Annotated in this window: 46 protein-coding genes, 1 tRNA gene and 1 pseudogene (1 of these 48 running past the window's edge); 20 read left to right on the forward strand and 28 right to left on the reverse strand. The window is 73.8% G+C overall.

Annotated elements, in window-relative coordinates:
- The 5 genes from pgm to BF93_RS08575 all read right to left on the reverse strand — a co-directional run.
- Nucleotides 1-469: the start of a phosphoglucomutase (alpha-D-glucose-1,6-bisphosphate-dependent) gene (gene pgm, locus BF93_RS08555; protein ID WP_198025389.1), read on the reverse strand. 1169 nt of this gene lie to the left of the window's left edge; the window shows 469 of its 1638 coding nt (coding positions 1-469); the start codon lies at nucleotides 467-469; the stop codon falls past the left edge of the window.
- Nucleotides 470-562: 93 nt separating this feature from the next.
- Entirely contained in the window at nucleotides 563-1447 is an 885-nt protein-coding gene (locus tag BF93_RS08560) for a hypothetical protein (protein WP_038372029.1), read from the reverse strand.
- Nucleotides 1448-1598: 151 nt separating this feature from the next.
- Nucleotides 1599-2621: an inorganic phosphate transporter gene (locus tag BF93_RS08565; protein ID WP_051486727.1), complete on the reverse strand. Its 1023-nt coding sequence runs from the start codon at nucleotides 2619-2621 to the stop codon at nucleotides 1599-1601.
- Nucleotides 2622-2623: 2 nt separating this feature from the next.
- Entirely contained in the window at nucleotides 2624-3244 is a 621-nt protein-coding gene (locus BF93_RS08570) for a DUF47 domain-containing protein (RefSeq protein WP_232226274.1), read from the reverse strand.
- 277 nt (nucleotides 3245-3521) lie between these two features.
- The gene (locus BF93_RS08575; protein WP_038372031.1) at nucleotides 3522-4148 is read right to left on the reverse strand and encodes a hypothetical protein; all 627 of its coding nucleotides are present in this window, start codon (nucleotides 4146-4148) and stop codon (nucleotides 3522-3524) included.
- A 55-nt stretch (nucleotides 4149-4203) separates the two neighbouring features.
- Here BF93_RS08575 and BF93_RS08580 point away from each other — a divergent pair, with 55 nt between their 5' ends.
- Entirely contained in the window at nucleotides 4204-4902 is a 699-nt protein-coding gene (locus BF93_RS08580; protein WP_051486728.1) for a PH domain-containing protein, read from the forward strand.
- Nucleotides 4890-5486, forward strand: a complete 597-nt coding sequence (locus tag BF93_RS08585) for a DUF4126 domain-containing protein (RefSeq protein ID WP_038372033.1) — start codon at nucleotides 4890-4892, stop codon at nucleotides 5484-5486. The genes BF93_RS08580 and BF93_RS08585 overlap by 13 nt, the downstream gene beginning before the upstream one ends.
- Nucleotides 5487-5552: 66 nt before the next feature.
- On the opposite strand, the gene BF93_RS08590 is transcribed toward BF93_RS08585, so the two are convergent.
- Both BF93_RS08590 and BF93_RS08595 read right to left on the reverse strand, forming a co-directional pair.
- Nucleotides 5553-6248, reverse strand: coding sequence for a hypothetical protein (locus BF93_RS08590; RefSeq protein WP_038372035.1), 696 nt, complete (start codon nucleotides 6246-6248; stop codon nucleotides 5553-5555).
- A gap of 106 nt (nucleotides 6249-6354) precedes the next feature.
- On the reverse strand, nucleotides 6355-8439 hold the full coding sequence (locus BF93_RS08595) for a M3 family metallopeptidase (protein ID WP_051486729.1): 2085 nt from the start codon (nucleotides 8437-8439) through the stop codon (nucleotides 6355-6357).
- A gap of 127 nt (nucleotides 8440-8566) precedes the next feature.
- On the opposite strand from BF93_RS08595, the gene BF93_RS08600 reads away from it, so the two are divergent.
- Nucleotides 8567-9769, forward strand: coding sequence for an ROK family transcriptional regulator (locus BF93_RS08600; RefSeq protein ID WP_084148398.1), 1203 nt, complete (start codon nucleotides 8567-8569; stop codon nucleotides 9767-9769).
- Here BF93_RS08600 and BF93_RS08605 read toward each other — a convergent pair.
- Nucleotides 9747-11216 carry a helix-turn-helix domain-containing protein gene (locus tag BF93_RS08605; RefSeq protein ID WP_038372036.1) on the reverse strand — a complete coding sequence of 490 codons (1470 nt, stop codon included), beginning with the start codon at nucleotides 11214-11216 and terminating at the stop codon, nucleotides 9747-9749. The genes BF93_RS08600 and BF93_RS08605 overlap by 23 nt on opposite strands.
- Nucleotides 11217-11576: 360 nt before the next feature.
- On the opposite strand from BF93_RS08605, the gene BF93_RS08610 reads away from it, so the two are divergent.
- Nucleotides 11577-13382, forward strand: coding sequence for a phosphoenolpyruvate carboxykinase (GTP) (locus tag BF93_RS08610; RefSeq protein WP_051486749.1), 1806 nt, complete (start codon nucleotides 11577-11579; stop codon nucleotides 13380-13382).
- 68 nt (nucleotides 13383-13450) lie between these two features.
- Here the strand turns inward: BF93_RS08610 and BF93_RS08615 are convergent, their stop codons facing one another.
- Genes BF93_RS08615 through BF93_RS08630 form a run of 4 tightly spaced genes read right to left on the reverse strand, consistent with a single transcriptional unit; the run spans nucleotide 13451 to nucleotide 19142 of the window.
- A complete protein-coding gene (locus BF93_RS08615; protein ID WP_084148400.1) occupies nucleotides 13451-14896 on the reverse strand; it encodes an ABC transporter substrate-binding protein in 1446 nt (481 codons plus the stop codon).
- Between the two features lie 10 nt (nucleotides 14897-14906).
- Nucleotides 14907-15854 (reverse strand): carbohydrate ABC transporter permease, encoded by a 948-nt coding sequence (locus tag BF93_RS08620; protein WP_038372037.1) that lies wholly within the window; start codon nucleotides 15852-15854, stop codon nucleotides 14907-14909.
- Between the two features lie 13 nt (nucleotides 15855-15867).
- Nucleotides 15868-16803 carry a carbohydrate ABC transporter permease gene (locus BF93_RS08625; protein ID WP_038372038.1) on the reverse strand — a complete coding sequence of 312 codons (936 nt, stop codon included), beginning with the start codon at nucleotides 16801-16803 and terminating at the stop codon, nucleotides 15868-15870.
- 41 nt (nucleotides 16804-16844) lie between these two features.
- On the reverse strand, nucleotides 16845-19142 hold the full coding sequence (locus BF93_RS08630; protein ID WP_084148401.1) for an alpha-galactosidase: 2298 nt from the start codon (nucleotides 19140-19142) through the stop codon (nucleotides 16845-16847).
- Nucleotides 19143-19358: 216 nt separating this feature from the next.
- On the opposite strand from BF93_RS08630, the gene BF93_RS08635 reads away from it, so the two are divergent.
- Nucleotides 19359-20570: a pyridoxal phosphate-dependent aminotransferase gene (locus tag BF93_RS08635; protein WP_038372040.1), complete on the forward strand. Its 1212-nt coding sequence runs from the start codon at nucleotides 19359-19361 to the stop codon at nucleotides 20568-20570.
- 135 nt (nucleotides 20571-20705) lie between these two features.
- On the opposite strand, the gene BF93_RS08640 is transcribed toward BF93_RS08635, so the two are convergent.
- The 4 genes from BF93_RS08640 to BF93_RS08655 all read right to left on the reverse strand — a co-directional run bounded on the left by BF93_RS08640 (nucleotide 20706) and on the right by BF93_RS08655 (nucleotide 26437).
- Entirely contained in the window at nucleotides 20706-22181 is a 1476-nt protein-coding gene (locus tag BF93_RS08640) for an FAD-dependent oxidoreductase (RefSeq protein WP_038372041.1), read from the reverse strand.
- Nucleotides 22182-22451: 270 nt separating this feature from the next.
- Entirely contained in the window at nucleotides 22452-23453 is a 1002-nt protein-coding gene (locus BF93_RS08645) for a transglutaminase family protein (protein WP_051486731.1), read from the reverse strand.
- On the reverse strand, nucleotides 23446-25686 hold the full coding sequence (locus BF93_RS08650; RefSeq protein ID WP_038372042.1) for a circularly permuted type 2 ATP-grasp protein: 2241 nt from the start codon (nucleotides 25684-25686) through the stop codon (nucleotides 23446-23448). Before BF93_RS08650 ends, BF93_RS08645 begins: the two co-directional genes overlap by 8 nt.
- A gap of 73 nt (nucleotides 25687-25759) precedes the next feature.
- Entirely contained in the window at nucleotides 25760-26437 is a 678-nt protein-coding gene (locus BF93_RS08655) for an AIM24 family protein (protein ID WP_038372043.1), read from the reverse strand.
- 210 nt (nucleotides 26438-26647) lie between these two features.
- Here BF93_RS08655 and BF93_RS08660 point away from each other — a divergent pair, with 210 nt between their 5' ends.
- The 4 genes from BF93_RS08660 to BF93_RS08675 all read left to right on the forward strand — a co-directional run bounded on the left by BF93_RS08660 (nucleotide 26648) and on the right by BF93_RS08675 (nucleotide 30690).
- Nucleotides 26648-28951: a serine/threonine-protein kinase gene (locus BF93_RS08660; protein WP_232226278.1), complete on the forward strand. Its 2304-nt coding sequence runs from the start codon at nucleotides 26648-26650 to the stop codon at nucleotides 28949-28951.
- 112 nt (nucleotides 28952-29063) lie between these two features.
- A complete protein-coding gene (locus BF93_RS08665) occupies nucleotides 29064-29870 on the forward strand; it encodes a DsbA family protein (protein ID WP_038372046.1) in 807 nt (268 codons plus the stop codon).
- Between the two features lie 118 nt (nucleotides 29871-29988).
- Nucleotides 29989-30060: transfer RNA gene (locus tag BF93_RS08670), tRNA-Thr, on the forward strand.
- Between the two features lie 3 nt (nucleotides 30061-30063).
- Nucleotides 30064-30690 (forward strand): hypothetical protein, encoded by a 627-nt coding sequence (locus tag BF93_RS08675; RefSeq protein WP_051486732.1) that lies wholly within the window; start codon nucleotides 30064-30066, stop codon nucleotides 30688-30690.
- Nucleotides 30691-30693: 3 nt separating this feature from the next.
- On the opposite strand, the gene BF93_RS08680 is transcribed toward BF93_RS08675, so the two are convergent.
- A complete protein-coding gene (locus BF93_RS08680) occupies nucleotides 30694-30954 on the reverse strand; it encodes a PLDc N-terminal domain-containing protein (protein ID WP_038372047.1) in 261 nt (86 codons plus the stop codon).
- A gap of 106 nt (nucleotides 30955-31060) precedes the next feature.
- Between BF93_RS08680 and BF93_RS08685 the strand changes: the two genes are divergently transcribed.
- Nucleotides 31061-31828 (forward strand): ABC transporter permease, encoded by a 768-nt coding sequence (locus BF93_RS08685; RefSeq protein ID WP_038372048.1) that lies wholly within the window; start codon nucleotides 31061-31063, stop codon nucleotides 31826-31828.
- A 36-nt stretch (nucleotides 31829-31864) separates the two neighbouring features.
- Here the strand turns inward: BF93_RS08685 and BF93_RS08690 are convergent, their stop codons facing one another.
- Nucleotides 31865-32461 (reverse strand): TetR/AcrR family transcriptional regulator, encoded by a 597-nt coding sequence (locus BF93_RS08690; protein WP_038372050.1) that lies wholly within the window; start codon nucleotides 32459-32461, stop codon nucleotides 31865-31867.
- A gap of 86 nt (nucleotides 32462-32547) precedes the next feature.
- On the opposite strand from BF93_RS08690, the pseudogene BF93_RS08695 reads away from it, so the two are divergent.
- Nucleotides 32548-33281, forward strand: a pseudogene (locus BF93_RS08695) (SDR family NAD(P)-dependent oxidoreductase).
- A gap of 43 nt (nucleotides 33282-33324) precedes the next feature.
- Here the strand turns inward: BF93_RS08695 and BF93_RS08700 are convergent.
- Together BF93_RS08700 and BF93_RS08705 are read right to left on the reverse strand one after the other, a co-directional pair.
- Nucleotides 33325-33894 carry a hypothetical protein gene (locus tag BF93_RS08700; protein WP_051486733.1) on the reverse strand — a complete coding sequence of 190 codons (570 nt, stop codon included), beginning with the start codon at nucleotides 33892-33894 and terminating at the stop codon, nucleotides 33325-33327.
- 105 nt (nucleotides 33895-33999) lie between these two features.
- The gene (locus tag BF93_RS08705; RefSeq protein WP_156954101.1) at nucleotides 34000-34635 is read right to left on the reverse strand and encodes a hypothetical protein; all 636 of its coding nucleotides are present in this window, start codon (nucleotides 34633-34635) and stop codon (nucleotides 34000-34002) included.
- 214 nt (nucleotides 34636-34849) lie between these two features.
- On the opposite strand from BF93_RS08705, the gene BF93_RS08710 reads away from it, so the two are divergent.
- Nucleotides 34850-35884, forward strand: coding sequence for a siderophore-interacting protein (locus BF93_RS08710; RefSeq protein WP_232226284.1), 1035 nt, complete (start codon nucleotides 34850-34852; stop codon nucleotides 35882-35884).
- 18 nt (nucleotides 35885-35902) lie between these two features.
- Here BF93_RS08710 and BF93_RS08715 read toward each other — a convergent pair whose 3' ends face one another.
- Nucleotides 35903-36616, reverse strand: coding sequence for a response regulator (locus BF93_RS08715; protein ID WP_051486735.1), 714 nt, complete (start codon nucleotides 36614-36616; stop codon nucleotides 35903-35905).
- Entirely contained in the window at nucleotides 36613-37929 is a 1317-nt protein-coding gene (locus BF93_RS08720; protein WP_156954103.1) for a sensor histidine kinase, read from the reverse strand. The genes BF93_RS08715 and BF93_RS08720 overlap by 4 nt, the downstream gene beginning before the upstream one ends.
- Nucleotides 37930-38080: 151 nt before the next feature.
- Between BF93_RS08720 and BF93_RS18960 the strand changes: the two genes are divergently transcribed.
- Both BF93_RS18960 and BF93_RS08730 read left to right on the forward strand, forming a co-directional pair.
- On the forward strand, nucleotides 38081-38566 hold the full coding sequence (locus BF93_RS18960; RefSeq protein WP_051486736.1) for a hypothetical protein: 486 nt from the start codon (nucleotides 38081-38083) through the stop codon (nucleotides 38564-38566).
- Nucleotides 38563-40284 (forward strand): multicopper oxidase family protein, encoded by a 1722-nt coding sequence (locus BF93_RS08730; RefSeq protein ID WP_198025390.1) that lies wholly within the window; start codon nucleotides 38563-38565, stop codon nucleotides 40282-40284. The genes BF93_RS18960 and BF93_RS08730 overlap by 4 nt, the downstream gene beginning before the upstream one ends.
- 69 nt (nucleotides 40285-40353) lie before the next feature.
- Here BF93_RS08730 and BF93_RS08735 read toward each other — a convergent pair whose 3' ends face one another.
- Nucleotides 40354-41070: a uracil-DNA glycosylase gene (locus BF93_RS08735; RefSeq protein ID WP_051486737.1), complete on the reverse strand. Its 717-nt coding sequence runs from the start codon at nucleotides 41068-41070 to the stop codon at nucleotides 40354-40356.
- 79 nt (nucleotides 41071-41149) lie between these two features.
- On the opposite strand from BF93_RS08735, the gene BF93_RS08740 reads away from it, so the two are divergent.
- The 5 genes from BF93_RS08740 (at nucleotide 41150) to BF93_RS08760 (ending at nucleotide 46563) form a co-directional block, all read left to right on the forward strand.
- A complete protein-coding gene (locus tag BF93_RS08740) occupies nucleotides 41150-41491 on the forward strand; it encodes a DUF3263 domain-containing protein (protein WP_038372054.1) in 342 nt (113 codons plus the stop codon).
- A gap of 102 nt (nucleotides 41492-41593) precedes the next feature.
- On the forward strand, nucleotides 41594-42211 hold the full coding sequence (locus tag BF93_RS08745) for a LytR C-terminal domain-containing protein (RefSeq protein WP_038372055.1): 618 nt from the start codon (nucleotides 41594-41596) through the stop codon (nucleotides 42209-42211).
- A 298-nt stretch (nucleotides 42212-42509) separates the two neighbouring features.
- Nucleotides 42510-44147 (forward strand): chaperonin GroEL, encoded by a 1638-nt coding sequence (gene groL / locus BF93_RS08750; RefSeq protein ID WP_038372056.1) that lies wholly within the window; start codon nucleotides 42510-42512, stop codon nucleotides 44145-44147.
- 659 nt (nucleotides 44148-44806) lie between these two features.
- Nucleotides 44807-45664, forward strand: coding sequence for a sugar phosphate isomerase/epimerase family protein (locus BF93_RS08755; protein ID WP_232226285.1), 858 nt, complete (start codon nucleotides 44807-44809; stop codon nucleotides 45662-45664).
- 68 nt (nucleotides 45665-45732) lie between these two features.
- A complete protein-coding gene (locus BF93_RS08760; protein ID WP_232226287.1) occupies nucleotides 45733-46563 on the forward strand; it encodes an endonuclease/exonuclease/phosphatase family protein in 831 nt (276 codons plus the stop codon).
- Between the two features lie 27 nt (nucleotides 46564-46590).
- On the opposite strand, the gene BF93_RS08765 is transcribed toward BF93_RS08760, so the two are convergent.
- The 3 genes from BF93_RS08765 to BF93_RS08775 form a co-directional block, all read right to left on the reverse strand.
- Nucleotides 46591-47172, reverse strand: coding sequence for a hypothetical protein (locus tag BF93_RS08765; protein WP_038372058.1), 582 nt, complete (start codon nucleotides 47170-47172; stop codon nucleotides 46591-46593).
- Complete coding sequence (locus BF93_RS08770) at nucleotides 47169-48191, reverse strand: LLM class flavin-dependent oxidoreductase (RefSeq protein ID WP_038372059.1); 1023 nt, start codon at nucleotides 48189-48191, stop codon at nucleotides 47169-47171. Before BF93_RS08770 ends, BF93_RS08765 begins: the two co-directional genes overlap by 4 nt.
- 75 nt (nucleotides 48192-48266) lie before the next feature.
- Complete coding sequence (locus BF93_RS08775; protein WP_051486738.1) at nucleotides 48267-49313, reverse strand: cation diffusion facilitator family transporter; 1047 nt, start codon at nucleotides 49311-49313, stop codon at nucleotides 48267-48269.
- A 149-nt stretch (nucleotides 49314-49462) separates the two neighbouring features.
- Here BF93_RS08775 and BF93_RS08780 point away from each other — a divergent pair, with 149 nt between their 5' ends.
- Entirely contained in the window at nucleotides 49463-51106 is a 1644-nt protein-coding gene (locus tag BF93_RS08780; RefSeq protein ID WP_038372060.1) for a long-chain-fatty-acid--CoA ligase, read from the forward strand.
- A gap of 51 nt (nucleotides 51107-51157) precedes the next feature.
- On the opposite strand, the gene BF93_RS08785 is transcribed toward BF93_RS08780, so the two are convergent.
- The gene (locus BF93_RS08785) at nucleotides 51158-51586 is read right to left on the reverse strand and encodes a rhodanese-like domain-containing protein (RefSeq protein ID WP_084148402.1); all 429 of its coding nucleotides are present in this window, start codon (nucleotides 51584-51586) and stop codon (nucleotides 51158-51160) included.
- A gap of 159 nt (nucleotides 51587-51745) precedes the next feature.
- A partial coding sequence (locus BF93_RS19765) for a hypothetical protein (RefSeq protein WP_038372061.1) occupies nucleotides 51746-51999 on the reverse strand: 254 nt, incomplete at its 5' end.

Genomic DNA, 51999 nt, shown 5'->3' on the forward strand with positions numbered 1-51999 from the left:
AGCCGCCGTCGCGCGGCGGGTTGTGGCTCGGGGTGACGACGATGCCGTCGGCCCGCGAGGAGTCCTGCGGTCCCTTGCCGCGGTTGTGCACGAGGATCGCGTGCGAGACCGCGGGGGTGGGGGTGTAGGTGTCCATCGCGTCGATCAGGACCGTCACGCCGTGGGCCGCGAGGACCTCGAGCGCGGTGTCGAAGGCCGGGCGGGACAGGGCATGGGTGTCGCGGCCGATGAACAGCGGGCCCTGGATCCCCTGGGCGGCGCGGTACTCGACGATCGCCTGCGTCGTCGCGGCGATGTGGTCCTCGTTGAAGGCGGTGTCCAGGGAGGAGCCGCGGTGCCCGGAGGTGCCGAATGCCACGGCCTGGTCCGGATTCGAAGGATCGGGGTGGAGGTCGTAGTAGGCGTCGAGGACCGCGTCGACGTCGATCAGGTCCTCGGGCTGTGCCTTCTTGCCTGCGCGGGGATGCATGATCCGCACTCCCTTCATGGGAACGATGGTCCGGCCACTCTAGGTGGTCCCCGGGGCCGCTCCGACCGGGAGCCGGGAGATGAGACGTGCAGGTCAGGCGCGGCGCCCGCGCACCTTGGTCACGATGCCCACGATCAGCAGCACGAGGCCGACCAGACCGAGCAGCACGCCGCCGCCGATGCCGGCGAGCATCGGCCCGGCCATGCCGAAGATGCTGTACGGGCCGAGGTAGGCGGCATCGGCCGTGGTGCCGGTGCAGGTGATGGTCATGCGGGTGTCGCCCTGCGCGACCGCGCCGAGCACCTGGTGGTACGTGCTGCCGTCGCCGAACTGGACGGTGCTGGACTGGGGGACGACGGTGACCGTCCCGCCCTCGCCCTCGGCCGTGCACTCCGCGGTGGCGGCATCGGCCTCGGGGACGTAGACGATGACCATGGAGTTGCTGGGGACCTCGACCGTGGCCGTGGATCCGGGCATCACCGTCGGCCCGGCGACCGCGTCGCCCACGAGATGGTTCACCGAGAGCACCAGGCCGATCACGAGCGCCGCCGGCGCGAGCACCAGCAGCATGACCAGTCCCAGGACCAGCGGGATCGTGCCGCGCCCGCGGCGACGTCCCGGATCGACGGACGCGGGGCCCTGCGGACCTGACTGCGCCGACCCGGCCTGCCAGCTCGGGGCGGAGGGTCCCTGGCCGTACGGGCCGGCGGGGTCTCCGGCCGGCCCCGGGGTGTGGCCGGCGTGCCCGGCCGGCTGCGCCGACGGCTGGCCCCAGGCGCCGGAGGAGGCCGGGGCCGCCGCCGGTCCGGACCCCGCCGGCGGCATCGATCCGGCGGGAGGGTGCTGCGCCCAGCCGGCGTCCGAGGAGGGGGCCTGCGAGTCGGGCGGAGCCTCGCCCGGCCCGGGGGGAGAGGCGGGCAGGCCGTAGACGGGGCGCGGGCGCCGAGGGCTCGGCGTGAGGCCATCCTGCTCGGACATCGGGTCTCCTTCGCGGCGGCGGTTCGCGCCCGGCGCCGCGGTCGACGGTCGGGAGGGCGCTGTCCGGATTCCCGGGAGCGCCGGGCCAGGATAGCGACGCCGCCCGGGAGTCCGCCGAGCGCCGCCTCGCGACCCGGCCGGGGCCGGTCCCTCAGATGCCGATGCTGGTCTGGGCGAGGCGGGCGATGATGAGCCCCATCCCGAAGCAGGCGAAGGGCGTGGCCAGCCAGACGGCGAGGATCCGCCGCACGACCGGCAGCCGCAGCGCCCGCGGCCCCCGCGCCAGCCCCGCCCCCATGATCCCCGCCGCGATGGAGTGGGAGGAGGAGACGGGCAGGCCCATGCCCAGGGAGACGAGGCCCATCAGGGTCGCGGTGGCGGCCTCCGCGGAGAAGCCCTGCGGCGTGGTCAGGTCGGTCAGGCGCGAGCCCAGGGTGCGGATGATCCGGTGGCCGCCCATGAGCGTGCCCAGCGCGATCGCGATGGCCACGGTGTACGGGGCGGAGGCCAGCACGGCGCCGGGCATCGGGGAGGTCGTCGCGACGGCCACGATCACCGCCATCGGGATCAGGGCGTCCTGCAGGCCGTGGGCGGTGGCGACCAGCCCTGCCGAGACGGTCTGCGCGAACCGCAGGTGGCCGCTGCGCAGTCGGTCGCTGGTGAGCATCCGCGAGATGAGCTGCATCGTCGCGTAGGCGGCCGCCGCCCCCAGCAGCGGCGCGAAGGCGGTCGGCAGCAGCGAGCTGCGGGCGATGGTGGGCCAGTCCGCGTCCCAGCCCAGCACGAGGGACGCGCCCCCGACCCCGGCGAACAGGGCGTGCCAGCTCGAGGAGGGCATGCCCATCCACCAGGTGATCAGATCCCACAGGATCGTCACGAGGACGCCGGCGAGGATGATCCACAGGAGCACCGGGCCGGGGGTGTCGACCCCCGCGGTGATATGGCCCAGGCCCATGCGTTCGAAGGCCCAGGTGGACGAGATCGTCACCAGGCCGATCCCGAGCAGCGCCCCGAACAGGTTCAGCAGCGCCGCCATCCCCAGCGCCGTGCGCTCCCGCAGGGCGCGGGTGGTGATCGTGGTGGACACGGCGTTGGAGGCGTCGTGGAATCCGTTGACGTAGGCGAGCAGCACGGCCAGCAGCGTGATCACCGCGGCGAGGGGCTCGACGGCCATCCTCAGGTGTCCTTGATGCGCAGGAGGTCGGCCTGTCGGGCCGCCCGGTCCAGCAGGGCCAGCAGCTCCAGCATCCCCTGGGCGACATCGCGGCCGCGCAGCAGGTCCGCGGCGGAGCCGCCCCGGGTGTAGAGCTCGGCGATGGACCGCTCGACGAGGCGGTCCCCGTGGCGGCGCAGCCGGCGCATCTCGCGGTGGTACTCGCCGAGGCCGCGCAGGTCCGGCAGCGTCCAGCCCGCCTCGACCGTGAGGTCCGCGGCCCGCTCGACGACCTGGGCGGCCTCGAGCATCGGGGTGGAGATGCGGCCCAGGGAGAAGGACACGGTCAGCTCCGCGATCCGTTCCATGCGGTCGGTCGCATCGGCCATCGACAGCGCGAACTCGTAGAGGACCTCCGCCTCGAAGGGCGTGATCAGCGATTCGGCCAGGCGGTTCCCGATGCGCGCGGTGAGCTCCGAGGCGCGGGTGGCGTTCTCGTGCAGGGCCGGCAGGGCGCGGGAGCGGTCGCGCGAGGGCTGTCCGAGGGTGCGGGAGAGGAGCTCTGCGCTGCCGGCGAGGAGCTGGGCGAGGTCCGTCAGCAGGCTGTGGAGGGGACGCTCGAACTGCCGTGGGAAGAGACGCACCAGCCCTCCGTATGCGAGGCCCCGCGGGACGTGCCGCCCGGGGAGGGCGACGGGAGAGGCCCCGGGGCGGACGAGAAGCAGACGCGCCGGACCGGGATGCGCCTGTCGGCGCGAAGGCCGCTCGAAGCGGCAAATGTTGGAGCCCGGGGCAACCGCGGCCCGGCGCACGATCCATCGTAGAGCACTCGATCGGATCGCGGGGCCGGTCTGCCCCACGTGTGGGGAAGATCCTGCATGATCCGACGTCAGGGCCGCTTTCGGAGTGGGCGGCGGGATCTCAGTCCAGGGTGCCGTGGCGGGCGGCGTGGCCGGCGGCGGCGAGCTCCTCGCCGGTGGTGAGCAGGCGCTCGGCCTGGACCGTGAGCTCGCGCTGCGCGGCCTCGGTGGACTCGGAGTCGGCCAGATGCGCCGTGCCGTGCGCGGCGATCACCGCCACCGCCCCGGCGCGGGCCAGCGCCACGGACAGGTCTCCGGTGAAGGCGCCGCGCAGGATCAGGTCCATGGCGCTGCGGGTCTGCTCGAGGCTCGGCGGCTCCTCGAGGCCGGCGAGGTAGCGCAGCCCGGGCACCGTCCGGGAGCCCTCGCGGTACCGCAGGGTGACCTCCTCCGTCTGTCGCTGCACCCAGGTGTGCAGGACGTAGAGGCGCCACAGCGCCCCGGGCAGCGAGGTCGCGGGGGCTGCGGACCACAGGGTCGCGAGGTCCCCGAGGCCCTCGCGCTCGACGAGGGTGAGCACGCGCTGGACGACGTCCTCGTCGGCGCTGTGGAAGACGCCGTGCAGCAGCGCCTCGGCGCTCTGGTGGGCGAGATCCGCGGTCTGGGCGGGGTCGGGCGCCCCGGGGATCGCATCGGCCACCGACGGGTACAGCGGGGCAGGGCGGCGGAACGACGGGGTCGGACTCATGCACGGCACTGTACGCGCCGGGACTGGGCGGGCCGGGGCCGACTACGGTGATGCCATGACGATCCCTCGGCGGCTGGACCCGGACACCGGGCCGCCGCGCGCCCTGCCGGACTTCCGGCGCTCCGCGGGAACCATCGAGCGCATGCTGAGGGCCCTGGACCATGGGCCGGAGCTGAGCACCCAGGAGCGCCCGGCGGTCCCCGGCGCCTCCGGCACGGGGCGCGGACCGGTGCGGGTGACGACCTCGCGGATCGTCGTGCGCTCGGCGCTGCTGCGCACCGCGATCGCCGCGCTGTGGCTGTGGGCCGCGCTGGTGCCCGGCGTGCTGGGCCTCCTGCTGCTGATGCGGGTCCCCGCCGGGCACGCGCCCGATGTGGCCGTGGTCGTGGTGGTCGCGGGGCTGGGGCTCGGCACCCTGGTGCTGCTGCTGGCCGCGCTGCGCTGGGGCGTGCTGGCCCTGGCCGCGGTGCGCTCCCGCCTGGAACGGGATTCCGAGGCCGTGACCGTGTTCGGGGCGTTCGGCTCGCGCCGGGTGCCGTGGCGCGACATCGCGGGCGTGGACAGCCGCGCCGTGCACCCCGTGCACGGGGTGAGCGCGGCGCTGGTGCTGCGCGGCGGCGGGCGCGTGGTGATGCCGCTGTTCGACCGTCCGGTGTGGACCTATGCGCAGCCGTCCCGCCGGGAGATCCGTGAGCTGCGCGCGGAGATCGTGCGACGTGCCGGGAAGGACGGTGGGCGGGCATGGAAGCCCTGATGATGACGCTCGGATCGGGATGGGTCAGCGGGGTGCGGCCCTACTTCATGATCTTCCTGCTGGGGCTGTCGGGACGCCTCTTCGGGATCGAGGAGGTGCCGGCGGTCCTGCAGCGCACCGACCTGCTGGTGATCGCCGGGATCCTGCTGGTGGTCGACTTCGCCGCCGACAAGATCGCCTACTTCGACTCGTTCTGGGATGCCCTGCACACCGTGGTGCGCCCCATCGCGGGCGGCGCCATCGGCTACCTCCTGGGCGGCGAGACCAGCACCACCGCCGCGATCGTGATGGCGGTGCTCGGCGCGGCGGCGGCCTTCGGCGCGCACACCGCGAAGTCGACCGCCCGGGCCGCCGTGAACGTGTCCCCGGAGCCGGTCTCCAACGCCCTGGTCTCCGCCGGCGAGGACGCCGCCGTCCTGCTCATGGGCGTGCTGGCGGTCGCGCTGCCGGCGCTCGCCGCGGTGCTGGCGCTGCTCCTGCTCGCCGCCGGGCTCTACCTCGCCCACCGGCTGCATCGCTCGTTCCGCAACCTCCGCGCGCGCCTGCGCGAGGCCCGCGCCCGCCACGCCCCCGTCCCGGAGTGAGCCGGCCCCGCGGGGCGCGGAGCGGTGAGCCTTCCTGCGGGACCGGCCGGAAGCCGGTCCGGCCGGTCAGGCGTGCGGGGCGGCGCTGACGCCGTCGGCCCAGAGCTCGGCGACCACCGGCAGGACCTGCTCGGAGCTGATGTCCGAGACCTGCAGGACGTCCTCCTCGGTGAGGGGCTCGTGCCCCACCTTCCAGGCGCCGTCGTCCTCGACGTGCAGCATGAGCTGCGTGGTGGTGGCCGGGTCGCCCGCGTCGCAGCGGCGCAGGGAGACGGTGTTCCCGGGCGCCTGGGCGAGGAAGGCCCGGGCGATGTCGGTGACGGCCTGCGGCACCTGGTCCGGCGAGGCGAGGGCCGTGACCAGGAAGGTGTCCAGCTCGTCCTGGGTGAGCATGAGGACGGACTGCTCGGCGGCGACGAGGAAGGCCATGCGCATCGCCCCGCCCTGCGCCAGGGCCATGCCCAGCCAGCGGTTCGCGCTGGTGAGCGTGCCGGCGACGATCTGGCCCTCGCGGCCCAGCAGCCACTGGCCGTCGGCCGACTGCTCGACCTTGCCGCGGGCGCGCAGCCCGGCGGCGACCGCCGCGGAGACGAAGTCGGCCGCCTGCTCGGGAGCGCTGCGGATCCCGATCTGCTCGCGGGTGATCTCCGCGGCCTCGGTGCGGCGCAGGTTCAGCATGAAGTCGATCTCGTAGGCGGTGTAGATCGTCTGCGTCTCGTCCGCGCTGCTCGCGGCGGCGCCCGGATCGGCGTTCTCGGTCATGGTCACCTCACGGTCGTGCACGGATGGGCCTGGACGGCACCGGGAGCCTCGAGCATGTCAGAGATGCCCGAGCCGTGCACCCGGCGCCGATGGGGAGAAGTCCCCATCAGGCGAGGCCGCGGCGCTCGAGCAGGTAGCGGACCTCGCGGTCCCGGCCGCGGAAGGCCCGATAGGCCTCGAGCAGATCGCGGGACCCGCCCAGGGCGAGGATCCCCGCCCGGAACGCGTCCCCGGCCTCGCGCAGCGGCACGCCGGCGGCGAGCTGCTCCTCGAACCAGGCGACGGAGTCCGCGTCGAAGGCCTCCGCCCAGAAGTAGGAGTAGTAGCCCGCGGCATATCCGCCGGAGAAGGTGTGGTGGAAGTAGCCGGTGCGGTAGCGCGGCGCGACCAGCGGGTGGGCGAGGCCGGCGACCTCGAGCTGCTCGGCCTCGAAGGCGCGCGGGTCCTCGACGCGGACGTCGGCGCCGATCCGGTGCCAGCGCCAGTCCAGCACCGCCGCAGCGAGGTACTCGACCGTGGCGAAGCCCTCGCCCCACAGGCTCGCGGCCTCGACCCTCTCCAGCAGCTCGGGCGGGACGACCTCCCCGGTCTCCACATGGCGGGCGTAGTGCTCCACGATGCCCGGGCGCAGCGCCCACATCTCGTTGACCTGGCTGGGGAACTCGACCACGTCGCGCGGGACGGCGGTGCCGGCGACCGAGGGGTTCTCCACGTCGCTCAGCAGGCCGTGCAGCGCATGACCGAACTCGTGGAACATCGTGCGGACCTCGTCGAGGGTGACCAGCGCCGGCTCGCCCTCGGCGGGGCGGGAGATGTTCATGGTGTTGGTGACGATGGGGCGCGTGCCCTCGAGGTGCGAGCGCAGCGACAGCGAGGTCATCCAGGCGCCGCCGCGCTTGGTGTCCCGCGTGAAGTAGTCGCCGATGAACAGTCCCAGGCCCTCGCCGTCGGCGTCATGGACCTCCCACACCGCGGCCTGCGGGTGGTGGGCCGCGAGATCCTCGCGGCGGGTGAAGCGCAGGCCGTAGACCTGGCCGGCGGCGTGGAACACGCCGTCCTCGAGCACGCGGTCCAGCGCGAAGTACGGGCTCAGCTCGGCGCGGTCGACCGCGAAGTCCTCCCGCTGCACCCGGTCGGCGTAGTAGGCCCAGTCCCAGGGGGCGAGCTCGTCCACGCCGTCCTCGGCGGCGCGGCGCGCGATCCGCTCGCGCTCGCGCTCGACGTTCGCCATCGCAGGGCCGATGGCCCGGGCGAACAGGTCCTCGACCGCGACGGGCAGGGCGGCCGTGCGATCGGCGACCGCGAGGGCGGCGAAGTCCTCGAAGCCCAGCAGCTCCGCCTTCCGCGCCCGCAGGGAGGCGATGCGCGGGGCCAGCTCCCAGGTCGCGGTGCCGCGCTCGACGGAGGCGCGGTACAGCCGCTCGCGCACGGCGCGGTCCTCGAGGGAGGTCAGCAGCGGCTGGACGGTGGGCAGGCCCAGCGTGAGCAGCCATCCCTCGAGCCCCGCATCGGCCGCCGCGGTCGCGGCCGCAGAGCGCTGGGCCGCATCCAGCCCGGCGAGCTGGGACTCCTCGTGCACGGGCACCGCCGCGGCCTTGAGGTCCTTCTTCACGGCCTGCGAGAACGCGGTCTGCGCCTCGGAGATCTCCTGGTTCAGCGCGGCGAGGGCCTCGCGGCCGGCGTCGTCCAGGCGGGCGCCGCGCAGCACGAAGCGCTGGTGGGTCCGCTCGAGGATGTGGCGCTGCTCCGGGCTCAGCGCGACGGTGCCGTCCTCGGCCGCGCGGCGCAGCGCATCGACCCGCGCGAAGATGCGCGCGTCCAGGTGCAGCGCGTCGTCCAGGGCCGTGAGCTCGGGGGCGATCTCCTTCTCGATCTCCAGCAGCTCGTCGGTGCCGTCGCAGGCCACGAGGTGGAAGAAGACGGGGGTGACGCGGCGCAGCACCGGGCTGCCGTGCTCGAGCGGCTCGAGCACGGAGGCGAAGGTCGGCGCGTCCTGCGCGGCGGCCAGGCGCGCGAGGAGGGCCTTCTGCTCGGCGATCCCGGCGCGGAACGCCGGCAGCAGGTGCTCGGGCCGGATCGCCGCGAAGTCCGGCAGCCCGTAGGGCAGCTCGGAGGCCCGGGCGAAGGGATTGCCCTCCAGTCCTGCCGCAGCGATGTCGGGATCAGGGGCGCAGGAACCGGATGTGACCATGCGCACCAGCCTATCGGCGGGGCTGGGACCGCCATGGGCTCTCCCGGGGCGGAGCCTGGGACCGGCGCGTCGTGTCCGACCTGCGGGGAGGGGCCCCGCGGCGCGCCGCAGCACGGATAATGGCCGGATGGATCCCCGGACCGACCCGACCGTGCCGCCGGCCGGTGCGCCCGCGGCGGTCCCGTGCCCGGGCGCCCCCGCGAGCGCGCTGCCCGCCGCGCCGGGCTCGTCGAGCGCCGGCGAGGTCTACGAGCATCTGGTCCGATGGGGGCCGCACGCCCGCACCGACCTGGCCCGCCTGCTGGGGCTGTCCGGTCCCACCCTCACCCGTCTCACCCGCGAGCTGCTCGAGGCGGGGCTGCTGCGCGAGCTGCCGCCGCTGCCCCAGCTCAAGGGGCGGCCGCAGCAGCCGCTGGACGTCGACGAGGACCACGCCCGCTTCATCGGCATCAAGATCACCGCGCAGAGCGTGTACGCGGCGGTGGTGACGGTCCGCGGGGTCGCGCTCGAGGAGCTGAGCACGGATCTCTCCAGCGCGGATCCGGCGAGCGTGGTCGAGGAGACCGTCGCGCTGTGCGCGCCGCTGGTGGCGGCGCACCCGCGGGTCGCGGGGGTCGGCGTGGGCATCGGCGCCCAGGTCGGGGCGGACGGGGCGGTGGCGGCCTCGGCGATGCTCGGCTGGTACGAGCCGTTCCCCCTGCGGTCCGTGCTCGAGGAGCGCCTGGGCCTGCCGGTGAGCGTGAGCAACGACTTCCATGCCCTGCTCGAGGGGCTGTCCTGGTTCGGGGTGGGCCGGCGCCATCGCAGCTTCGCGGTGATCACCATCGGCGCCGGGGTGGGCGTGGGCAGCGTGGTGGAGACGGAGGTCCATCGCGGCCGCCTGCACCTGGCGGGCCTGACGGGCAGCCTGCCCACCATCACCCGCGACGGGTGCGGGGTCCCGCTGCGCGATGTCGCCAGCACCGCGCACGTGCTGGAGGCCGCCCGCGCTCGCGGGGCGATCGCGCCGGGCCAGGGGCTGGACGCCCTGGTCGATGCCGCGCGCGCGGGGGAGGAGCCCGCCCTGGAGGTGGCCCGCGACGTCGCCCACGCCGTGGCCGTCGCCGGCGCGGGGCTGGTGGGCGTGCTGGACCCGGAGGCGCTGATCCTCGGCGGCGAGGCGGTGGACCTGCTGCGCCTGGGCACCGACTTCCCCGAGGCCCTGCGCTCGCGCCTGACCCGGGCCCAGCGCGACGTGGTCGTGCGCCTGCTGCCCGCGGAGTTCGACGACTGGGCGCGCGGCGCCGCCGTCATCGCGGTGCGTCGCTTCATCGGCGGGGAGGGCGCGTGAGCCCCGGCTCGGCGGCGTGGCGCTCCAGGAAGTCGTAGACCTCGATCTCGTCCACGCCGGGGAAGGCCCCGCGGGGAAGGGGCGAGAACATGTGCGTGTGCACCCGCGCGCTGGGCCAGGCCCGTCCGCTCCACCGCGCGGCCGCCTCTCCCGTGGGGCGCCGGCAGCAGGCCTCGTCCGGGCAGGTCGAGCTGGCCCGGGCGGTGGTCTCCCGCCCTCGCCACCAGCGGGTGTCCTGGTACGGGACGCCGACGGAGATGGAGAACCCGCCGCTCGCCGAGGAGCCGGTCTGGGTCGCGCACCAGAAGGACCCGGCGGGGGTGTCGGTGTACTGGTGCTCCTCCGTGGGCCGGTTCTGCGCGCGCAGCGCCGCGCGCGCCTGGAACCTCCGGCACACCGGCAGGCCCTCGACGGATCCCGTGACGTCCTGGGGCAGCGGGAGGCCGTCGTTCTCGTAGGCCCGGGCGATCGCCCCGTCCTCCTCGACGCGCAGGAAGTGCAGGCGCATCCCGAGATGCTCGGTCATCAGGTTGGTCATCCGCAGGGCCGCCGACTCGTGCGTCACGCCGAAGGCGTCGCGGAAGTCCTCCACGGCCAGGTTCCGCTCCTTCTTCGCCTGCTGCAGGAACTCGACCCCCGCCGCCTCGGGGATGAGGCAGGCCGCGGCGAAGTAGTTGATCTCCAGGCGCTGGCGGAGGAAGTCCGCGTAGGAGGTGGGGGAGGCGTGCTCCAGCAGCTGGTGCGCGATCGCCTGCAGGGCCATGGAGCGAAGCCCGTGCCCGCCGGGGACGGAGGCCGGCGGGAGGTAGATCCGCCCGTTCTCCAGGTCCGTGAGGGACCGGGTGGAGGCCGGCAGGTCGCTGACGTAGATGAGCTGCAGCCCCAGACGCTCCGCCATGGTGCTCACGGTGCGGTGGGTGAGGGCCCCGCCCGCATGCCCAGCCGCCTGCAGCTGCTGCTGGGCGATCTGCTCGATGGCGCCGATGTAGTTGTTCTCCCCGCGCATCCGCAGGCGCAGCTCGGTGTTGGCGCGCCGCGCCTCCTCCGGGGTGGCGATCGCCTCGCTCTCGCGGCGCTGCAGCTCCCGATGCAGGCCGATGATCGAGGAGAGGGTCTCGTCGCTCATGCTCCGTGTGACCCGCACCGGCGGGATGCCGAGCTGGCGGAAGACGGGACTGTCCTGGGCGCGGGCCAGCTCGATCTCGAGGGCCGCCCGCCGGCTGGGCGGCTCGTCCGAGAGGAGGTCGCCGAGGTCCGTGCCGCAGGCCCGGGCGATCGCCTGCAGCAGCGAGAGCTTCGGTTCGCGGCGCCCGTTCTCGATCAGGCTGAGCTGGGACCCGGCGACGCCGACCTCCGCCCCGAGCGCCTCGAGGGTCAGGCCGCGCGCGGTGCGGTGATGTCGGATGCGGTGCCCCAGGGTGGTCAGGGCGAGGTCGGTGCGCGCCATGTCTTCACCATATCGAAAGAATCGAGGATCTTTCCTCGGTTCCTGGTCTTCAGAGGCGTCGATACACCCGCAGGATGTCATCATCGCACCTGCTTCGAAGGAGATCAGATGACCCTCATCGAGTCCCGCACCGCGGCCTCTCCCACCGCCTCCGGCTCGGCCACGCCCTCGACCTCCGCGCCCCGGCTGGGCGGCGCCGCTCCCGGCGACCTCGCTTCGGACCCGGCATCGGACCCGGCATCGGGCCCCGCATCGGGCAACGCATCGGCATCGGGCCCCGCGGCCGACCCGGATCCCTCGCGCGCCGTCCCGCGGGCGGCGCGCCCCTTCGGCCAGGCCCCGTACCGCGGCACGGCGGGGATGACCGACCTGCTCGCATGGGTCGACGACATCGCCCGGCTCGCGCGTCCCGATCGAGTGCACTGGGTCAGCGGCTCGGAGGAGGAGCACGAGGAGCTCCTGCGGGTCCTGGTCGCCGAGGGGAAGCTCGAGAAGCTCGACCCGGTGCTGCGTCCGGACTCCTACCTCGCCCGCTCGCACCCGGGCGACGTCGCCCGCACCGAGGCGCGCACGATCATCGCCTCCGCGCGCGAGGAGGACGCCGGTCCCACCAACAACTGGGCCGATCCCGAGGAGATGCGCGCCCTGCGCGACAGCCTCCTGGACGGCGCCATGCGCGGCCGCACCCTGTACGTCGTCCCCTTCTCCCTCGGGGCCGTCGGCGGGAAGGACTCGCGGATCGGCGTGCAGATCACCGACAGCGCCTACGCGGTCGTCTCGATCGGCGTCATGACCCGGGTCGGCGCGCCGGTGCTGCGCGAGATCTCGGACGGCGCGGCGTGGGTGCGCACCGTGCACTCGGTGGGCGCGCCGCTGGAGCCGGGGCAGGAGGACACGGCCTGGCCCTGCCACGAGGAGAAGCACATCATCCACTTCCCGGAGACGCTGGAGGTCTTCTCCTACGGCTCCGGCTACGGCGGCAACGCGATCCTCGCCAAGAAGTGCGTCGCGCTGCGCCTGGCCTCGGTGATGGCGCGGGACGAGGGCTGGCTGGCCGAGCACATGCTGCTGATCCGCCTCGTCTCCCCGCAGGGCCGCCGGTACCACGTGGCGGCGGCGTTCCCCTCGGCCTGCGGCAAGACGAACCTCGCCATGCTGCGCCCCACCCTGCCCGGCTGGCGGGTGGAGACCCTCGGAGACGACATCGTGTGGATGCGTCCCGGGGCCGATGGCCGGATGCACGCCATGAACCCCGAGGCGGGGTTCTTCGGCGTGGCGCCGGGCACCGGGCCGGCGACGAACGCCTCCGCGATCGAGACCCTGTGGGGCCGCACGATCTTCACCAACGTCGCCCGCACCCCGGAGGGCGACGTCTGGTGGGAGGGGCTCACGGACACGCCCCCGGAGCGCCTCGTGGACTGGCAGGGCCGGGACTGGACGCCGTCCTCGGGCCGCCCGGCGGCCCACCCGAACTCGCGCTTCACCGTCTCCGCCGCGCAGTGCCCCCAGATCGCCGAGGACTGGGAGGACCCCGACGGCGTGCCGCTGGACCTGATCCTCTTCGGCGGCCGCCGCGCCGCGCACGTGCCGCTGGTGGTCGAGGCCCGGGACTGGGCGCACGGCGTCTTCCTCGGCGCGACGATCGCCTCGGAGCGCACCGCCGCCGCGGAGGGGACCGTCGGCGAGGTGCGCCGCGAGCCCTTCGCGATGCTGCCCTTCTGCGGCTACCACCTGGGCGACTACCTCGCCCACTGGCTGCTGATGGGCCGGCGGATGTACACCGACGCCGCGCCGCGGATCTACCAGGTCAACTGGTTCCGGCGCGGCGAGGACGGCCGCTTCCTGTGGCCCGGGTTCGGCGAGAACATCCGCGTGCTCGACTGGATCATCGGCCGCCTGGAGGGCCGCGCCGGGGCGCAGGACTCGCCCCTGGGCGCCCTGCCCCGGCCCGAGGACCTCGACCTCACCGGCCTGGACCTGCCCCCGGAGGACCTCGAGGAGCTGCTCGCGGTCGACCCCGCCGCCTGGCAGGCCGAGGCCGAGGGGATCGGCGCGTTCCTGGAGACCTTCGGCGACCGCCTGCCCGCGGAGCTGGGGGAGGAGCTGGCCTCCCTGCGCGCCCGTCTCGCCGCGGCAGAGGCCCCGGTGCGCCCCGACCGCCCCTGAGACCCCGACGCACAGGACGCCCCGGGATCCGTCGCGGATCCCGGGGCGTCCTGCTCCGTGGCCGGTGCCTACTCGAACAGGGCGTTGACCCGGTCGTTGTAGGCGGTGAACTCGGAGACGTCGATCTGGCGCATCCACAGGCGGTCGAAGGCGCTCTGCATGATCGCCGCGATCGAGGCGGAGTTCTCCACCAGCGGGTACAGGCCCGTCTCCCCGCGATCGACCCGGTCGGTGTACGGGGTGACGTCCAGTCCGGACTCGGCATGCGCGGCGATGGCCTTCTCGGTGCCGATGTCGGTGGCCGGGAAGATCGCCCCGAAGCCGCCGATGATCTCCTGCGCCTCGTCGGAGGCGAGGAAGGCGATCAGCCGGGACGCCTCCTCCTTGTGCTCGGACTGGGAGGAGATCGAGTCGCCCAGGCCGTTGAACATCGACACGGGCGTGCCGACGGGGCCCGCAGGCAGCGGAGCGATCCCGAGATCGACCTCGTCCAGCCCGTTGTAGGTGCCGATCATCCACGAGCCCGCCAGCGCCAGGGCGCTGGCCCCGGACTGGATCTGCACCTGCTCGGGGGAGGAGTCGCCGAAGGTGCCGAAGGGCGGGTAGAAGCCCTTGTCCACAAGACCGTAGTACCAGTCCATGGTGGCCTGGAAGCGCTCGTCGTCGTAGTTGAAGCGGCGCCCCCAGGTGCGCTCATCCGTGAACGTCCATCCGGTGGACAGCGCGAAGGGGGACCACGCCGACTGGCCGACGTAGTCGACGCCGGGGCCGGCGGCCATGCCGTAGGTGACCACATCGGTGGGGTCGAAGCCCTCCTCGTCGCCGCGCACGCCGTGCGCGTCCACGCTGAGGTGGGCGAGGACCTTCTCGAAGGTCCCGCCGTCCTCGGGGTTCCAGTCCAGGCCCACGAGGTCCTCGTCCGTCATCCCCGCCTCGGCCAGGCGCGTGCGGTCGTACATGATGGCGATGGTGTCGTAGTCCTTGGGGATCCCGTAGCGGGCGCCGTCCTGGCCGGTCCACAGATCCTGCAGGCCCTCCTTGAAGCGGTCGCCGGGGATCTCGTCGAGCTGGCCGATGCCGTCCAGCGGGCTGATCACGCCGAGCTTCACGAACTCGGGGTACTTGCCCAGGTGGTCGGTGAAGCAGTCCGGGCCGGCCTCCGCGACGAAGCTCGCGGTGAGCTTGGTCCAGTAGTCGTCCCAGCCCATCTGCGTGATCCGCACGTGGATGTCGGGGTTCTTCGCCATGAAGGCCTCGATGGCCGCGGAGTAGGCGGGCAGCTGGTTGGCGTCCCACAGCCAGTAGTCGATGGTGGTGGTGCCGGCGGCGCCGACGCTGCCGCCGCAGCCGGCCAGACCTGCCGTGGCCGCGCCGGCGGCCAGCGCCGCGCCCGTGGTCAGGACGGTCCTGCGGCCGATGCCGCGGTTGTTCGGCCTGCGGCCGGTGCTGCTGTCGTCCGGCCTGCGGCCGGTGCTGCTGTCGTTCGGCCTGCGGCCGGTGCTGGATGGCGTCATCGTGCGCTCCTCACTTGATCCCGCTGAAGCCGATGGAGTTGACGATCCGCTTCGCGAACAGCGCGAAGATGATCAGCATGGGCGCGGCCGCGACCAGGGTCGCCGCCATCAGGCCCGACCAGTCCGGTCCGGTGCCCGGCGCCTGCGCCCGGAAGACGCCGAGCGCCACCGTGAGCACCCGCGAGGAGTCCGTGTAGGAGACCATCAGCGACCAGAAGTACTCGTTCCACGCGCCCATGTAGGTCAGCAGCGCGAGGGTGGTCAGCGCCGCCGAGGCCATCGGCAGGATCAGCGTGAAGAACACGCGGATCTTCCCGGCGCCGTCCAGCAGCGCGGCCTCCTCGACCTCCTGCGGCACGTTGTTGAAGAACTGCCGCAGGAAGAAGATCCCGAAGCTGGAGATGAACAGCGTCGGCAGCATGATCCCGGCCAGCGTGTCCACCAGGCCCAGGTTCTTGATGAGGATGAAGTTGGGCAGCAGGGTGAAGATCTGCGGGATCATCAGCGAGCCCAGGAACACCAGGAAGACGGTGTCGCGGCCGCGCCAGTGCAGGCGGCTGAACGCGTAGGCGGCCAGCGCGCAGGAGAAGGTCTGCACCACGGTGATGGTCGTCGCGACGATCACGGAGTTCAGCAGGTAGCGCCAGAAGTTGATGGAGGCCCCGGAGCCTCCCTGCGAGATCGCGGTCTCGACGTCCTGCAGCCCGAAGACGCGCTCGAAGCCGCCGAGGTTCCAGCCCACCGGGAGCAGGCTGCCGGGGTCCGTGCCCAGGGCGGTGTTCGAGGACAGCGCCGTGCGCAGGATCCAGTAGAAGGGGAACAGGGTGATGATCAGGATCGCGATCATCGCGATCCAGGCGATCAGCCGGCCCCAGCTGAAGGGGCGGCGCGGGCGCCGGGTCGGCACGGGGGCGGCGGCGCCGGGTGCGGGGGCCGTCGGTGCGGTGGTGGTCGTCATCGGTCTCCTCCTCTCAGTTCAGGTCCGACTGGCCGGCGCGCGAGAACCGGTACTGGGCGAAGGTGATCACCATGAGGATGATCAGCAGCGCGACGGACAGGGCGGAGGCGTAGCCGAACTCGTACTCCGCGAACGCGTTCTGGTAGATGTACATCTGCAGCACCCGCGAGGAGTCGGCGGGGCCGCCCTGCGTGGTCACCGAGACGGTGTCGAACACCTGGAACGAGCCGATGATCGACATGATCAGCACCAGGGCGAGGATCGGTCGCAGCAGCGGCAGGGTGATGCGGCGGAACATCGCCACCTCGCCCGCGCCGTCGGTGCGCGCCGCCTCGTAGAGGCCCTGCGGGATGGCCTGCAGGCCGGCGAACAGCAGCAGCGCCGTGTAGCCCATGTGCCGCCACACGTTGACCAGGGCGATCGTGGGGATCACCCAGGTCTCCGAGGTCCAGAACTGCACGGGATCCAGGCCGATGCCCGCGATCAGGCGGTTGACGATGCCCAGCTGCGTGTCCAGCAGCCACAGGAAGGTGATGGCGGCGACCACGTTGGAGACGAGGTACGGGGCCAGGACCAGCGAGCGCATCACCGTGGACTGCGTCAGGCGCTGCATGAGCACCGCGATGACCAGGGCCACCACCGTCTGGATGCCGATGTTCAGCACCACGTACCAGATGGTCACCTTCAGGGAGTTCCAGAAGATGGGGTCGGTGAGCATCTCGCGGTAGTTGGCCAGGCCCACCCAGCTCGGCGGGGTCAGGGTCGTGTACTCCGTGAAGGAGTAGTAGATACCGGTCAGCAGCGGCCAGATGAGGAACACCAGCAGGCCGATGCTCGCCGGTGCGATGAACAGCAGCGCCAGGGCCGTGTCATCCTTCCGGCGCCCGCGGCCGCCCCGGGTGGGGCTCGTCGCGGATGGCCGTCGCGTCGTCGTCGTCGCGGAGGTCATGCGCACTTCCTTGTCCGGAGGGGCGGGCGCCCCTCCTCGTGTCATGAGGCGGAGGCCTCGGGGGAGGTGAGCTCGAGCAGGATCGCCTGCTCGGGGTCGAGGACGGGGGCGTCGATGCCGGCGCGCAGCAGCGCGGAGCCCGGCAGCACGACCGCCTCGCCGTCGAGGGCGCGCTGCATCCACACCGGGGCGGTGAGGCCGTGGGGCCGTTCGTCGCCGAGGTGGACCTGCACGCGGTAGCGCCGCGCGGGGTCCAGGCCCGGGAGCTGGAGGCGCCCGCCCTGGACCTGGCCGCTGCGGGTCATGGCCGTGATCGAGAACAGCGCGTGGTCCTGTGCGGGGGAGACGACGCCGCTCACCCAGAGCACGTCCTCCGCGGCGCGGTCCGCGCGCACCAGGTCGCCGGTGAACAGCAGCTCCCGCACGCGCTTGTGCAGCGCGAGCCATCCGCGCAGCTGCGCGAGCTCGTCCTCGCTCGCGGAGGCGAGGTCCCATTCGATGCCCAGGTGGCCGAAGACGGCGGTCGCCGCACGGAAGGCCAGGGTGTGCAGGCGTCCGGTGGTGTGGGAGCGGCCCGAGGCGATGTGGCTGCCCATCAGCTCCAGGGGGATGAGCTGGCTGGTCCAGCGGTTCATCTGCTGGCGGTCCAGGGGGTCGATGCAGTCCGAGACCCACACCCGGTCGGTGCGCTCGAGCACCTCGAGGTCCACGCGCGCGCCGCCGGAGGAGCAGGACTCGATCTCCAGCCCCGGGTTGTCGCGCCTCAGCTCCTCGAGCAGGCGGTAGAAGGCCTCGGTCTGGGCGTGCACGCCGGCGGCGCCGGTGGCGCGGGTGGCCGCCTCGATGAGGTCGCGGTTGTGGTCCCACTTGATGTAGCCGATGTCGTAGCGGTCCAGGATCGCCTGCATCTGGCCGTGCACGTGGGCGTAGGCCTCGGGGATGGCGAGGTTGAGGACCTGCTGCTGGCGCGAGCGCAGCGGCATCCGGTCGGGGGAGGGCGCCATGATCCACTCGGGGTGGGCGCGGGCCACCTCGGAGTCCTCGTTGACCATCTCCGGCTCGAACCACAGGCCGAACTGCATGCCCAGCCCGGTCACATGGTCGATCAGCGGGGACAGCCCCTCGGGTGCGGGCCAGACGTCCTCGGACTCGACCCAGTCGCCCAGCCCCGAGGAGTCGTCGCGGCGCGAGCCGAACCAGCCGTCGTCCAGCACGTACCGCTCGACGCCGAGGGCGGCCGCGCGGTCGGCGAGGTCCCGCAGCCGGGCCAGGTCGTGGTCGAAGTACACGGCCTCCCACACGTTCAGGGTCACGGGACGGTCGGTGCCGACGTGCTGGGCGCGGGAGCGCAGGTGGCGGTGGAAGCGGCCGGCCACGGCGTCCAGGCCCCGCGCGTGGTTCGCGTACAGCCACGGGCCGGTGTAGGTCTCGTCGGCGGCCAGGCGCACCTCGCCCGGCAGCAGCAGCTCGCCGCCGCCGAGGATCTGACGGCCGGTGCTGAGCTTCTCGGCCAGATGGCGGTGGTTGCCGGAGAAGGCGGTGTGCACCGCCCAGATCTCGCCCTCGCGGAACCCGAAGCCGGGGGCGCCGGCATGCAGCACGTAGGCGGAGTCCGCACCGGTGCGGCCGCGCCGGTTCTCGCGCAGGTGGGTGCCGACGCCGAAGGCGGTGCGCTGCGGGGTGCGCTCCTTGGCCCATCGGCCGGCGAAGTCGAGCAGCTCGCAGGCGTGCGCCGGCACCGGGACGGCGAGGGTGAGCTCCTGCAGCTGGTAGGGGGCCTCGCCGCGGTTGGTGAGCGCGGCCCGCAGGCGCAGCAGGCCCGTGGGCAGCAGCTCGATCTCGAGGGCGACCTCGAGGGCGAGCTCCGGGTCGAGGAGGTCGACCTCGACGCGGGAGGGGCCGGCCTCGAGGGCCGGCTGCTCCACCGGCGCCGCGGCGGCGGCGAGCTCAGCCGATGCGGAGGTGCCCGGCCCGGTGACATCGGCCCGGCGGATCGCCGCGACCTGCAGCCGGGGGGCGAAGCCGGAGCCGTCGGCCCGCGAGCCCGAGATGCCGGGGCGACCCACCCAGCCATCGGCCGACTGCGCGATGACGCCCACGCGCACCGGCACGTCCACCGCGTTCTGCGGCATGCTCGGCACCGCCGTGAGGGCGATCCGGTCGATCTCCTCGCCGCGCAGCTCGCCGAGGTCCTCGCCCCAGTGGACGATCTCGGGGACGCGGCCGTCGGTGACGTCCAGCAGGACGCTCACGCCGGCGGCGCGCAGGTGGAGGCGGTGGGTGAGTCCCGGGACGGGCGCGGTGACGGCGGCGTCCAGGTTCGTGCTGCGAGGCGGCATCGGTCTCTCTCCGGTGAGGCGGCGTCCGCGCCCGGCGGGGTGCGGTGCGACAAAATTACATCATGAAAGTAAATCGGAGAAGAGATGTGGCTCACGGTGCGGACGCCGGCCGCCCGCCCGTCCGCTCCGCTCCGCGGGCCGCGCGGCGAGAGCCCGGGAGGGCGGGAGGGCCGCGGCGATATGCTGGCCGCCCCCGACCAGGCCAGGAGGCCGACCATGATCTTGAACCAGTCCTCGAAGCTGCGTGATGTCTGCTATGAGATCCGAGGACCGGTCCCCGCCGAGGCAGCCCGCATGGAGGCCGAGGGGCACAAGATCATCAAGCTGAACATCGGCAACCCGGCGCCGTTCGGCTTCGAGGCGCCCGACGAGATCCTCGTCGACATGATCCGCCAGCTGCCCACCGCCCAGGGGTACTCCGAGTCCAAGGGCATCCCCGCGGCCCGCCGCGCCGTCGCGCAGTACTACCAGACTCGCGGCATGCCCGGCATGGAGCTGGACGACGTGTACCTCGGCAACGGCGTCTCCGAGCTGATCCAGATGGTGTGCCAGGCGCTCGTCGACAACGGCGACGAGATCCTGGTGCCGATGCCCGACTACCCGCTGTGGACCGCCTCGGTCTCCCTCGCCGGCGGCAGGGCCGTGCACTACCGGTGCGACGAGGACAACCACTGGTGGCCGGACATCACCGACATCGCCGACAAGATCACCGAGCGGACCAAGGCGATCGTGGTGATCAACCCGAACAACCCCACCGGCGCGGTCTACCCCGAGTCGGTGCTGCAGCAGATCATCGAGGTCGCCCGCAAGCACGACCTGCTGATCCTGTCCGACGAGATCTACGACAAGATCACCTACGACGGCGTGACCCACACGCCCATCGGCTCCCTCGCGCACGACCTGCTGACCATCACCTTCAACGGCCTGTCCAAGGCGTACCGCGTGGCCGGCTTCCGCGCCGGGTGGATGGCGCTGTACGGACCGAAGGACCACGCCGCGAGCTTCATCGAGGGCCTGGACGTGCTCTCCAACATGCGCCTGTGCCCGAACGTCCCCGCGCAGCACGTGGTGGCGACGGCGCTGGGCGGGTACCAGTCCATCACCGACCTCCTGCTGCCCGGGGGCCGGCTGCTCGAGCAGCGCGACGCCGCCTACGAGGGCCTGTCCGCGATCCCCGGGGTCAGCGTCGAGAAGGCCGAGGGGGCGCTGTACATGTTCCCGAGGCTCGACCGCGAGATGTACCGCGTGGAGAACGACGAGCAGTTCGCCTACGACCTGCTGCGCTCGAAGAAGCTGCTGGTCACGCAGGGCACCGGCTTCAACTATCCGGAGCCCGACCACTTCCGCCTGGTGACCCTGCCCAGCGTGGAGGTGCTCCAGGACGCGATCGACCGCATCGCCGACTTCCTCGCCGGCATCCGGCGCTGAGCGGGGCCCCTGCAGGGACGCGGAGCCGGCACCGGCGAGCGTCGCAGGACGTCCCCGCGGGGGGCCGGACGCCACGACGCCCGCTCGCGGCGAGGCGAGCGGGCGTCGTGGTCGGTGCGTGCGCGGGCGCGCGGGTCAGTGGGCCTCGGCGGGCACCCGGTCGCGCTGGGCCTGGGCCTCGCGGGCCACGCGGACCATCTCCTCGCGGTCGACGACCTTGATGCGCGGGCGGGCCTGGCCCTCGGCGTCCAGCGCGGCGGCGCCCAGGTCGACCTCGTGGGCGTCCAGGCCCATCCAGCCGTCCCAGGTCGTGTAGGCCACGTCCTTGTCCTCGAGCAGGCGCAGGATCGAGTCGTTGTCACGATCCGCGGCGGGGGTCAGCACGCCGGCGTCCAGATCCTCGAGCAGGCAGGAGATGGTCTCCACCGCATCGGACTTGGTCGCGCCGATCAGGCCGACGGGACCGCGCTTGATCCAGCCGTTGGCGTAGACGCCGGGGATCGGCGCGCCGTCGCGGATGACACGGCCTGCCTCGTTGGTGATCACGCCGCGGCGCTCGTCGTAGGGCAGGCCCGGGACCTCGGAGCCGTGGTAGCCGATCGCGCGGTAGACGGCACCCAGCTCGTAGTCGACGAACTCGCCGGTGCCGACCACGGCACCCTGCTCGTCGAGCTCGGTGCGCTCGAAGCGCATGCCGGTGACCTTGCCGTCCTCGCCGAGGACCTCGACGGGCCGATGCCAGAAGTGCAGGTGCAGGCGGCGCTGCACGGGACCGCCGTGGTGGTCGGTGGGCTCCTCGCCGGCGGCCTCGCGGCGCTTCTGCTCCTCGAGCCAGCCGGTGAAGGTGGTGACGATCTGATCGGTGCGCTTGTCGGCGCGGATCTCCTCCCACTCCTTCTCGGTGATCTGCGCGAAGTCGCGCTCCTCGAGGACGACCTGGACGCCCTGGGGGTGGGCGAGCTCGCGGGTCTCCAGCGGGGAGAACTTGGTCTGCGCGGGGCCGCGGCGGCCGAAGACGTGCACGTCGGTGGTGGCCGCGCCCTTCAGGCCCTCGTAGACGTTGGCGGGGATCTCGGTGCGCAGCAGCTCGTCGGCGGACTTCGCGAGCATGCGGGCGGCGTCGAGGGCCACGTTGCCGTTGCCGATCATCGCCACGTGCTGGGCCGAGAGGTCCCAGGTGCGCGGGTAGTCGGGGTTGCCGTCGTACCAGGCGACGAAGTCGGCGGCGCCGAAGGAGCCCTCGAGGTCGATGCCGGGGATGTCGAGCCGGGCGTCCTTGAGGGCGCCGGTGGCGAAGATGATGGCGTCGTAGCGCTCGCGCAGCTCCTCGAAGCTGAGGTCGGTGCCGACCGCGACATCGCCGATGAAGCGGATGTCGCCGCGGCCGAGGATGCGGTGCAGGGCGGTGATGATGCCCTTGATGCGCGGGTGATCGGGGGCGACGCCGTAGCGGATGAGGCCGAACGGCGTCGGCATCGCATCGAAGATGTCGCACTGGACGGTCAGCTCGCCGGACTTCACGCGGGGCGTGCGGGCGAGGGTCTCGGCGGCGTAGACCCCGGCGGGGCCCGCGCCGATCACGGCAAGGCGCAGAGGCTGGGTGGTGGACATCGGACCTCGAGTCTCTTCTCCGGACGGGATTGTCGAACCAGCTTATACGGGGTATTCGCAGACCTTTGGGGGTGCGTGGGCGTCCTCACACCGTTCGTCCGATGTCGACACATTCCAGGCATCCCGGACGTCACACGATGTCACACGAGGCCATCGAGGTCGACATCCGGCGTCACATTCCGGACCGGGCGACCCCCGGCCGCGCCTGCGGGGCGGGCCGATGCGCCTGCGGGGCGGGCCCGATACGCCTGCGGGGCGGGGGGCCGATGCTCAGTCCCGCGCCTCCGGCACGACGCCCACGGCGACCTCCAGGGTCGAGCGGTTCCCCGCGGGCCCCACCACGATGCCCCGCAGCGGCGGCACGTCCGTGTAGTCGCGCCCCCAGGCGGTGGTCACGAAGCGCTGGTCGACGAAGGTGTTGTTGGTGGGGTCGATGTCGACCCAGCCGCATCCGGGCACGAGCACGCTGAGCCAGGCGTGGGAGGCCGCGGAGCCGATCATCTCCCCGGTCGGGGCGGTGCCCAGGGTCGCCGGATCCGCGCTCGCCGTGCGCAGATAGCCCGAGACGTACCGGGCCGCGAGTCCCATGCAGCGGGCCACGGCCACGCCCACGTGCGAGAAGTCCTGGCACACGCCGTGGCGGGCGGCGAGCACCTCCTCGAGGGTCGAGGTCACGGTGGTGGCCCCGGAGGAATAGGTGAAGCCGGTGTGGATGCGGTGGGTGAGGTCGGCCAGGGCCTCGCCGATGGGCCGTTCTGGGGTGAAGACCTGCTCGGCGATCTCCCGCACCGCGGGGATGGTGCGGATCCGCGGGGAGGGCAGCACGAAGTCGACGCTCTCGGCGGGCATGAGGTTGCCCCAGCGGTCCTGGGTGCACGACTCCCAGGGCGCGGCGAGCCGCTCGGGCGGGTACTCGCGGCCCAGCACCGTCACCCGCGCCCGCGAATGCACGTCCAGGGCGTCATGCGGCCCGTTCACCAGCAGGAAGGTCGAGGAGTTGCCGTAGACGTCGGTGTGGGCGGTGAGCACGGCCGGCGCCGGCTCGACGGTCACCTCATGGGAGAGGACCCGCTGGTACGGGGTCGCGCGCGGCTCGACGTGGGCGCGGCCGTAATTGCGGTCCACGGTGCGCTGGTAGCGGTAGCTGGTGAGGTGATGGACGAGATAGTCCACGGGCTCCGGCGCCGCGGCCCCCTCGACCTGCAGGGGGATGCGCGGCGGCGCCGGCGTGCGACGGGCGGCGGCGCTCCCCGATGCGCTCGGCTCAGACATCGTCGATCCCCCAGGCGGCCGTGCGCTCGGGAGCGCGGAAGAACTCCTCCTCGAGCGCGGTGGACAGGGTGCGCAGCAGGTCCCGGGCCGCGCCGAGCTGCGCGGGCACGCCGGTGCGGGCGGAGCCCTCCGCCTCGGGCTGCAGCAGGCTGCGCGCGGAGAGCGACTCGGTGCGGGAGCGCAGATCGGCCAGCAGGGAGCGGACCTCGCTGGTCGCCGAGGTGTCGGGCAGGCGGTCCACCGCCTCCCGCAGCCGCTCGACCTGGAAGGCGAGGGAGCGCGGCAGGGCCGCATCGGCCAACAGCATCTCCGCGAGCAGCTCGGGGTGCAGAGGAGAGCGGTAGGCGCGGCGGAAGGCGGTGCTCGCCCCGGTGATGGTGGCGACCGCCGCGGAGACCCGCTGCTCCACGCGGAGGGAGCGGCGCTCAGAGAACACGGAGCCCAGCAGGGCCAGCAGCCCCAGGGCCCGCTCGATGCGGCGCCCCGCCTCCCACAGGTCCCGGCCCGTGCCCCGGCTCATGGACTCGGTGATCGCGCCGGTGAGCGTCAGGCAGCCGTCGACCAGGACGGTGAGGGACTGCTCCAGCGGCCCCTCGAGGGCGGCCGGGGCGCGCAGGGTCTCGCGCATCCGCGTCAGGGCCGGCCAGATGTCCTCGCCGACGAGGTCCCGCAGACTGAGCGTGCTGTGCTCGAGGGCGCGGAAGGACTGCCCCAGGGAGCCGGGGCGGGAGACGTCGGTGACCACCGAGGCCAGCTCGGCATCCACGGCGTCGCCGTCGGTCGGGTCGATCGCGGTGAAGCCGGGATAGGTCGCGGTCACGTCGGTGACCGCGCGCAGCAGCACGGTGCGGGCGGTGAGCGCGGAGGCGGAGCGCTCGGCCCTCAGGTCGTTGCCCACGTCCACGACGGTGCGCAGCATGCGGGCGGTCTGGTCGACCCGCTCGAGGTAGCGGCCGAACCAGAACAGGTCGGTGCCGATCGACGGCGTGATCGCCGTGCGGGAGGGCAGGGCGCCGATGCCCTCGAGCGCCTCGCCCCGGCTCTCGGCACCCTCGGGGGCGGAGGACGGCTCCGGCACCAGCACCCACACGTCCTTCAGGGCCGGGGGCGCGTCGTCATCCGTGCGGGCGATCCCGCCGGGCAGGACCTCGTAGCCCGACTCCCCGGCGACCACCATGACCTGCAGCGTCACGGGACGTTCGACGAGCTCCTCGCCGCCGTCGGGGTCCAGCGACAGCGCCGTCGCCCGCTCCGGGCCGAGAGGGCCGGCGGGGGAGTGCAGGCGCAGGTCCTCGTGGAGGACCTGCCGGCACAGGTCCGGCAGCGCGGCGCGCAGCGCCGGGTTCTCCAGGATCCCGGCGCCGATGGGGTTGAGCACCGCGACCTCCCCGCGGCGCGCCGCCTCGGTGAGGCCGGTGACCCCGCCCAGCGGCGTCGGGCCCAGGTCCAGGGGGTCGACCTGCGCGGAGGGGACCAGGCGCCAGATGGCGTCCACGCCCGTGGTCTCGGCGGCGGTGCCGGCCGGGGCGTGCAGGCGCACGCTGCCGTCGCGGATCACGAGATCGGTCGCGGAGACGACGGGGGCGCCCAGCAGGCTCGCCAGCAGCCGATGGTCCGCGCTCTGCGCATCCCCCGCCTCGTCGATGAGCACCACCAGGCGGCCGGCGCGGCCGTCGGCGCGCAGACGGGCGTGCAGGGACGTGCGCACGGTGTCGAAGAAGGGCTGCAGGCGGTGCAGCGGCGTGGAGCGGTACAGCGAGGGGACCGAGCGGGAGAGCACACGGCGCAGCTCGATGGCCAGGCCGCTGCCGCCGGGGGTGTCGGTGGAGTCCTCCAGCACCATCCAGCGACCCTCGGCCGTGCGGGTCACCCGGCAGGTGAGCATGTGCAGGTGCGCGGCGCCGTGGGCGGGCATGCCGACGGCGGGACGCAGGTAGGCGGGATCGGCGAAGACCGCCTCGGCCGGGGCGACGTCGCCGGTCAGGACGGTGCGCGGGCCGTACAGGTCGCCGTACAGCTCGTCGAGGAGGCGGGCGCGCTGGGTCAGCCCTGCGACCAGGTCCTGCCAGGCCTCGTCGTCCACCACCACCGGGACGGGGTCGACGATCTCCCCGGGGCGCTGCGAGAGCTCCGCGGCGAGCATGTCGCGGGCGGCGCCGGCGGCGCGCCGGCGCCCCGCCGGACCCAGGGCGCGCAGCTCCGCCGGGAGCGTGTCCGGTCGATGGGAGGTCACCGGCTCATCGTAGGCCGACGGCCCGTCTCCCCGTCGGGGGAGCCGGGTCCGTGGGCCCGGAGGCTCCGGCCGATCAGCCGGCCGCGACGACGGGCCGGCCCTCGGAGGGCTGCACGACGACGAAGCCCGGGCCGTGGAAGCCGAGCTGGAAGGACTCGCCGGAGCCGCGGCCGATGAGGGAGCCCATCTTGAAGTCGTTCTTGATCTGCGGCTGCAGGTTCGCCGACCAGCACACCGCGGCCTGCGGGTCCACGAAGGTGGGCTGCTGGGAGCAGTCCAGCAGCATCGGCGGGCCGTCGGAGGTCACCGCGACCATGCCGTGGCCCTGCAGCAGCAGGTTGAACAGGCCGCCGGCCATGAACCCCGCCCCGCCCAGGGAGCGGATGTCCCACTGGATGGAGGAGTCGAAGGCCAGCATGTTCTTGGTGTTCAGGGTGATCGCGTCGCCCTCGAGCTGCAGCAGGAAGATCTCCTCGGCGGCGCGGGCGTAGAAGATCTCGCCGTGGCCGCGGGTGCGCATCAGGTTCCCGCCCTCGCCGGTGGCCATCTTCTTCAGCAGCTTCATGCCGCCGCCGGAGCCCTGGTACGAGAAGTCCATCTGCCCCTGATAGGCGACCATGGCGCCCTGGGCGGAGATGATCTCGGGGGCATCGGGCTGCAGCGCGCAGCGGAGCATCTTGGAGGACTGCAGGCTCCAGCGCTCGGCGGTCTGGCGCTCCTGGTTGCTGGCGTCGAACAGGTTGCTTCGCATCGGGGTTCCCCTCTCCGGGTCCGGAGGCGATCCCCGGCCCTGCGCCGGAATCATCCCACGCGGCTCCGCCGGAGGCCACGGGGAGAACTGCCCATCGGCCGAGGGTTCCCCGCCGGGCCCCGCGGCGGTTCTGCGCAGGGCTTGGGGAGGTCCCGCACAGGTGCGGCGCCGGAGCCCGGGGACGGCGCGGGGGTCGCTAGCATGGCGAGCATGTCCGACCCTGCCGAGCCCGCCTCCCGCGCCCCGCACCGCGATCCGCGGCTCGAGGTGCTCGCCGCCGAGTCCGGATACGTGATCCACGAGAGGATCGGCGCCGGGGGGATGGGCATCGTCTACCGCGGCGACGACGCTGACGGCGCCGCCGTCGCGATCAAGCTGCTGCGCCACGACATCTCCGACGATCCGCGGGCCCGGGAGCGGCTGGCCCGGGAGGTCGCCGCGCAGCGTCTGGTGCGCAGCGACGCCATCGTGAAGATCCTGGACGCGGAGCTCGACTCGCCCGACGCCTTCGTCGTCACCGAGTTCATCCCCGGGCCCACCCTCGAGGACGCGGTGGAGACCCACGGCGGCCTGCACCCCGAGGCGGTGCGGGAGATCGGGCTGGTGCTGGGGGAGACCCTGCAGCTGATCCACGGCGCGGGCGTGATCCACCGCGACCTCAAGCCCTCCAACGTGATGCTGCGCCGGGCGCTGCCGGAGGATCTCGTCTCCTACGACCCGGACGGCCCCGGGCTGGACCCGGTGATCATCGATTTCGGCATCGCCATGGCGGCCGAGGAGTCGCGCCTGACCTCCACGGGCCTGGTGATGGGCACCGCCTCCTATCTCGATCCGCAGGTGGTGCGCACGAACCATTCGGGCGAGGCGGGGGACTGGTGGGCGCTGGCCGCGCTGCTGGCCTTCGCCGCGACCGGTCGCCCGCCCTTCGGATCCGGCCGCGCCGAGCTCGTCTTCCTGCGCGCCGAGCGCGGCGAGGCGGATCTCGAGGGCGCGCCGACGCAGCTGGCGGCCTGGCTGCGCCGCGGCCTGCAGGCCGATCCTGCGCAGCGCCCGCAGCCCGATGCCTGGCTCGAGGAGCTCGACGAGCTGGACCTCACCCTCTACGACGACCCGGGGGACACCGAGGTCCTCGCCGCCGGCGGCACGGCGGCCCTCGCCGGCGGCGCGGCCGCCGCAGCCGGCAGCGCATCGGCCGCGCACGCCGCTCCCACCGGCGTCGCCCCCGCCGCGGACGCCGGCGCCGGAGCGACCGAGGTGCTCTCCGCCGGTCAGACCGGCACGCGCGCCCTGCCGGCCCAGGAGCACGACCCCTGGACCCGCGGGGGCGGCGGGCAGGAGCCGCCGGGCGATGCCCGGACCGAGGTGCTCGCCGCGATCCCCGCCGACTCCTCGGCCGATGATCCCCGGGCCGGCGACTCCCGGGCCGATGATCCCCGGGGCGACGCCCTCCGGGGCGGCGATCCCTGGGCCGGGGCGCCGCGCCCCGCACCGTCCCGCGGCGCGGAGGCCCGCGGCGCGGAGGCCCGCACCCAGGCCCTGCCGGTCCAGGGCCTGGAACCGCGCACCGAGGTGATCCCGGTCCTCGCCGAGCCGCCCACCCAGGTGCTCCCGCCCATCCAGGACGCTCCGCGCACGCAGGTCATGCCGGTGGTGCGCGCCGCCCCGGGCGAGCAGGCCCCGCCCCTGGGGACCGGCCCCGTGCGCGCCGGCCAGGACCCCGCCCCGGCGCCCGCCCAGCACTACCCCGCCCAGCACTACCCCGCCCAGCCCTACGCCGGGCAGCAGCCGGTGCCCGGACAGCAGGGCCAGGCCGGCTGGCCCGGGCAGGCTGGCTCCCCGGCCCCCGCGCCCGGCCAGATGCCGGGGCAGGTGCCCGGACAGATGCCCGGGCAGGCCGCCCTTCCGGCATGGATGGCGCCGCCGCCGCGGCGGCACCTGCTGGTGTGGACGGGCCATCTCATCCTCATCGGCCTCGCGGCCGTCTCCCCGTACCTGTCGCTGGCGCTGCTGATCCTGCTGGGCGCGCTCGCCCGCACCTGGGAGAGGTCGCATCGGGCGCTGACGCTGCGCCGCGCGCGCGGCGGATCGGCCCCGGCCAGCGGCATGGCCGTGGGATCGGCCAGCCCCTTCCGCTTCGTGGTCTCCGTCGTGGAGATCGTCCTGCAGGCGGTGCTCCCCCTGGGGCTCGGCCTGCTGATCGGCGTGGCCGTCGACGGCGCCGCCGCGCTGCAGGGCGCCACCCTGCCCGACGGGGTCGTGTTCGCCACGGCGATCGGCGTCACGCTGCTGCTGGTGTGGGTGGGCCTGGGCTCGCGGACCACCCGCAACGGGGCGCACCGGATGCTCGACGCCGCCGCCCCGGACCGGCTGTGGGGCGCCATCGTGATGGCGCTGCTGCTGCTGATCATCGCCGCGGTGGGCGCCACGATCGCGGTGCGCGGCGGCCAGGTGGACTACTTCCCGCTGGGGGAGTGGTGGCGCCTGGACGAGCTGCTGCCCTGGCGCCGCGGCTGAGGCGGCAGGGCGTCGCGCCCCGCGCGCCCAGGACCGAGGGAGGTGGCCCCGCTACACTCCCTCCGACCCCAGCATGTGCGAGACCGCTGCCGACAGGCGGCCAGGAGGATTCATGGCGACGTCCGGTTCGTCGAAGTCGGCGCAGGAGCGCCGCGAGGCCCAGCGGGAGGCGCTGCGCAAGCAGCGCCAGGCAGAGCTCAAGCGACAGCGATCCCTGCGGACCGTCATCATCGCGATCGTCGTGGTCATCGCCCTGGTGCTTGCCGGCGGCATCGGCTACCTGATCTGGAGGAGCACGCGACCGGCCGGACCGGTGGCCACGCCCGCCGGCGTCACCGCGGAGCAGTCGTACCTGCTCCTCGGGGCGCCCGAGGATTCTGGGGCACCCGTGCTGGAGCTTCACATCGACTTCATGTGCCCGATCTGCGGGAACTTCGAAGAGATCAACGGAGCCGATGTCGCCGAGATGGTCGCGAACGACGAGATCACCCTCCATCTGGTGCCGCGCCGCATGCTGGACTCCTACTCGACCACGGGCGACTACTCGTCCCGAGCGGCGAACGCCCTCGCCTGCGTCTATGAGGAGAACACGGACAATGCCATCCCGTTCATGCAGCTGATGTTCGCGAACCAGCCCTCCGAGGGCTCGGCGGGTCTGGACAACGACCAGATCTTCGCCTACGCCCAGGAGGCCGGCGCCAGCGACGCGGTGCGCGACTGCATGGACTCGCGCACCTACCAGCCGTGGGTCCGCCAGGTGGTGGACCCGTGGGCGGCCGAGAACGGCAACGGCACCCCCTACCTCGAGATCAACGGCGAGCAGTTCACCGGCTGGGACACCGCCGGCGCCTTGCGCGAGGCCCTGCTGGGGGCCTCGGCCTCCGATGCGGGCGGCGCCTCCGACGCCGGCCAGGGCTGAGAGGCTGCGGACCGACCGAGATCACGCACCGCGGATCGGCACGCGCCCCGGGGCGCGTGCCGATCCGCGGTATCGTTCTCGGAGCCCTCGGCGGCACGCGATCGTGCCGCCGGGGCCCGCTGGAGTGGCGCAACGGTAGCGCACCTGTCTTGTAAACAGGTGGTTGCGGGTTCGATTCCCGTCTCCAGCTCTCATGACCAGCTCGACGGCAGCGGCCGCCCGCGATCCCCCCACGCGGGCCGCACGGATCATCACCGAGGTGCTCACCCCGGTCGTGCCCGTGCTGCTGATCTGCGTGCTGTGCGGCGTCCACGGTGCTCCGCGCCCGTGGGCCGGACTGGGGTGGGGCCTGCTCGCCGGCGTGTTCTGCGCCGTCATCCCCTTCGCCGTCATCGAGGCGGGAGTGCGGCGTCGGGGCTTCAGCGACCGCCAGGTGTCCCGGCGCGAGGAGAGGCGCGGGGCCTATGCCATCGGGATCGGCTCGGTGCTCTGCGGCGCGGCGGCGCTGGTCCTGCTGGGCGCGCCGGCGCTGCTGACCTGGGCGCTGGCGACGATGGTGGTCGGGCTGCTGGTGTGCGCCGCGGTCACGGCGGCGGGGATCAAGGCCTCCCTGCACATGTTCTGCGCGACCGCGCTGGGGGTGTTCGCCGCGCTGCTGGTCTCGCCGTGGTGGCTGCTGGTGCTGCCGGTGCTGCTGCCGGTGATCGCCTGGAGCCGGCTGCACCTGCGCCAGCACACGCGGGCCGAGGTCGTCCTCGGCGCCGTGCTGGGCGCGGCGGTGACCGTCCTGGGATGGCTGTTCGTCCCCGCCGGCGGGTGAGGCTCAGCGGCGGTGGACGAGCGCCGGCTGGTTCCCCTTGACGATCACGAACCAGGCCAGCGGCCCGAGCACGGGGAACGCGAAGCAGGCGATCACGAGCAGCAGCTTCATGCCGCCGCTGTAGGTCGAGCCGAGCACCGAGACGAGCGTCGCCAGCCACAGGACCAGGCACAGCACCGCGGCGAGCAGGAGCACGGCGCCGAGCCCGAGGCCGAGGATCTGCGGGGTGGTGTCGGGGGCGGCGAGGAGGAGTTCGTGGATCATGCCCCGAGGCTACTCATCGGTAGCGGCGGGGGCATCGGCCGCGGGGCGGATCCTGCGGGCCCGGGCGTGCGACCGCGGGAGGAGGCCGGCGCCCTACGCTGTCCCGATGAGCTCGCTGCTGGACGCCGACCCGCTGCTCCTGCTGCGCACCGTGCTCGGCGTCGCCGTGATGGTGCTGGCGGTGATGGTGATCCTGCGTGCGGCGGGCGTCTCGCTGGGAGCGCAGCCCGTCCTCGCCATCGGCCGGGCGATCGGGCAGCTGGCGATCGCCTCCCTCGTGCTCAGCGGCGTGCTGAGCGTGCCCTGGACCGCGGTGCTGGTGCTGGTGCTGATGGTCTCCACCGCCTCGGCGACCTCGGGCGGGCGCCTGCGGCCGATGCCCGGCGGGCGCGCCGCCGCGGCGACCGGCATCCTGGTCGGCGGGGCGGCGGCGATCCTCGCCGTCTTCGCGCTGGGGCTGGTGGAGCTCAGCGCGCGCCATGCCATCGCGATCGGGGGGATCGTCATCGGCAACGCCATGACCGCCAGCATGCTGGCGGGCCGATCCTTCCGCAGCCAGGCGCAGCTCCGGGCGGGGGAGGTCGAGGCCTGGTGGGCGCTCGGGGCGACCTCGCCCGTCGCCTTCGCCGAGATGGCGCGCGCGGCCGTGCGCGATGCCATGGTGCCGAACATGGACCAGACCCGCTCGACCGGTGTGGTGACGCTGCCCGGCGCGTTCATCGGCGCTCTCTTCGGCGGGGCGAGTCCCCTGGAGGCGGCCCGGTTCCAGATCATCGTGCTGGCGGCGATCATGCTCGGCCAGGGTGTCGCGGCCGTCGTGGTGACCCGTCGCCTGTCCCGGATGCGGGTGCTGCCGGCCGAGCCGACGGGCTGAGGCCCTCGGGGCGGCGCGCGCGGCCGGTGCCGGAGGTCAGGCGGAGGGGTCGGGTAGGAGGCGATCGGCGAGCGAGCGGGCCGTGTCGGCGAGCGCAGCCGGGTCGATCCCCGTCCGGCTCATGAACACGATCCCCTGCTGCGCACCGAGGAGGGCGCGGGCGAGGGAGATCGGCTCCGTCTGCACCGGGAGGTCCCCGTCGTCCTGCGCCCGCGCGACGCACTCGGCGATCAGGGCCGTGGACGTCTCGTAGGTCTCGTGGGCGTGGGCGAGCACCTCCGGATCGGCGCCGCCGAGCTCGCAGGTGCTGTTGGCGAGCAGGCAGCCTCGGCGCACGTCGGGGGAGATCCCCTCGCCGAGCGGAGCCTCGAGCAGCAGGCGCAGCGCGTCGATCGCCCGGGGGGATCCGTCGAGCATGCGGCGCAGATGTCCCTGGCTGGTCGCCGTGTAGCTGCGCAGCGCCCGCAGGAAGAGCTCGCGCTTGTCGCCGAAGGCCGCGTACAGGCTCCCCTTGCCCAGTCCGCTGACCCGCATCAGGTCCTCGAGCGAGGTCGCGGCATAGCCGGCCGTCCAGAACTGGTCGCGGACGGCGTCGAGCACCTGCGCCTCGTCGAATGCTCGTGGTCGTGCCATGGGCTCATGATACGGGTTCTTGACCGTGCGGTCCAGTACTGCTTATGGTGGACCGCACGGTCAAGAACCCCCGAAAGGACATGAGGATGCCCACCCTGACTGACAAGATCGCCGTGGTCACCGGAGGAAGCTCCGGCATCGGCCTCGCCACCGCCCGTGCGCTCCGGGACGACGGCGCGCGCGTGTTCATCACCGGCCGTCGCAAGGAGCCGCTCGATGCCGCGGTCGCCGAGCTCGGCGCGGGCGTGACCGCAGCCGTCTGCGACGTCTCGAGCCCCTCGCAGCTCGAGGCTTTCTACCGGACCGTCCGCCAGCAGGCGGGACGGATCGATGTGCTGGTCGCCAACGCCGGCATCGGCATCGCGGCGCCGCTCGGCGAGGTGACGGAGGAGATGGTCGACGCGATCTTCTCGGTCAACGTCGCGGGGACGATCTTCACGGTGCAGCAGGCGCTGCCGCATCTGAACCCCGGCGCCTCGGTGATCCTCACGGGATCGACGGCCGGGACGCGGCCCGACCGCGGGCTCGAGGTCTATGGGGCCTCGAAGGCGGCGATCCGGAACCTGGCCCGCGGCTGGGCGCTGAGCGCGCACGAGCACGGATTCCGGGTCAACGTCGTCTCCCGGGCAGCACGCGCACCCCCGGGCTGCTCGACTTGCTCCCGGGCGAGGTGCTCGACCAGGCCCAGGGGGTCATCCCCCTACGACGCATGGCCGAGCCCGAGGAGATCGCCGCCGTGACGGCCTTCCTCGCCTCGGACGCCTCGAGCTATGTCAACGGGGCGGAGTTCTTCGCCGACGGCGGCTACGCCCAGGTGTGACCCCGGGCGGGCGTGCGGCCGGTGCCGGAGGCGCCTCGGGCGCTCAGAGCGTCTCGTACGAGTCGCGGCTGAGCACGAACCCCGTGCTCGTCTCCGTGTCCCAGCAGGTCAGGCCGTCGGACTCGCTCGTGCAGGCGACCGTGCCGGAGACGGCGCTGTGCCCGTACTCCAGCTCCGGCGGGTCCTCGCCGGTGAAGTCCTCGCCGCAGGCGGGCTGGACCTCGCCATCGGCCAGGCGCACCGAGAAGAGGTCCTCGGAGCAGTCCGTGTCCTCGGGGTAGTCGCGATCGCGCACGGAGCAGCCCACGGAGCCGTCCTCGAAGGTGCAGCCGATGTTCCCGCTGGGCGTCACGAAGGAGACCAGGCGCAGGGAGCCCTCCGGGGCGGGGGAGGGCGAGGCCTCCGCCTCGGAGGAGGGCTCGGCCTGCTGGGTCTGCGAGACGTCCGTGCTGCGCTGATAGGTGTCGTCCTCGGGGGCGAGCCAGATGCGCGCGACCACGCCGATCAGCACCAGCAGCAGGGCGAGGCCGAACAGGCACCCGGCGCAGGCCCACATGCGGCGGGCCCGGGTCTGGGGGTCGCCGCTGCGGGCGCGGGGCGAAGGCTGGCTCACGCTGATCTCCTCGGCATCGGGTCCGCCTGCGGCGCCGGACGGGCGCAGGCCGGGACACGAGGATGCCACACCCGCCGCAGGGCGCGGCTGGGAGGGGGCGGGCGATCAGCGCCAGTGCCAGGTCGAGATGACCTTCTCGCCCTCGGCGGTGCGCGCGGGGGACTTCCCCGTCTGGAACAGGACCAGGACCGTCGTCCCGTCGTGGCTGACGCAGTGGTACTCCGAGAGGTACATGGTCGTGCCGTCCTGGATCCGGGCGGTGAAGGACTGCGAGGTCTCGCCGTCGAATACTGCCGCCTCGGCGTCGCTGACCTGTGCACCCTCCGCGCTGAGGGACTCGGAGAACGAATCGCACAGCACATCGGAGGGGACCGGTTCGGAGGTGCTGGCCACGAGGATCCGCGCGGCGGCCCCCGTCGGCTGCTGGCGGTCGTAGTGGAAGTCGTACAGCTCGTCGTCCTGCGAGCCGAGGTCGGTCCAGTTCCTCGGCGCCTCGAAGCTCGCGATGTCGGTCTCGATGACCTCCGTCGCCCTCGGGGAGATGGAGTCCCGCTTCACCACGAGGAACACGATCCCGGCGCCGGCGGCCAGGATGATCACGAGCACGGCGATGCCGACGCAGGCCACCAGCGCCCACAGACCCCCCGGAGGGCGGGGCCTGCCCGATGCCGCCGGGCCGCCGGACGGCGTCGGGCCGCCCGGTGCCGACGGGCCGGTGCCTGGGTATGCCGCGCTGCTCATCGCCGTCCTTCTTCCCCTGCGCGCCTGGACGGGGCCCACGCTACCGCGCCGGCCGCACGACCTCGCGGCTCTCCATAGCATCCGCGCCGCCCCGACGGGAAGTGAGGTATGCCTTACTTCCGGGGTCCCGCAGCCCTGGACGGCCGCTGGCCTGCATCGGAGGATGGACGCGTCCGCACCGATGTCGGACCCCGCCGCCGCCGGAAGGACTCCCGTGCCCGCTCGAACCATCGCCTGCCTGGACGCCGAGGTGCTCCGCATCGAGGACCTCACGCCGAGCTTCCGCCGCGTCACCTTCGGGGGCGCGGGCCTGGACCGCTTCGGCATCGACGGGCCGCCGCGGGACCTGCGCATCAAGCTGCTGATCCCCGCGCACTCCCCGGAGCTGCTGCGCCGCGGAGAGGCCCGACGCTTCGACGTCCCCGCCTTCCTCGCGCAGCAGGAGGCCGCCGGCGTCTCCTGGTACCCGGCGTGGCTGCAGATCGATCCGGCCGAGCGCGGCTGGATGCGCACCTACACCGTCCGCGCCTGGCGCGAGGACGTGCGCGAGCTGGACGTCGACATCGTCCTGCACACCCCGGCCGATGCCGAGCCCGCCGGTCCCGCCGAGCGCTGGGCGCGCGACGCCCGCGTCGGCGACCGCCTGCACCTGCTGGGCCCGGACCGCGAGGCCCCCGGGCCCACCGGCGGCATCGAGTTCCGTCCCGACGCCACCGGCGACCTGCTGCTGGTGGGCGACGAGACCGCGGTGCCCGCGATCGCCTCGATCCTCGCCTCCCTGCCGCCCGAGGCCTGCGGCCGCGCCCTGCTCGAGGTCCCGCTCGCCGCCGATGCCGACGCCGAGGCGCTGACCCTCTCCGCCCCGGCCGGGGTGGAGGTCACCTGGCTGCCCCGCGAGGGCCGCGCCCAGGGGGCCCTGCTCGACGCCGCCGTGCGCGAGCTGCTGCGGCCGGGCGCCGGCGCCGCGGCCGATGCCCCGCTCGAGGAGGTCGACATCGACACCACCATCCTCTGGGAGACCGGCGCCCGGGAGGACGCCGCCTCGCAGACGGGCGACGCGGGGGCCGCCTCGCCGGAGTCCGGATCGGCCTCCGCCCCGGCAGGGCACGGACCGGAGTTCTCCGCCTGGATCGCGGGGGAGGCGGGGGCGGTGACGGGGATCCGGCGCTATCTCGTCCGCGAGGTCGGCGTGGACCGGCGCCGCGTCGCGTTCATGGGCTACTGGCGCATCGGCCGCGCGGAGAGCTGAGCTGCCGCGGGCCGCGGCTCAGGACGTCGCGGCCCCCGCGGGTCCGGCCCCGTCGGCTCCGGGCCGTCCGGGCCGCACCAGTCCGGTCTCGTAGGCCAGGACGACCAGGGCGGGACGGTCGCGGGCCCCGGTGCGCGCCAGCAGCCGGCTGACGTAGGTGCGGGCCGTGGCCGGGCTCAGGTGCAGGTGGGCGGCGATCTCGTCGTTGGTCAGGCCCCGGCCGATGAGCGCCAGGATCTCCCGCTCCCGCTCCCCGAGCCCCTCCAGCGCCGTGGGATCCGTGCCCTGCCCGCCGGCCTCCGCCGCCGCCCGCATGACGGTCTCCGTGACCGCGGGGGAGAGCAGCGCGCCGCCCGCGGCGACGGTCCGGATCGCCGCCCGCAGATCCGTCGGCGAGACGTCCTTGAGCAGGTAGCCCGACGCCCCGGCGCGCAGCGCCTCGTGGACGTGCTCGTCCTCGTCGAAGGTGGTGAGGATCAGCACCCGGCAGCCGCGCAGGAGCGGATCGGCGAGGATCTCCCGGGTCGCGGCCAGCCCGTCGAGCACCGGCATGCGCACGTCCATCAGCACGAGGTCGGGGCGCAGCGCGCGGACCTGCGCGATGCCGGTGCGGCCGTCCGCCGCCTCCCCGACGACGACCACGTCCCCGTCGTGCTCGGCGAGGGTGCGCAGCCCCGTCCGCACCAGGGCCTGGTCGTCGACGATCACCACGCGGATCGGATCGGTGCTCATGAGCTCTCCCGGGGCAGGGGGATCCGGGCGTGCACCGCGAAGCCGGAGCCCTTGGGGCCGGCATCCAGGGTGCCGCCGTGCAGGGCCGCCCGTTCGCGCATGCCGCGGATCCCGGCCCCGGCCGGCCACGGATCCCCGGGCGACGTCGGCGCCGACGTGGGTGCCGACGTCGGCAGATGCGTCCTGGACGGTCCCGATGCGTCGGCCGGGCCCTCGTCCCGGATGCTCAGCGTCAGCCATCCGTCGCGGGCGGCGAGGTCGATGTCCGCGCGCCGCGCCCCGGAATGGCGCAGGATGTTGGTCAGCGACTCCTGGATGATCCGGCAGGCGGCGGCGTCGATCCCGCCGGGCAGGCGGTCGATCCCGCCCTCGGTGCGCACCGTGATCTCGAGGCCGGTGCCGCGGGCATCGGCCAGGAGGTCGTCCAGAGCAGCCAGCCCCACCGCCCCGCCGGCTGGACCTGCTCCTGCGACTGGACCTGCTCCCGCGGCCGGACCTGCTCCTGCGACCGGACCTGCTCCCGAGGCCGGATCCGCCCCCGCAGTCGGATCGGCTCCCGCGGTCCTGCCGGTCTCCGCCTGGCCGCGCAGCAGCCGCACCGTGCCGCGCAGCTCGGCGAGGGCCTGCGTCGTGGAGGCGCGCACCTGCTCGAGCGCCTCCCGCGCCGGCGGGTCGGCGTCCCCGAGCGCATCGGTCGCGATCCCGGCGTGCAGGGACGCGACGGCGAGCGCATGGCCGATGCTGTCGTGGAGGTCGCGGGCGGTGCGCAGGCGCTCCTGCTGGAGGCGGTCGGCCGCGGCGCGGGCCTGCCGCTCCGCGGTGAGCTCCTCGATGCGCCGGGTGCGCTCGCGGGCCTGGCGGGTCAGGCGGATCGCGGCGCCGAGGGCGATCGCGGCGGCCGCCAGCGCCAGCTCGGTGACGTAGCCGTAGCCGGAGACCGCATCGGCCGGGTCCGGGACGGCCAGGCGGAAGTAGGAGGCCACGGCCAGCAGCACCGCCGCGGCGCCGACCGCCCAGCGGGTGCGGCCCTGCTCGGCCGCGGACAGCAGCGCGCCGGCGGCCGGCAGCACCATGCCCAGCGGCGGGAGGTCCGCGATGTAGTAGGCGAAGATCGCCGCGACGGTCGCGACGAGCACGAGGACGGGGGCCCGCCGGCGCAGCAGGAGCAGCGCGCCGATGCCGGCGCAGCAGGCCAGGGCCGCCCCGGTCGTGCCCTCCCGGGGCCCGGCCGCGACGACGGCGGCGAGCACGAGGGCCGTCGCGAGCGCGAGGCCGGCATCGGCCAGGCGCGCATCGGGGCGGGCGTCGTCCATGGTCCCAGCGTAGGCGGGGGCCCGCCGCTGCGGCATCGCCGGCAGGCGACCTTCCCTGTCGCCCCGGGGCGATCGCGCGGTCGATGCCGGACGCCCGAGCCGACGCCTGCGGGCCGATGCCCGCGGACGGCGGCGCCGGAAGGCTGATGCCATGGCTGAGAACACCACCCCCTCCCGTCCGCATCGCTCCGACCCCGCCGGGCCCGCCGCCGGCTCGACCCCCGTCTCCGGGTCTGCCGCCGGCTCCGTCCCCGTCTCCGGGGCCGACCCGGCCCCGGCCCCGCCCCTGCCGTGGCTGCTCATCGGCGGGCTGGCCTCGCTCGTCCTGCTGTGGCCGATCACCGCGCTGCTGGGCCTGGGCTCGGGGGCGCCCCGCGCCCTGATCCTCGTCGCCCTGATCGGGGCGATCTGGATCGGCGTCGTCGGCCTGGGCCGCGTGCCCCGGCCGGTCCTCGTGCTGGCCCTGACGGGGCTGGCCGGCGGGGTGATCACACTGGTCCTGGCCGCCGTGCTCGGCGGATCCGGCCGGCCGTGGTGGACCCACCTCGTCGCCCTGGGCATGGACGCCCTGTGGGGGACGATCGCCGGTCTGCTCGCCCTGGCGGTGCAGCAGCTGCGCGGCGGGGCGCGCCGATGACCGGCCCCGCCGCCCGGCCGCGGAACACGCCCGCCGCGTGGCCGTCCCGCCCGTCCCCGGTCCTCTCCTCCCCGGTCCTCTCGTCCCCGGCCCTCCCCGTCCCGGACCTCCCGTTCCCGCGCCGCACGCTGCTGCGCCGGGCCCTGCTCGGCGGCGCGGTGCTCGCGGCGGCGCCCGCCCTGGCCGGCTGCGGGGGCCTGGCGGGAACCCTCTCGACCAGCGGCATCCGCGCCGTGGAGTTCGACCAGCCGCTCGCGATCCCGCCGCTGGCCGAGTCCGAGGCCTCGGGCGGGGTGCGGCGCTTCCACCTCACCGCGCAGGAGGGCAGCATCTCCTGGCCCGGCATGCCCGAGCCCACCCCGACCTGGGGCCTGAACGGCCCCTTCCTCGGACCCACGCTGCGCGCCCGCCGCGGCGAGAACGTCGAGGTCACCGTCCGCAACGCGGTGCCGGAGACGACCAGCATGCACTGGCACGGCATGCACCTTCCGGCCGCCATGGACGGCGGGCCGCACCAGAGCATCGAGCCCGGCGGGACCTGGCGCCCGAGCTGGGAGATCGACCAGCCCGCGGCGACGCTCTGGTACCACCCCCACCCCCACGGGGCGACCGAGCGTCACGTCTACCAGGGGCTCGCCGGGCTGTTCCTGATCGACGACGAGCGCAGCGACTCCGCCCGGCTGCCCCGCGAGTACGGGGTGGACGACATCCCCCTGATCATCCAGGACCGCCGGGTCGACGAGGAGGGGCGCCTCGTCCTGGAGGACTCGGGCCGCGAGCCGGGGATGCTGGGGGACACGATCATGGTCAACGGGACCATCGGCCCCGTCCTGGAGGTCGCGGCGCAGAGGCTGCGGCTGCGACTGCTGAACGGCTCGACCGCCCGCACCTACGCGCTCGCGCTCGCCGACGAGCGGCCGATGAGGATGGTCGCCAGCGACGGCGGCCTGCTGGACGCTCCGGTGGAGCTGAGCCGCCTGCGGCTGGCCCCGGGGGAGCGGGCCGAGGTCGTCGTCGCCCTCACCCCGGGGGAGACGGTGCGCCTGCGCAGCCTGCCGGTGGACCTCGGGGCGATCGCCGTGCCCGCGCTCACGGGGGCGGACGACGAGTTCGACGTCCTCGAGCTGCGGGCCGCCGCGTCCCTCGCCCCCGCGCCGGAGCCCTCCTGGGGAGAGGACCCGCTACACGTGCCGCTGCGGGCGCAGGACGCCGTGCGGACCCGGACCTTCGCGCTGCAGGGCCGCACCATCAACGGCGCGCGCATGGACATGCACCGCATCGACGAGGTGGTCCACGTCGGCACCGTCGAGATCTGGGAGGTGACCAACACCGAATCGGTGCCGCACAGCTTCCACGTGCACGACGTGCAGTTCCGGATCCTCGACATCGACGACCAGGCGCCGCCCGCCCATCTGACCGGACCTCAGGACACCGTCTATCTCGAGCCGCGCCGCCGCTACCGCCTCGTCCTGCGCTTCGACCGGTACGCGGACCCCGCCATGCCGTACATGTACCACTGCCACATGCTCCTGCACGAGGACGGCGGCATGATGGGCCAGTTCGTGGTCATCGAACCCGGCACCGAGGACCAGGTCGCCGCCCCGGGGACCGGGGGCGCCGGCCACGCCGGGCATGCGGCGGACGGCGGGCACGCGCCGGATGCCGGCCACGCGCCGGATGCCGGCCACGCGCCGGACGGCGGGCACGCCGGGCACTGACCACGGCCGGGATCGGGCGCGGGGGATCGGCCCGCGGGACGCGCCTCCGGGAGGCCGGCCCCCGGGGGATCAGCGCGGTGCGGCCGACGCCCCGCCCGCCGCGGTCTCCTCGCGCACCACGCGCCAGTCCACGGGGCCGGCGCCCTGGGCCGCCAGCAGCTCGTTGACCCGGGAGAAGGGGCGCGAGCCGAAGAACCCGCGCGAGGCCGACAGCGGGCTCGGGTGCGGGCTCGCCACGTAGGGCACCTCCCCCAGCAGGGGGATCAGGGACTGCGCGTCGCGGCCCCACAGGATCGCCACCAGCGGGCCGCCGCGGGCGACGAGGGAGCGGATCGCGAGCTCGGTGACCTGCTCCCAACCGCGCCGCCGATGGGAGCCGGGGGTGCCGGGCCGCACCGTGAGCACCCGGTTCAGCAGCAGCACGCCCTGGTCCTGCCAGGCGGAGAGGTCCCCGTGCGGGGCGGGCGCGATGCCGAGGTCCGCCTCCAGCTCCGCGTAGATGTTCGTGAGGCTGCGCGGCAGCGGGCGCACGTGCTCCTCGACCGCGAACGACAGGCCGATCGGATGCCCGGGCGTGGGGTACGGGTCCTGGCCCACGACGAGCACGCGCACCTCGGACATCGGCCGGGTGAAGGCGCGCAGCACGTGCCGGCCCGCCGGCAGGTACCCGGCGCCGGACTCGGCCTCCTCCCGCAGGAAGTCCCCGATCCCGTGGATCCGGGCCTCCTCGGGGGCGAGGGCCTCGGCCCAGTCGGCGGCGATGATCTGCGTCAGCGGGGTCGGCATGGCACAAGTCTCGCACCCGGCCGCGCGCGATGCGGCGTGCCTCCGCGGCCGCGCAGCGGCATCGGCCTAGCCTGGATCCATGCGTCCCCGATCCGCCGCCGATGCCTCCGCGAACCCCGCGGAGCCGCCCTCGCACGCGCCGGCCGGGGACGAGGGCACGCAGGCCCCCGACGCATCGGGCCTCAGCGACCGCGACCGGCGCATCCTCGCCCTCGAATCGCGCACCTTCCGCTTCGTCGGCGCGAAGGAGCGGCGCATCCGCGAGGAGCTGGGCATGACCCCCACCGCCTACTTCGTGCGCCTGAACACCCTCCTGGACGAGCCGGCCGCGCTGCGGGAGGCCCCCGCACTGGTGCATCGGCTGCGCGGCCTGCGCACCCGCGGCGACGAGCACCGTCCCGGCCCGGCGCACGCCGCCTGAACCCTGCCCGCCCCCCGAATGGGCGGCCGCGCGGCGTGATCCCCCGCGCTCCCGGGGCGTGTGCTCACCGCCGCAGCGCCCCGCAGCAGGTTTAATGGGGCCGTGGCTGATTCCGAGTACCCGTACCCGCCCGACGAGTTCGACCGGGAGGCGGCGACGGCGTCCCTCCACGGGGCGCACCGTGCCGAGCACCCCTTCTGGCGCCAGAACCTCGTCTACCTGATCATCATCGCCGCAGCGTTCGTCCTGCTGCTGGTGCTGCTGTTCGCGATCGGCGGGATGGGGCGCAACACGCCCGAGGAGCGGGCCGAGGCCCCCACCTCGGCCGCGGAGCAGACCGAGCAGACCTCCGCCGAGGGCGGCGAGGAGACGACCGCCGAGGAGACCCCCGTCCCCGAGCCGGACCGCACCACCCCCGTGATGGTCGTCAACGCCGGCGGCATCAACGGACTGGCCGGCGCCTGGCAGGACACGCTCGAATCCGCCGGCTGGACCCGCGTGGACGTCTCCACCGCCGACAACCTCCAGGAGGAGCCCGTCGTGTTCTACCGCGACGAGGCCGATGCCGACACGGCGCAGGCGCTCGCCGCCGAGGTCGGCGCCGGCGAGGCGCGCCAGAGCGACGAGTACGACGCCACCATCACCTTCATCGCCGTGAAGGAGCCCGGCGCCGACCAGGACCAGGGCGGCGACGGCGAGGGGCAGGGCGAGGGCGAGTGACGCCCGGGCGGGCCCCGTCGGGCCCGCCCCTCCTTTCGGAGCGAACTCATCGGCCCAGGGGTTAGCACTCACAGCCTCCGAGTGCTTATGATGATCTGGCACTCGTCGGCGTCGAGTGACAGCTCTGTCCTCGCCGCCGTGCGGTGCCTGATCGGGGGACGGCTGCGCCGCCCTGCCGACCAGGAACATTCCGGCTCCGTGAGGGGTCCGTCCCGGCGTGACGTGAACGCCTGGGCGGTCCTCGTCCGTCGCGGGCACAGGGCTGGGTGGACACCACAGACACGGGAGAGATTCCACAATGGCCAAGCTCATCGCTTATGACGAGGAGGCCCGTCGCGGCCTCGAGCGCGGTATGAACCAGCTCGCCGACGCCGTCCGGGTCACCCTCGGCCCCAAGGGGCGCAACGTCGTCCTCGAGAAGTCCTGGGGCGCCCCCACGATCACCAACGACGGCGTGTCCATCGCCAAGGAGATCGAGCTCGACGACCCGTACGAGAAGATCGGTGCGGAGCTCGTCAAGGAGGTCGCCAAGAAGACCGACGACATCGCGGGCGACGGCACCACCACCGCCACCGTCCTCGCCCAGGCCCTGGTCAAGGAGGGCCTGCGCAACGTCGCCGCCGGCGCCAACCCGATCGCGCTCAAGCGCGGCATCGACAAGGCCGTGGCCGCGGTCTCCGAGACCCTGCTCAAGCAGGCCAAGGAGATCGAGACCAAGGAGCAGATCGCGAACACCGCCGCCATCTCCGCGGCCGACCCGGCGATCGGCGAGCTCATCGCCGAGGCGCTCGACAAGGTCGGCAAGGAGGGCGTGATCACGGTCGAGGAGTCCAACACCATGGGCCTCGAGCTGGAGCTCACCGAGGGCATGCGGTTCGACAAGGGCTTCACCTCGCCGTACTTCGTGACCGACGCGGAGCGTCAGGAGGCGGTCCTCGAGGATCCGTACATCCTGCTCATGAACTCCAAGGTCTCCAACGTCAAGGACCTGCTGCCGCTGCTGGAGAAGGTCATCCAGGCCGGCAAGCCCCTGGCGATCATCGCCGAGGACGTCGAGGGCGAGGCCCTCGCGGTCCTGGTCGTCAACAAGCTCAAGGGCTCCTTCAAGTCCGTGGCCGTCAAGGCCCCCGGCTTCGGCGACCGCCGCAAGGCGATGCTGGAGGACATGGCCATCCTCACCGGCGGCCAGGTCATCTCCGAGGAGGTCGGCCTCAAGCTGGAGACCGCCGGTCTCGAGCTGCTGGGCCAGGCCCGCAAGGTCGTCGTCACCAAGGACGAGACCACCATCGTCGAGGGCTCCGGCGACGCCGACCGCATCGCCGGCCGCGTGAAGCAGATCCGTGCGGAGATCGAGAACTCCGACTCGGACTACGACCGCGAGAAGCTCCAGGAGCGCCTGGCGAAGCTGGCCGGCGGCGTGGCCGTCATCAAGGCCGGCGCCGCGACCGAGGTCGAGCTCAAGGAGCGCAAGCACCGCATCGAGGACGCCGTGCGCAACGCCAAGGCGGCCGTCGAGGAGGGCATCGTCGCCGGTGGCGGCGTGGCTCTGCTCCAGGCCGGCAAGGACACCTTCGCCACCCTGCAGCTCGAGGGCGACGAGTCCACCGGTGCGAACATCGTCAAGGTCGCCATCGAGGCCCCGCTCAAGCAGATCGCGGTCAACGCCGGTCTCGAGGGCGGCGTCGTCGCGGAGAAGGTCAAGTCCCTGCCCGTCGGCGAGGGCCTGAACGCCGCGACCGGCGAGTACCAGGACCTCCTGGCCGCCGGCATCATCGACCCGGTCAAGGTCACCCGCTCCGCGCTGCAGAACGCGGCGTCCATCGCGGGCCTGTTCCTGACCACCGAGGCCGTCGTGGCCGACAAGCCGGAGCCCAAGGCCCCGGCCGGCGGCGGCGACGACATGGGCGGCATGGGCGGAATGGGCGGCATGATGTGATCCAGCCTCACGGCTGATCGCGGCGCCCGCCGCTGGTCGAAGGCCCCGATCCTCTCCGGAGGGTCGGGGCCTTCGCCGTCTGCGGGGGCGTGGAACTCTCGGGCCCGGGGCTTCGCCGTGGCGGGGTCGCGGACCCTTCAGGGCGGGGGCTTCGCCGTAGCGGGGGCGTGGACCCTTCGGGGTGGGGGCTTCGCCGTTGCGGGGGCGTGGACCCTCGAGTCGGGGCGTACGACCTCCGTGGTGACGGTTCCGGGGCGCGCGTCATCATCGATCGGAGTAAATCCGTCGCATCGCGAACGATCGGAGTGATCCCGTCGCTTCCCGCGCAGGAAGCGACGGGATCACTCCGATCGTTGGAGGGGCAGCCTCGTCCGTGGGGCGTGGGGCGTGGGGCGTGGGGCGTGGGGCGTGGGGCGTGGGGCGTGGGGCGTGGGGCGCAGGGCGCGGGGCGCGGGGCGTGGGGGCGCGAGATGCGGGGTGCGAGATGCGGGGCGCGGCGGCGGGTGCCGCATCGAGGGAACGTCATGGACCGGCCGATGGGATCGCGGGGGAGTCGAGCCGGGTGGCCACGGCGCCGCGGGCGCCGGTCGATCGCGGATCCGTCGTGGAACTTCGGGCGAACCGGGCATCGGCCGTCGCCCGCAGCAATGATCGGACGTATGCTCGCACCCATGTTCGCGAACCTCTCCGCCGGAGCCCTGGGCCTTCCCCTCGATCATCCGACCGCCATCGACCTCGCCGTGCGCCACGACTTCGGCGGGGTGGACCCCGACCCGACGTACTTCGCCGGCCTCGGCAGCGTCCAGGCCGTCTCCGAGCACGCCGCCGCGGTGCGCGAGCGCGGGCTCTCGTGGGGCATCGCGGGCCTGCCCGTGCCGCTGGACGGGCCCGCGGAGACCTTCCGCGCCGCCCTCGTGGACCTGCCCGCGACCCTCGAGCTGCTGCGCGCCGCCGGCGTGACGGCGCTGGGCACCTGGGTCCGTCCGATGCACGAGGAGCTGCGCTACCGCGAGAACTGGCGCCTGCACCTCTCGCGCCTCTCGGTCGTCGCGGAGCTCCTGGCCGACGCCGGGCTGCGGCTGGGCCTGGAGTACATCGGCCCCAAGACTTTCTGGTCCACCGAGCGCTTCCCCTTCATCCACTCGCTGCGCGAGGCGCGCGAGCTGATCGCCGAGTCCGGCGCGAGCAACGTCGGCGTGATCCTGGACAGCTACCACTGGTACACCGCGGGGGAGAGCGCCGAGGATCTCGCCGGGCTCACCGACGCGGACATCGTCTCGGTCGACATCAACGACGCCCGCACCGACCGCTCCCGCGACGAGCAGCAGGACCTGGACCGCCGCCTCCCCTTCGACACCGGGGTGATCGACCTGGACGGCTTCACCGCGGCCGTGCGCGAGGCCGGCTACACCGGCCCGGTGAAGGTCGAGCCGTTCATGCCCTCCCTGGCGAAGGAGCCCGTCGACGACGTCCTGGCGGACGTCTCGCACCGCCTGGCCCGCGCGATCTCGGCCTGAGCGGCCCGCACCGACCGACCGACGACCTGCGGCGCCGCCCCGAGGCGGCCACCCCTGGAAGGACGCGCGTGATCCTGCGCCCCGTGACGCCCCCTGCGATGCACGTGATGACCCAGAACATCCGCCTGGCACGGTCTGCGACGGTGCCCGGCGACCCCGATCACTGGGGTGATCGGGCCCCGGTGCTCGCCGATCTGCTGCGCGCGGCGGATCCGGACGTGCTGGGCACCCAGGAGGTGCTGCCCGAGCAGATCCCCGTGCTGGACGCGGTGCTGCACCCCACGCACTTCCGCGTCGGCTACGGCCGCGAGGGCGGCGGCCGCGGGGAGCATGCCCTGCTCTACCTGCGGCGGGAGCGCTTCGAGCTGCGGGACTGGGATCAGATCTGGATCTCCGAGCAGCCGCGGCTGGTGGGGTCGATGGGCTGGGACGCCCACTGTCCCCGCATCCTCGTGCACGCGCTCGTGCACGACCGGGCCAGCAGCGCGGAGCTGCTGGTGGCGGTCACGCACATCGACCATGCGGGGGAGACGGCGCGGGAGCGCGGCACCGAGCTCATCGCCCGCACGCTGATCGCCGAGGCGGGGGAGCGCCCCGTGGTGCTGATGGGCGACTTCAACGCGACCGGCGGGGACAGCGTCCCGTGGCGGGTGATGCGCCGGGCCGGGTTCGCCGATGCGCACGATGCGGCGGCGCAGATCCTCGGCGAGGACGTGGGCACCTTCCCCGACTACGGCCCTGCCCAGGTGGGCGCCGAGCGCATCGACTGGATCCTCACCCGGGGGATGGACGCGCTGACCTATGCCGCGCATGCGCACGTCCGCGACGGACGCAGCCCGAGCGACCATGCCGCGGTCGCCGCCGTCCTGCAGCCGGCCCCGGAGGAGACGGCCGGCTGACATCGGCCTTGGCGGCCCGGCGCGGCCTCACATGTCGCGGGCGAAGGTGACCAGCTGACCGGTGTCCTCGCACAGCGCGGCGAGGGCGATGAGGTCCCCGGCCTCGCTGATGTTCGAGGACCCCGCGCGGGACAGGGCTGCGCGGACGTCCTTCCACGGCCCGGGGCACTCGCGGACGGAGTGCTCGACCGTCGGCACGATCTGCTCCCGCACGGCGGACTCGTCGAGGACGGCGGCGTCGCCGCCGCCGTCCGATGCCGCGGCGCCCAGCTCCCCGACCCCGTCGGGGCCGAGGTCGATCGCGGCCTGCCACCAGCCGTCGTCCGGGGCGGGGATCGGTGCCCGGTCCTGCGGGTCGGTGGCCCGGCCCTCGGTCCAGCGGACCTCCGCGACGTCGGTCAGCTGGGGGAAATGCTCCTCCACGGGGCCGACGGACTGCGCGATGAGGTCGGGCCGGTAGTAGAGGCCGCTGGGCTCGTCGAGGGCCCACTCCTCCTCGGCCCGCCCGCCGCCGGGCGACAGGCCGGGCAGGCACGCGGACAGGGCCAGCGCCAGCAGGACGGCGCCCGCGAGCGCCGGCAGCGACCGGCCCCCGACCCCGCGGGTCACCCCTGCGTCCCGGGGTCCAGGCCCCAGGCCTCGGCGAGCAGCTCGAGGGAGCGCAGGCGATCGGCCGGGTCGAAGTGGTAGGCGGTGAGGATCAGCTCGTCCGCGCGGGTGCTGGCCACGATCCGCTCCAGCTGCTCGACGACGGTCGCGGGGGAGCCGACGGCCCGGACGGACAGGGCCGAGTCGACCTGCTCGAGCAGGTGCACCGGGGCGATGTCGGCGGCCGGCCGCGGCGGCTGCAGCTTGGCGCGCTGGCCGGTGATGACGCCGAGGAACATCTGCTGCAGCGTCGTGTACTGCTTCCGGGCGGCCTCGTCGGTCTCGGCGACGACCACGTTCGCGGCGACCATGGTGCGCGGCTGCGAGATCTGCGCGGACTCGGCCCGCGGATCGAACTCGCGGCGGTACACGTCCAGCGCCTGCAGGTGCTGGAACGGGGCGAAGTGGGAGGCCACCGAGAACGGCAGGCCCAGCTTCGCGGCGAGGGTCGCGCCGTTGACCGTGGAGCCGAGCACCCACATCGGCACCTCGGTGCCCTCGGCCACCGGGGCGGCCACGCGCAGGCCCGCGGGCTGCTCGGCGCGGGTCCAGTCGCGCATCTGCTCGATCGCGGCGATGAACGCGCCCGGCTCCGCGGAGGTGCGCGAGAGCAGCTGCGCGGTGATCTGGTCGGTGCCCGGCGCGCGGCCCAGCCCCAGGTCGATCCGGTCGCCGTGGAACTGCACGAGCGTCCCGAACTGCTCGATCACCGACAGCGGCGCATGGTTGGGCAGCATGATCCCGCCCGATCCCACGCGGATGCGCTCGGTGAGAGAGGCGGCGCGGTCGATGAGCAGGCTCGTCGCGCTCGAGGCCAGGGAGATCGTGTTGTGGTGCTCGGCGTACCAGTACCGGGCATACCCCAGACGGTCCGCCGCCCGGGCGGTGTCCATGGAGGCGTCGATCGCCTCAGCGGTGGACATGCCCTCGGAGATCGGGACCAGGTCGAGGACGGACAGCGGGACATGCGGCGTGGTCATGGGCTCGACGCTACTCCTGGCGGGAGGCCGATGGGGCGGCGGGAGGGGTGGTCATCACCACCGCCGAAGCGGGAATCATCCGGCCGGTGACGGCGGTGCGTCGGTGTCGCGATGGTCGCCGTGGATGGGGATGTGCGCCGCGGGGATGTCCTCGTAGGAGGCCGGGTCGGAGATGGGCTCGAGGTGGGTGAGGACCCGCAGGCCGGGCAGGGCCGCGGCGAGCTCGGCCTCGAGGTCCTCGATGTAGTCGTGGCCGCGCTTGACGGACCAGTCGTCGGGCACGAGCACGTGCACGTTCATGAACTTCTCCTGCCCGGCGTCGCGGGTCTGGAGGCCGTGGAAGGCGACCCCGTGGCCCGTCTCGCCGGCGTGGCCCGCCGCGGCCTCCTCGGCCGCCGCGGCGGCGACGCGCTGCCGCAGGATCGCGGTGATCACGGCGTTGTCCTCGTCGGACAGCGCCTTGTCCAGCAGCCCGGCGACGGACTCGCTGACCAGCCCCACGCCGGTGACGATGATGTTCACGCCCACGGCGAAGGCGACCACGGCGTCCAGGCGCTCCCAGCCGGTGAGCGCCACCAGTCCCACGCCCACGAGCACTCCGACCGATGTCCACACGTCGGTGAGCAGGTGCCGGCCGTCGGCCCGCAGGGTGATCGAGCGGTAGCGGCGCCCCGCCCGGATCAGCACGAACGCCACGGCGCCGTTGAGCACGGAGGCGATCACCGAGACCAGCAGGCCCCAGCCGACGTTCTCCAGCTCCTGGGGGTGCACGAAGCGCTCCACGGCGGTCACGAGGATGACGCCCGCGGCCACGAAGATCATGGCGCCCTCGACCGCGGCGGAGAAGTACTCCGCCTTCGCCCGCCCGTACAGGTAGCGCTGCGTCGCCCCCTGCGCGGCGACCTTCAGGGCGATCAGCGCCACCACCGCCGCCACGAGGTTCACCGTGGACTCGGCGGCGTCGGAGAGCAGACCCACCGAGCCGGTCATCGCCCAGGCGCCCGCCTTCAGGGCGATGGTCGCGATCGCGGTGGCGATGGACAGCCAGGCGAAGCGGGTGAGGTCCGCCGGTCCTGCGGCGCTGCGCTCGGCGGGCTGCGCGGTGCTGCGCTGCGTGCTCATGCCGGTCCCCCGGTCGTGGCCGTTCCGCTCACCGTGCGCCTCCCTCCGCCCCGGCCGTCGGGGTCGGGGTCCAGCGTATCGGCGCCGGATGCTCCGCCCGGATCGTAGGGTGAGCAGCGGACCGACACCGTCGTCGCGAGGAGCCCGCCATGTACAACCTCTCCGTCGTCCTCGAGGACAGCGCCCGCACCTACCCGGACCGGACGGCGCTGGTCATCGGCCCGCGCTCCCTCACCTATGCCCAGGTCGACGCCGCCGCCAACCAGGTCGCGAACCTGCTCGTGTCCTGGGGGATCGCCCCCGGGGACCGGGTCGCGCTGAGCTGCCCGAACCTGCCGCAGTTCCCCATCGTCTACTACGGGATCCTCAAGGCCGGCGCGGTGGTGGTGCCCCTGAACGTGCTCAACAAGGCGCGCGAGGTCACCTACTACCTCGAGGACGCGCAGGCCAAGGTGCTGTTCTGCTTCGAGGGCAGCGAGGAGCTGCCCATCGGCCGCTTCGGCGTGGAGGGGGCCCGCGCCGCCGCGACGCCCCCGCGGGTCGTGCTCATGACCGCCGATCCGGCGGCCCCGAGCCCCTACGAGGGCGTGCCGACCCTCGCGGAGGCGGTGGCCGGCCAGCCCACCTCCTTCTCGACCGTGCAGTCCCGCGAGACCGACGCCGCCGTGGTGCTGTACACCTCCGGCACCACGGGACGGCCCAAGGGCGCTGAGCTCAGCCATTCCAACCAGCTGATGAACGCCCTGGTGTGCAACCGGCTGTTCGGCTCGCAGCCCGCCGAGGACACCCACCTGGTGACGCTGCCGCTGTTCCACACCTTCGGCGCGACCGTGAACCTGAACGCCGGCTTCTCCATGGCGGCGACCCTGGTGCTGATGCCGCGCTTCGACCCGCAGCAGGCCCTCGCGCTGCTCGCGCAGCACCGCGTCACGGTGTTCGCCGGGGTGCCGACGATGTGGTGGGGGCTGCTGCGCGCCCTCGCCGCCGCGTCCGATGGGACCGCCGGGTCCGATGGGACCGCCGGATCCGATGGCGCCGCCGGGTCCGATGGGACCGCCGGGTCCGATGGTGCCGCAGCCCCCGGCGAGCAGTCCCTCGCGGAGCACCTGCGGCTGGGGATCTCGGGCGGCTCCGCGCTGCCGGTGGAGATCCTGCAGGAGGTGCGCGCGCAGCTGGGCGTGTCGATCATGGAGGGCTACGGCCTGTCGGAGACCTCGCCGGTGGCCTGCTTCTCCCTGGCCGACCAGCCGCGCCCGGGATCGATCGGCAAGCCCGTGTGGGGCATCGAGGTGAAGCTCATCGACCCGGCCTCCCCGGACTGGGCGGAGGTCACCGGGACCGACGAGGTCGGGGAGCTCGCGGTGCGCGGGCACAACATCATGACCGGCTACCTGGGGCGCCCTCAGGAGACGGAGGCCGTCCTGCGCGAGGGCTGGTTCCGCACCGGCGACCTCGCCCGGCGGGACGCGGAGGGCTTCTACTACATCGTGGACCGGGCGAAGGACATGATCGTGCGCGGCGGGTTCAACGTGTACCCCCGCGAGGTGGAGGAGGTCCTCATCTCGCACCCGGAGGTGTCGCTCGCCGCGGTGATCGGCGTCCCCGCCGAGGGGATCGGCGAGGAGATCAAGGCCTTCGTCATCCCGGCCACCGGCTCCTCGATCACGGCCGATGGGCTGCGCGACTGGGCGCGCGAGCAGATGGCGGCGTACAAGTACCCGCGCATGATCGAGCTGGTCGATGAGCTGCCGATGACCTCCACCGGGAAGATCCTCAAGCGCGAGCTGCGCTGAGCCGGACCCGCCCGCACGGCGGGCCCGTGAGGACGGGACGGCGCGGAGGGGTCAGGCCACCAGGCGGGTGGGCTCGGGCTCGGTCGGCAGGCCGGCGGAGGCCCAGGCGCGGAAGCCGCCGTCGAGGTCGGTGGCGGTCAGGCCCAGCTGGCGCAGATCGCGGGCGGCGAGCGAGGAGGCGAAGCCCTCGTTGCAGACGACGACCACGAGGTCGCCGATCTCGGGGGCATCGGCCATGCGGTCGGGGCCGGTGGGATCCAGGCGCCATTCCAGCACCAGGCGGTCCACGACGACGGCGCCCGGGATGTGGCCCTCGACGTCGCGGGTGACGGCGGCGCGGATGTCGATCACGTGCGCTCCGTCCTTCTGCAGCGCGGGCAGATCGGCGGGCGCGATGCGGTCGATGCCGCGCCGGGACTCCGCGAGGACCTCCGCGATCGAGCGCGCGGGCTCGGGGGTGGAGCTGCGATGCGTGTTCATGGGGACAGTCTGCGCCCTCGGGGCGGCCCGATCCGGGAACGGCGCGACCCCTCGGATGTGAGACGGCCCCGGGCATGAGCCCGGGGCCGTGCTGCGGCGAGGTCCTCGCCGCATGCTCTGCGCGGTCCGGCCGCCGCGGTGGGCGGCCGTGCGCGGGGGTCAGCGGCTGCGGCGCCCCGCCCCGCGGGCGGACCCGGCGGAGAAGGTGGCCAGGCCGCCGGTGGTGCCGGACGAGCCGGCGCCGGGGGAGCTGGTCGAGTACGTGGTCGCGCCGCGACCGCCGCCCGAACGGCCGGAGCCGCCGGAGCGGCCCGCGCCGCCGGAGCGCCCGGCCCCGCCCGAGCGGCCGCCGCCGGAGCGTCCGCCGCGCGCGGCGGAGTCCTCGTGGCGCTTCTCGTCGCGACCGCGGCCGC

Origin of the sequence: Brachybacterium phenoliresistens, from assembly GCF_000576425.1 — a bacterium.
Lineage (GTDB): Bacteria > Actinomycetota > Actinomycetes > Actinomycetales > Dermabacteraceae > Brachybacterium > Brachybacterium phenoliresistens.

Bases quoted from the DNA above. Each gene is read 5' to 3' on its own strand.
- BF93_RS08560 (WP_038372029.1), bottom strand. From the start codon at position 1,447: ATGTCCGAGCAGGATGGCCTCACGCCGAGCCCTCGGCGCCCGCGCCCC.
- BF93_RS08565 (WP_051486727.1), bottom strand. From the start codon at position 2,621: ATGGCCGTCGAGCCCCTCGCCGCGGTGATCACGCTGCTGGCCGTGCTG.
- BF93_RS08575 (WP_038372031.1), bottom strand. From the start codon at position 4,148: ATGAGTCCGACCCCGTCGTTCCGCCGCCCTGCCCCGCTGTACCCGTCG.
- BF93_RS08580 (WP_051486728.1), top strand. From the start codon at position 4,204: ATGACGATCCCTCGGCGGCTGGACCCGGACACCGGGCCGCCGCGCGCC.
- BF93_RS08585 (WP_038372033.1), top strand. From the start codon at position 4,890: ATGGAAGCCCTGATGATGACGCTCGGATCGGGATGGGTCAGCGGGGTG.
- BF93_RS08590 (WP_038372035.1), bottom strand. From the start codon at position 6,248: ATGACCGAGAACGCCGATCCGGGCGCCGCCGCGAGCAGCGCGGACGAG.
- BF93_RS08595 (WP_051486729.1), bottom strand. From the start codon at position 8,439: ATGGTCACATCCGGTTCCTGCGCCCCTGATCCCGACATCGCTGCGGCA.
- BF93_RS08600 (WP_084148398.1), top strand. From the start codon at position 8,567: ATGGATCCCCGGACCGACCCGACCGTGCCGCCGGCCGGTGCGCCCGCG.
- BF93_RS08605 (WP_038372036.1), bottom strand. From the start codon at position 11,216: ATGGCGCGCACCGACCTCGCCCTGACCACCCTGGGGCACCGCATCCGA.
- BF93_RS08610 (WP_051486749.1), top strand. From the start codon at position 11,577: ATGACCGACCTGCTCGCATGGGTCGACGACATCGCCCGGCTCGCGCGT.
- BF93_RS08615 (WP_084148400.1), bottom strand. From the start codon at position 14,896: ATGACGCCATCCAGCACCGGCCGCAGGCCGAACGACAGCAGCACCGGC.
- BF93_RS08620 (WP_038372037.1), bottom strand. From the start codon at position 15,854: ATGACGACCACCACCGCACCGACGGCCCCCGCACCCGGCGCCGCCGCC.
- BF93_RS08625 (WP_038372038.1), bottom strand. From the start codon at position 16,803: ATGACCTCCGCGACGACGACGACGCGACGGCCATCCGCGACGAGCCCC.
- BF93_RS08630 (WP_084148401.1), bottom strand. From the start codon at position 19,142: ATGCCGCCTCGCAGCACGAACCTGGACGCCGCCGTCACCGCGCCCGTC.
- BF93_RS08635 (WP_038372040.1), top strand. From the start codon at position 19,359: ATGATCTTGAACCAGTCCTCGAAGCTGCGTGATGTCTGCTATGAGATC.
- BF93_RS08640 (WP_038372041.1), bottom strand. From the start codon at position 22,181: ATGTCCACCACCCAGCCTCTGCGCCTTGCCGTGATCGGCGCGGGCCCC.
- BF93_RS08645 (WP_051486731.1), bottom strand. From the start codon at position 23,453: ATGTCTGAGCCGAGCGCATCGGGGAGCGCCGCCGCCCGTCGCACGCCG.
- BF93_RS08655 (WP_038372043.1), bottom strand. From the start codon at position 26,437: ATGCGAAGCAACCTGTTCGACGCCAGCAACCAGGAGCGCCAGACCGCC.
- BF93_RS08660 (WP_232226278.1), top strand. From the start codon at position 26,648: ATGTCCGACCCTGCCGAGCCCGCCTCCCGCGCCCCGCACCGCGATCCG.
- BF93_RS08665 (WP_038372046.1), top strand. From the start codon at position 29,064: ATGGCGACGTCCGGTTCGTCGAAGTCGGCGCAGGAGCGCCGCGAGGCC.
- BF93_RS08675 (WP_051486732.1), top strand. From the start codon at position 30,064: ATGACCAGCTCGACGGCAGCGGCCGCCCGCGATCCCCCCACGCGGGCC.
- BF93_RS08680 (WP_038372047.1), bottom strand. From the start codon at position 30,954: ATGATCCACGAACTCCTCCTCGCCGCCCCCGACACCACCCCGCAGATC.
- BF93_RS08685 (WP_038372048.1), top strand. From the start codon at position 31,061: ATGAGCTCGCTGCTGGACGCCGACCCGCTGCTCCTGCTGCGCACCGTG.
- BF93_RS08690 (WP_038372050.1), bottom strand. From the start codon at position 32,461: ATGGCACGACCACGAGCATTCGACGAGGCGCAGGTGCTCGACGCCGTC.
- BF93_RS08705 (WP_156954101.1), bottom strand. From the start codon at position 34,635: ATGAGCAGCGCGGCATACCCAGGCACCGGCCCGTCGGCACCGGGCGGC.
- BF93_RS08715 (WP_051486735.1), bottom strand. From the start codon at position 36,616: ATGAGCACCGATCCGATCCGCGTGGTGATCGTCGACGACCAGGCCCTG.
- BF93_RS08720 (WP_156954103.1), bottom strand. From the start codon at position 37,929: ATGGACGACGCCCGCCCCGATGCGCGCCTGGCCGATGCCGGCCTCGCG.
- BF93_RS18960 (WP_051486736.1), top strand. From the start codon at position 38,081: ATGGCTGAGAACACCACCCCCTCCCGTCCGCATCGCTCCGACCCCGCC.
- BF93_RS08730 (WP_198025390.1), top strand. From the start codon at position 38,563: ATGACCGGCCCCGCCGCCCGGCCGCGGAACACGCCCGCCGCGTGGCCG.
- BF93_RS08735 (WP_051486737.1), bottom strand. From the start codon at position 41,070: ATGCCGACCCCGCTGACGCAGATCATCGCCGCCGACTGGGCCGAGGCC.
- BF93_RS08740 (WP_038372054.1), top strand. From the start codon at position 41,150: ATGCGTCCCCGATCCGCCGCCGATGCCTCCGCGAACCCCGCGGAGCCG.
- groL (WP_038372056.1), top strand. From the start codon at position 42,510: ATGGCCAAGCTCATCGCTTATGACGAGGAGGCCCGTCGCGGCCTCGAG.
- BF93_RS08755 (WP_232226285.1), top strand. From the start codon at position 44,807: ATGCTCGCACCCATGTTCGCGAACCTCTCCGCCGGAGCCCTGGGCCTT.
- BF93_RS08770 (WP_038372059.1), bottom strand. From the start codon at position 48,191: ATGACCACGCCGCATGTCCCGCTGTCCGTCCTCGACCTGGTCCCGATC.
- BF93_RS08775 (WP_051486738.1), bottom strand. From the start codon at position 49,313: ATGAGCACGCAGCGCAGCACCGCGCAGCCCGCCGAGCGCAGCGCCGCA.
- BF93_RS08780 (WP_038372060.1), top strand. From the start codon at position 49,463: ATGTACAACCTCTCCGTCGTCCTCGAGGACAGCGCCCGCACCTACCCG.
- BF93_RS08785 (WP_084148402.1), bottom strand. From the start codon at position 51,586: ATGAACACGCATCGCAGCTCCACCCCCGAGCCCGCGCGCTCGATCGCG.